The 57,380-nt window shown below is 72.3% G+C and carries 47 protein-coding genes and 1 pseudogene (2 of these 48 cut by a window edge); 32 read left to right on the forward strand and 16 right to left on the reverse strand.

Translation table 11 applies throughout. The features are described from left to right. On the reverse strand, positions 1–223 hold the 5' portion of the coding sequence (locus BJ982_RS03175) for a hypothetical protein (RefSeq protein WP_184876380.1). 35 nt of this gene lie to the left of the window's left edge; only the first 223 of its 258 coding nucleotides appear in the window; its start codon is at positions 221–223; its stop codon lies beyond the left edge, outside the window. 214 nt (positions 224–437) lie between these two features. Between BJ982_RS03175 and BJ982_RS03180 the strand changes: the two genes are divergently transcribed. The 3 genes from BJ982_RS03180 to BJ982_RS03190 all read left to right on the forward strand — a co-directional run bounded on the left by BJ982_RS03180 (position 438) and on the right by BJ982_RS03190 (position 2,765). Next, a complete protein-coding gene (locus BJ982_RS03180) occupies positions 438–1,415 on the forward strand; it encodes a GbsR/MarR family transcriptional regulator (protein ID WP_239123262.1) in 978 nt (325 codons plus the stop codon). A gap of 68 nt (positions 1,416–1,483) precedes the next feature. Next, positions 1,484–2,035, forward strand: coding sequence for a hypothetical protein (locus tag BJ982_RS03185; RefSeq protein WP_184876382.1), 552 nt, complete (start codon positions 1,484–1,486; stop codon positions 2,033–2,035). A 64-nt stretch (positions 2,036–2,099) separates the two neighbouring features. After that, a complete protein-coding gene (locus tag BJ982_RS03190) occupies positions 2,100–2,765 on the forward strand; it encodes a DUF305 domain-containing protein (RefSeq protein ID WP_203959269.1) in 666 nt (221 codons plus the stop codon). A gap of 143 nt (positions 2,766–2,908) precedes the next feature. Here BJ982_RS03190 and BJ982_RS03195 read toward each other — a convergent pair whose 3' ends face one another. Both BJ982_RS03195 and BJ982_RS03200 read right to left on the reverse strand, forming a co-directional pair. Then, positions 2,909–4,126 carry an FAD-dependent oxidoreductase gene (locus tag BJ982_RS03195; protein ID WP_184876386.1) on the reverse strand — a complete coding sequence of 406 codons (1,218 nt, stop codon included), beginning with the start codon at positions 4,124–4,126 and terminating at the stop codon, positions 2,909–2,911. A 27-nt stretch (positions 4,127–4,153) separates the two neighbouring features. After that, on the reverse strand, positions 4,154–4,720 hold the full coding sequence (locus BJ982_RS03200) for a TetR/AcrR family transcriptional regulator (RefSeq protein WP_184876388.1): 567 nt from the start codon (positions 4,718–4,720) through the stop codon (positions 4,154–4,156). 178 nt (positions 4,721–4,898) lie between these two features. On the opposite strand from BJ982_RS03200, the gene BJ982_RS03205 reads away from it, so the two are divergent. Next, a complete protein-coding gene (locus tag BJ982_RS03205; protein WP_184876390.1) occupies positions 4,899–5,711 on the forward strand; it encodes an ion transporter in 813 nt (270 codons plus the stop codon). A 47-nt stretch (positions 5,712–5,758) separates the two neighbouring features. Here the strand turns inward: BJ982_RS03205 and BJ982_RS03210 are convergent, their stop codons facing one another. Next, on the reverse strand, positions 5,759–6,175 hold the full coding sequence (locus tag BJ982_RS03210; protein WP_184876392.1) for a hypothetical protein: 417 nt from the start codon (positions 6,173–6,175) through the stop codon (positions 5,759–5,761). 147 nt (positions 6,176–6,322) lie between these two features. Beyond that, complete coding sequence (locus BJ982_RS03215) at positions 6,323–7,039, reverse strand: TetR/AcrR family transcriptional regulator (RefSeq protein WP_184876395.1); 717 nt, start codon at positions 7,037–7,039, stop codon at positions 6,323–6,325. A 239-nt stretch (positions 7,040–7,278) separates the two neighbouring features. Here BJ982_RS03215 and BJ982_RS03220 point away from each other — a divergent pair, with 239 nt between their 5' ends. From BJ982_RS03220 to BJ982_RS03285, 14 genes are all read left to right on the forward strand, one after another. Beyond that, the gene (locus tag BJ982_RS03220; RefSeq protein WP_184876397.1) at positions 7,279–7,869 is read left to right on the forward strand and encodes an RNA polymerase sigma factor; all 591 of its coding nucleotides are present in this window, start codon (positions 7,279–7,281) and stop codon (positions 7,867–7,869) included. A 319-nt stretch (positions 7,870–8,188) separates the two neighbouring features. Next, positions 8,189–9,484: an NAD(P)/FAD-dependent oxidoreductase gene (locus tag BJ982_RS03225; RefSeq protein WP_275411729.1), complete on the forward strand. Its 1,296-nt coding sequence runs from the start codon at positions 8,189–8,191 to the stop codon at positions 9,482–9,484. Positions 9,485–9,546: 62 nt separating this feature from the next. Next, on the forward strand, positions 9,547–9,834 hold the full coding sequence (locus BJ982_RS03230) for an acyl carrier protein (RefSeq protein ID WP_184876400.1): 288 nt from the start codon (positions 9,547–9,549) through the stop codon (positions 9,832–9,834). Next, entirely contained in the window at positions 9,818–17,032 is a 7,215-nt protein-coding gene (locus BJ982_RS03235; protein WP_184876402.1) for a type I polyketide synthase, read from the forward strand. Before BJ982_RS03230 ends, BJ982_RS03235 begins: the two co-directional genes overlap by 17 nt. Before the next feature lie 31 nt (positions 17,033–17,063). Further along, positions 17,064–24,251, forward strand: coding sequence for a beta-ketoacyl synthase N-terminal-like domain-containing protein (locus BJ982_RS03240; RefSeq protein ID WP_184876404.1), 7,188 nt, complete (start codon positions 17,064–17,066; stop codon positions 24,249–24,251). A 5-nt stretch (positions 24,252–24,256) separates the two neighbouring features. Beyond that, positions 24,257–25,861, forward strand: coding sequence for a PfaD family polyunsaturated fatty acid/polyketide biosynthesis protein (locus BJ982_RS03245; RefSeq protein WP_184876406.1), 1,605 nt, complete (start codon positions 24,257–24,259; stop codon positions 25,859–25,861). Then, positions 25,858–27,864: an acyl-CoA dehydrogenase family protein gene (locus BJ982_RS03250; protein ID WP_203959267.1), complete on the forward strand. Its 2,007-nt coding sequence runs from the start codon at positions 25,858–25,860 to the stop codon at positions 27,862–27,864. Before BJ982_RS03245 ends, BJ982_RS03250 begins: the two co-directional genes overlap by 4 nt. Continuing rightward, positions 27,861–29,633 carry an acyl-CoA dehydrogenase family protein gene (locus BJ982_RS03255; protein ID WP_184876408.1) on the forward strand — a complete coding sequence of 591 codons (1,773 nt, stop codon included), beginning with the start codon at positions 27,861–27,863 and terminating at the stop codon, positions 29,631–29,633. Before BJ982_RS03250 ends, BJ982_RS03255 begins: the two co-directional genes overlap by 4 nt. Then, positions 29,630–30,397 (forward strand): 4'-phosphopantetheinyl transferase family protein, encoded by a 768-nt coding sequence (locus BJ982_RS03260; protein WP_184876410.1) that lies wholly within the window; start codon positions 29,630–29,632, stop codon positions 30,395–30,397. The genes BJ982_RS03255 and BJ982_RS03260 overlap by 4 nt, the downstream gene beginning before the upstream one ends. Then, a complete protein-coding gene (locus tag BJ982_RS03265; RefSeq protein ID WP_203959266.1) occupies positions 30,394–31,866 on the forward strand; it encodes an MFS transporter in 1,473 nt (490 codons plus the stop codon). The genes BJ982_RS03260 and BJ982_RS03265 overlap by 4 nt, the downstream gene beginning before the upstream one ends. A 111-nt stretch (positions 31,867–31,977) precedes the next feature. Beyond that, entirely contained in the window at positions 31,978–33,684 is a 1,707-nt protein-coding gene (locus BJ982_RS03270) for an acetyl-CoA carboxylase carboxyltransferase subunit alpha (protein WP_184876412.1), read from the forward strand. A 3-nt stretch (positions 33,685–33,687) separates the two neighbouring features. Continuing rightward, complete coding sequence (gene accB, locus BJ982_RS03275; RefSeq protein WP_184876414.1) at positions 33,688–34,218, forward strand: acetyl-CoA carboxylase biotin carboxyl carrier protein; 531 nt, start codon at positions 33,688–33,690, stop codon at positions 34,216–34,218. A gap of 10 nt (positions 34,219–34,228) precedes the next feature. Next, positions 34,229–35,593 carry an acetyl-CoA carboxylase biotin carboxylase subunit gene (gene accC / locus BJ982_RS03280; RefSeq protein ID WP_184876416.1) on the forward strand — a complete coding sequence of 455 codons (1,365 nt, stop codon included), beginning with the start codon at positions 34,229–34,231 and terminating at the stop codon, positions 35,591–35,593. A 112-nt stretch (positions 35,594–35,705) separates the two neighbouring features. Then, the gene (locus tag BJ982_RS03285; RefSeq protein WP_184876418.1) at positions 35,706–35,858 is read left to right on the forward strand and encodes a hypothetical protein; all 153 of its coding nucleotides are present in this window, start codon (positions 35,706–35,708) and stop codon (positions 35,856–35,858) included. Positions 35,859–35,892: 34 nt separating this feature from the next. Here the strand turns inward: BJ982_RS03285 and BJ982_RS03290 are convergent, their stop codons facing one another. From BJ982_RS03290 to BJ982_RS03310, 5 genes are all read right to left on the reverse strand, one after another. Next, positions 35,893–36,210, reverse strand: coding sequence for a hypothetical protein (locus tag BJ982_RS03290; protein ID WP_184876420.1), 318 nt, complete (start codon positions 36,208–36,210; stop codon positions 35,893–35,895). Between the two features lie 22 nt (positions 36,211–36,232). Beyond that, on the reverse strand, positions 36,233–37,354 hold the full coding sequence (locus tag BJ982_RS03295; protein WP_203959265.1) for a zinc metalloprotease: 1,122 nt from the start codon (positions 37,352–37,354) through the stop codon (positions 36,233–36,235). Then, the gene (locus tag BJ982_RS03300) at positions 37,351–39,522 is read right to left on the reverse strand and encodes an NACHT domain-containing protein (RefSeq protein ID WP_184876422.1); all 2,172 of its coding nucleotides are present in this window, start codon (positions 39,520–39,522) and stop codon (positions 37,351–37,353) included. Before BJ982_RS03300 ends, BJ982_RS03295 begins: the two co-directional genes overlap by 4 nt. 113 nt (positions 39,523–39,635) lie before the next feature. Further along, positions 39,636–41,213: a YcaO-like family protein gene (locus BJ982_RS03305; protein WP_184876424.1), complete on the reverse strand. Its 1,578-nt coding sequence runs from the start codon at positions 41,211–41,213 to the stop codon at positions 39,636–39,638. Positions 41,214–41,486: 273 nt separating this feature from the next. Further along, positions 41,487–42,734, reverse strand: coding sequence for a type I glutamate--ammonia ligase (locus BJ982_RS03310; protein ID WP_275411726.1), 1,248 nt, complete (start codon positions 42,732–42,734; stop codon positions 41,487–41,489). A 739-nt stretch (positions 42,735–43,473) separates the two neighbouring features. Between BJ982_RS03310 and BJ982_RS03315 the strand changes: the two genes are divergently transcribed. From BJ982_RS03315 to BJ982_RS03325, 3 genes are all read left to right on the forward strand, one after another. Continuing rightward, a complete protein-coding gene (locus BJ982_RS03315; protein WP_184876428.1) occupies positions 43,474–43,785 on the forward strand; it encodes a hypothetical protein in 312 nt (103 codons plus the stop codon). Positions 43,786–43,846: 61 nt separating this feature from the next. After that, positions 43,847–44,557, forward strand: coding sequence for an HAD family hydrolase (locus tag BJ982_RS03320; protein WP_203959263.1), 711 nt, complete (start codon positions 43,847–43,849; stop codon positions 44,555–44,557). 71 nt (positions 44,558–44,628) lie between these two features. After that, complete coding sequence (locus tag BJ982_RS03325) at positions 44,629–45,540, forward strand: DUF4429 domain-containing protein (protein ID WP_184876430.1); 912 nt, start codon at positions 44,629–44,631, stop codon at positions 45,538–45,540. A 36-nt stretch (positions 45,541–45,576) separates the two neighbouring features. Here BJ982_RS03325 and BJ982_RS03330 read toward each other — a convergent pair whose 3' ends face one another. Together BJ982_RS03330 and BJ982_RS03335 are read right to left on the reverse strand one after the other, a co-directional pair. Further along, positions 45,577–46,407 (reverse strand): alpha/beta fold hydrolase, encoded by an 831-nt coding sequence (locus BJ982_RS03330; protein ID WP_184876432.1) that lies wholly within the window; start codon positions 46,405–46,407, stop codon positions 45,577–45,579. Between the two features lie 125 nt (positions 46,408–46,532). Then, positions 46,533–47,324 (reverse strand): CPBP family intramembrane glutamic endopeptidase, encoded by a 792-nt coding sequence (locus BJ982_RS03335; protein WP_184876434.1) that lies wholly within the window; start codon positions 47,322–47,324, stop codon positions 46,533–46,535. 519 nt (positions 47,325–47,843) lie between these two features. Here BJ982_RS03335 and BJ982_RS03340 point away from each other — a divergent pair. The 3 genes and pseudogenes from BJ982_RS03340 to BJ982_RS38900 all read left to right on the forward strand — a co-directional run bounded on the left by BJ982_RS03340 (position 47,844) and on the right by BJ982_RS38900 (position 49,072). Then, the gene (locus BJ982_RS03340) at positions 47,844–48,143 is read left to right on the forward strand and encodes a hypothetical protein (protein WP_184876436.1); all 300 of its coding nucleotides are present in this window, start codon (positions 47,844–47,846) and stop codon (positions 48,141–48,143) included. 561 nt (positions 48,144–48,704) lie between these two features. Continuing rightward, positions 48,705–48,827, forward strand: a pseudogene (locus BJ982_RS38895) (oxidoreductase); the annotation flags it as partial. A 119-nt stretch (positions 48,828–48,946) separates the two neighbouring features. Then, complete coding sequence (locus tag BJ982_RS38900) at positions 48,947–49,072, forward strand: hypothetical protein (RefSeq protein WP_260413627.1); 126 nt, start codon at positions 48,947–48,949, stop codon at positions 49,070–49,072. Between the two features lie 9 nt (positions 49,073–49,081). Here BJ982_RS38900 and BJ982_RS03350 read toward each other — a convergent pair whose 3' ends face one another. Then, positions 49,082–49,978 carry a hypothetical protein gene (locus tag BJ982_RS03350; protein ID WP_184876438.1) on the reverse strand — a complete coding sequence of 299 codons (897 nt, stop codon included), beginning with the start codon at positions 49,976–49,978 and terminating at the stop codon, positions 49,082–49,084. A 697-nt stretch (positions 49,979–50,675) separates the two neighbouring features. On the opposite strand from BJ982_RS03350, the gene BJ982_RS03355 reads away from it, so the two are divergent. From BJ982_RS03355 to BJ982_RS03370, 4 genes are all read left to right on the forward strand, one after another. Continuing rightward, on the forward strand, positions 50,676–51,620 hold the full coding sequence (locus BJ982_RS03355; RefSeq protein ID WP_184876440.1) for a DMT family transporter: 945 nt from the start codon (positions 50,676–50,678) through the stop codon (positions 51,618–51,620). 212 nt (positions 51,621–51,832) lie between these two features. Further along, complete coding sequence (locus BJ982_RS03360; RefSeq protein WP_184876443.1) at positions 51,833–52,510, forward strand: DUF433 domain-containing protein; 678 nt, start codon at positions 51,833–51,835, stop codon at positions 52,508–52,510. Between the two features lie 14 nt (positions 52,511–52,524). Then, positions 52,525–52,953, forward strand: a complete 429-nt coding sequence (locus tag BJ982_RS03365) for a PIN-like domain-containing protein (protein ID WP_184876445.1) — start codon at positions 52,525–52,527, stop codon at positions 52,951–52,953. Between the two features lie 177 nt (positions 52,954–53,130). Then, a complete protein-coding gene (locus tag BJ982_RS03370) occupies positions 53,131–53,565 on the forward strand; it encodes an NUDIX domain-containing protein (protein ID WP_239123259.1) in 435 nt (144 codons plus the stop codon). Between the two features lie 189 nt (positions 53,566–53,754). Here BJ982_RS03370 and BJ982_RS03375 read toward each other — a convergent pair whose 3' ends face one another. Beyond that, a complete protein-coding gene (locus BJ982_RS03375) occupies positions 53,755–54,231 on the reverse strand; it encodes a winged helix-turn-helix transcriptional regulator (RefSeq protein ID WP_184876447.1) in 477 nt (158 codons plus the stop codon). Between the two features lie 90 nt (positions 54,232–54,321). On the opposite strand from BJ982_RS03375, the gene BJ982_RS03380 reads away from it, so the two are divergent. The 3 genes from BJ982_RS03380 to BJ982_RS03390 all read left to right on the forward strand — a co-directional run bounded on the left by BJ982_RS03380 (position 54,322) and on the right by BJ982_RS03390 (position 55,922). Then, positions 54,322–54,975, forward strand: coding sequence for a DUF899 domain-containing protein (locus tag BJ982_RS03380; RefSeq protein WP_184876449.1), 654 nt, complete (start codon positions 54,322–54,324; stop codon positions 54,973–54,975). 9 nt (positions 54,976–54,984) lie between these two features. After that, on the forward strand, positions 54,985–55,431 hold the full coding sequence (locus BJ982_RS03385; RefSeq protein ID WP_184876451.1) for a pyridoxamine 5'-phosphate oxidase family protein: 447 nt from the start codon (positions 54,985–54,987) through the stop codon (positions 55,429–55,431). A 107-nt stretch (positions 55,432–55,538) separates the two neighbouring features. Then, on the forward strand, positions 55,539–55,922 hold the full coding sequence (locus BJ982_RS03390; RefSeq protein WP_184876453.1) for an HIT family protein: 384 nt from the start codon (positions 55,539–55,541) through the stop codon (positions 55,920–55,922). A gap of 69 nt (positions 55,923–55,991) precedes the next feature. On the opposite strand, the gene BJ982_RS03395 is transcribed toward BJ982_RS03390, so the two are convergent. Further along, positions 55,992–56,204, reverse strand: coding sequence for a DUF397 domain-containing protein (locus tag BJ982_RS03395; RefSeq protein WP_184876455.1), 213 nt, complete (start codon positions 56,202–56,204; stop codon positions 55,992–55,994). Continuing rightward, on the reverse strand, positions 56,195–57,016 hold the full coding sequence (locus BJ982_RS03400; protein WP_184876457.1) for a helix-turn-helix domain-containing protein: 822 nt from the start codon (positions 57,014–57,016) through the stop codon (positions 56,195–56,197). Before BJ982_RS03400 ends, BJ982_RS03395 begins: the two co-directional genes overlap by 10 nt. A 287-nt stretch (positions 57,017–57,303) precedes the next feature. On the opposite strand from BJ982_RS03400, the gene BJ982_RS03405 reads away from it, so the two are divergent. Beyond that, on the forward strand, positions 57,304–57,380 hold the start of the coding sequence (locus BJ982_RS03405; RefSeq protein WP_184876459.1) for an ATP-binding protein. It continues 715 nt past the right edge of the window; the window shows 77 of its 792 coding nt (coding positions 1–77); its start codon is at positions 57,304–57,306; its stop codon lies beyond the right edge, outside the window.

Genomic DNA, 57,380 nt, shown 5'->3' on the forward strand with positions numbered 1-57,380 from the left:
CCTCGAAGTACTCCGTGGTGGCGAACGGGGCGGCGTACCCCTCGAAGAAGGCGCGCACGTCGTCGAGCGAGTCGTGCACGATGACGTTCACCGCCCTGGCGCCGTCGGTGCTCGCCACCGCGAGTGTCCATTTCGCCCCTTGGGGCAGACCGCCGTGCGCCTTCTTCAGGGAGCTCCAGAAGCCGTTCTCGTCGGAGATCGCGGAAATCGCCATCACGTGCATAGCCGTGTCCTTTGCGTGGTTCTGCGGGGGTGAATGCCCTGTCATGCGAAACCTCTGACATGAACTTTCCGAGCGAGAAAAGGCTACGTTGCGTTTCCATCTCCGTCAACGATAAATCGATGGGCTAGCCGCGAATACGCAGGTGAATGCATAGAATCGTTGCAACAGCATTGTCGTTCAATGCAATGCCACCGAGGGGGCGTTGCAATGTAGTGTGGCTGAACGCACCGAGGCGTTCGGACGGGAGGCGAGCGGAGTGCCCGGAAGCAGGCTGACTCATGACGACCGGCGCCGGATCTCGGCCTGGCTCGCCGAAGGGCTCGGGTACGCCGAGATCGGGCGGCGGCTCGGCAGGCCCACGTCCACGATCAGCCGCGAGGTCGCCCGCAACGCCGGCCCCGGCGACTACCTGGCCGACCACGCCCAGCAGACCGCGGGCACCCGCGCCCGCAGGCGCAGGTCCGTCCACGGCACGGAGCCGCCGCCCGGCGAACGGTCCGAGGCGGCGCGTGCCTTCGTGGAGCGGTTCGCGGGCCTGCTGGCCGGGACCGGCCTGACCCGCATGGCCTCCCGGGTGTTCGTCTGCCTGATCACCTCCGACGCCGGAAGCCTGACGGCCGCGGAGCTGGTCCGCGGCCTGCGGGTCAGCCCGGCGTCGGTGTCCAAGGCCATCGCCCACCTGGAGACGCTGGAGCTGGTCGGGCGCGAGCCCGACCAGGGCGGGCGGCGCGAGAGGTACTTCGTCGGCGACGACGTGTGGATCCGGGCGTGGCGCGCGGACACCGGGGCGCACGCGGAGGTCGCGGAGGCCGCGCGGTGGGGAGTCGAGATCTTCGGCGACGGCACGCCCGCCGGGGACCGCCTGGCACGGATGGGCGGGTTCTTCCGCCGGATCAGCGAGCAGATGGGCGGCGGCTCCAGCGGCACGACCGGGCGTGACGCGCTGACGGCGCTCGCCGCGCTGGTGTACGCCGCCCGGCCGCTCACCGTGGACGACCTGGCCGCGGCGCTGGGCTGGCCCAGGGAACGCGCCGCCGAAGCCCTGGGCACGGCGGAACACCGGCCGGACCTCACCGACCCGCTCGCGCTGCGGCGCGCCGGCCCCGGCACGTACGCCGTCACCCCCAGGGACGACCACCTGAGCCCGGCGCAACGCGCGGCGCTGCGTCCGGAGGACCACTGTTCGCCGTAGGCAAGGGCGGGCTCGTGGCCGCGGTCGTTGCCGGGGGAAGAGGCACGTCACGTACCCGTTAGCCTGACATGGTGGTGATGGAGGGCACGGCCAAGGCGCTCGCACGGGCGATCGCGGGGCCTGTTCTGCTCTTCGCCATCATCGCCGGGTTGTTCGCCATGCACGGGATTCAGCCCACTCCGGGGCCGGTGCGGATGCCCGGCGTCCTGAACCTGCACGATGGCGCGGCCATGACCTCCGACAGGGACATGAGGACCGGCGCGCATCCGCGGGCGGACGTGAACCCGCCGGCCCGCACGGACATGCCGACCAGCACGGACGTGCCCGCCGGTACGGGCATGCCCACCACCATGGACCTGTCGGCCGGCGTGGGCCTCCTGGTCGGTGGAGTGCGGGCCGGGGCGCACGGTGGCCAGATGCCCGGTCATGGGGGGCACGGGGGCGGGGAGGTGTGCCTGGCGCTGCTTCTCGCCGGGCTGTTGGTGTTCTTCGTGAGCAGGGTGCTCGGGTCCGGCCTGAGCGTCCGACCGGCTCTGAGCGGCGGGGGCGTTCCCTGGGCCGGCCCGGGGATTCTGCCGCGCGGGCCTACTCTGGCGCGGCTCTGCGTGCTTCGGCGGTGAGATGCCCCGCGGCGGCCTCGGCCGTCCACGGACAGTAACCGGATCCAAGCACGGAGTATTTCACGTGAAACGTTTCATCACCGTTCCCGCCGCCCTGCTGGCGGCCGGAGTGCTCGTCACCGGCTGCGGCGCGGGCGAGACCGGCCCCGAGTCGCAGGCGGGCGGCGGCCACATGTCGCCGATGATGTCGCCCACCAACATGCCCACCGGGATGCCGTCCGGGATGCCGTCCGGGATGCCGTCCGGCACTCCCAGCGGTACGCCGTCCCCGCCGTACTCCGGGCAGGACGTCATGTTCGCCCAGATGATGATCCCCCACCACCGGCAGGCGGTGGAGATGGCCGGGCTGGCGGCGTCGCGGGCCGCCGGTACCGAGGTCAAGCGGCTCGCCGAGCAGATCGAGGCGGCCCAGGGGCCCGAGATCGCGGCCATGAGCGGCTGGCTGGCCGGCTGGGACATGCCGGTCGCCCAGGACATGGCGTCGATGGGGCACGACATGAAGGGCATGATGTCCGACGGCGACATGCGCCGGCTCAAGGGCATGTCCGGCGCCGCCTTCGACCGGGCGTTCCTCCGCATGATGATCGAGCACCACGAGGGGGCGGTCTCCATGGCCGAGTACGAACGGACGGGCGGGAGCTTCGCGCCCGCCAAGGAGATGGCCGCGTCCATCGTCACGAGCCAGAAAGCGGAGATCGCCACGATGCGGCGGCTGCTCGACCAGAAGTAGTCCCGACGTCGTCGTGCCCTTCACGCCGGGCGGTGGTCCCGTCCATGTCCGGGGCGCGTGGTCCGCACGCGTCCCGGACGCCGTCCCTGCGAACGGACGGCCCGCGCATCGTTGGCCGTCCGGGAGCGGGCCTGAGGAGGCCGTTACAGGTCGGTGAGCGTGGTGGGTTTGCCGGCGATCGTGGTGGCCACGGCACGGTTGACGAGTGGGAGGTGGGACAGCTTGAGGGCCGCGCGACGGAGGCGGAGCCGGCCGGTGGTCGCGGGGACGAACCAGCGTGCGCCGTCGCGGGCCACCCGCTGTTTGTCGGCGATCACCGGGCGCAGGGCCTGTTCGTAGGCGCGCAGCGCGGTCTCGACGGGGCTGTCCGCGGCCAGCAGGTCGGCCAGCAGGCAGGCGCCGGCGATGCCGAGGGAAGCGCCCTGGCCGGCCAGCAGGGACACCGCGTACGCGGCGTCGCCGACCAGCGCGACCCTGCCGCGGCTCCAGGCCGGCATGTCGATCTGGGCGACCTGGTCGTAGTACACCTCGTCGGGCGGCGGGCAGGCGGCCAGGGCGCGCGGCACCACCCAGCCGAGGGTCCTGTACTCCTCCCGGAGTGCCGCACGGGGGTCGGCGGGTGGCGCGGGGTCGGCGGCGCGGTGCACCGCGAAGACGGCGACGCGCCCGTCGCGCAGGCCGTAGAAGCCCATCTGCCGGTCGACGGTGTCGGTCAGGCTGAACCGGCCCGCGACCCGCGCGTGGACGTCCGGGTCGTGGAACGTGTAGGCGGCGGTGTGGAAGCCCAGGTAGCGCAGGTGCTCCCGCTCCGGCCCGAACACCTGGGCGCGGACCCACGAGTGCACGCCGTCGGCGCCGACCAGCAGATCGGCGTCGATCACGTCCACGCCAGAGGGGGTGACGCCGTCGGCGTGGGAGCCGGCCGGACGTGTGCCGCCGCCGGTGAGGGTGAGCGTGACGCCGTCGGGACGATCGTCGATGCGGGTGATCGTGGTGGCGTACCGTACGTCGATTCCGGCGGGAAGCCCTTCGCGGAGGGCGCGTTCGAGGTCGGGGCGCGTGACGCTGGTCAGGCGGCCCCGCACGACCTTGGCGAGCTGGGCGTATGCCATACGCGAGCGCGTGCGGCCGTTGTGGTCGTGGTAGGTCATCTCGTCCACGCGGTATCCGAGCTCGCGGATGCGTGGCAGTACGCCCATGGCCTCGGCGGCGTCGTAGCCGGGGCCGAAGAAGTCGAGCATGTACCCCTCGGCGCGGGGCCCGGACGCCTTCTCCACGAGCACGACCTCGGCGCCGTGGGAGCGCAGGCGCCACGCGAGGGCGAGCCCGGCGATGCCGGCTCCGCAGACGACCACCTTCATGATCTCACCAGCCCTTCCTGAGGAAGCTCACCCGGGCGCGACGAGGCGGCGCAGCACGGCCATCAGGTCCGCGGCGTCGGGCCCGGGGCCGAGCGCGCGGTGCAGCACGATGCCGTCGATGAGGGCGATCAACGTGGCCGCGGTCGCCTCGGGCGCGGCCACCCCCTGCGCGGCGAGCCGGTCGGCCAGCCGCCGCCGGAGCCCGCCGACGACCTCGCCGAGGGCGCGGCGCAGGTCGTCGTCGCGACCGGCGGCCAGGTAGGTCTCGGCGAACAGCAGTGACGTCGGGTCGGTGCCGTCGTAGTCCCGCAGGAAACCGGCGATGAGCCCGAGCGCCTCGTCGGGCGTGCCCGCCTGGTCCAGGCCCGTGCCGAGCCGCTCGGCCAGGTCGCGGATGACGCCGAGCGCCGCCTCGGCGAGCAGGGCGCGCATCGAGGCGAAGTGGTAGTGCACCACGCCGGGCGTGACGCCCGCCCGTTCGGCGATCAGGCGGGTGCTGACCGCCGTCCAGCCGCGCTCGGCGATCAGTTCGGCGGCCACGTGGAGCAGCCGCCGACGCACCTCGCGGCCCCGATCGGCCGTGGTCGCGCGCATCCCTCACCTTTTCTGGTCGTTCGCCTTGGGCGAGTGTATTGGACGATCGCCCAAATACTAGCACCGTCCCGCCCTGTGATCGCGATCTCTTTTCGTGGTTTCCCGTGCCCGGCTACCGATCTTGGTCGGACAATCTAGGCACCTTCGTCTCACCAGAACTCATGGGAAGCGGTAGCCGGTGGCACCACACGAGCGTGTTCGTTCCGTCCTGGAGAACCGGCTGACGCAGCGGGTGATCATCGCGGTCATCATCGTGAACGCCGTCACCATCGGGTGCGAGACCAGCTCCGCCCTGATGGAGCGGGCCGGCGGCTTCCTGCACGTGGTCGACAGGGTGGCGCTGGGGATCTTCGCGCTGGAGCTGGCCGCGCGCCTGTACGCCTACCGCGGGGCGTTCTTCAAGGACCCGTGGAACTGGTTCGACGCCGTGATCGTGACGCTGGCGCTGATCCCGGCGTCCGGGCCGACGTCGATCCTGCGCGCGCTGCGCATCCTGCGCGCCCTGCGGCTGCTGTCGGTGGTGCCGAGCATGCGGCGCGTGGTGAGCGCGCTGCTGGCCGCCGTCCCGGGCATGGCCTCGATCATCGGGCTGCTGGTCCTGCTGATCTACATCGCGGCGGTGATCGCGACCAAGCTGTTCGGCGACATCGCGCCGGATCGTTTCGACGAGCTGCCCCGGTCGCTGTTCACGCTGTTCCAGATCATGACGGGCGATGACTGGGGCAACACCGCGCAGACCGTGATGGAGCACAAGCCCTGGGCGTGGATCTTCTTCATCGTCTACATCCTGATGTCCACGTTCGTGGCGCTGAACCTGTTCATCGCCGTCGTCGTGAACGCCATGAACGACGCCGAGCCGTCGCCCGCGGAGAACCGGGCCGAGGTCGAGCTGCGCGAGCTCAAGGAGGACATGGCCGTGCTCAACGCCAAGCTCGACCGGCTCCTCGCCCGGCCCAACGGGCATCAGCCCCGGTCCCGTACCCCGGCCTGACGCGAAAGGCCCGCCCACCGAAGGGGCGGGCCTTGGCCGCGGGCCGGTCAGCTCGTCAGCAGGCCGATGCCGAGCGTCAGCACACCCGCGGCGAGGCAGAGCGCGCCGATCCAGACCAGGATGATCAGGCGGTTCGGCCGGGTGACGTCGCGCCCGATGGACGAGACGAAGAAGCCGGCCGACATGAGGATCGCCGCGGCGGGCACGCCGAGCCGGGCCACCCACAGGGCGACGCCGCCAAGGCCGGTGGAGTCGACGTAGAGCTCGCAGACGAGGCTGAGGATGACGAGGACGCCGGCGTGGGCGTGCCCGGCCCGGGCGAACGCCTGCTGGAAGGGGGTCATCGGGACCTCACCGCGGACGATCCTGGTGAGGAACCAGCCGCCGAACTCGATGGTCACGATGGTGAGCAGGACGACGCCGGCGATCCACCGGGTCTCCTGGCCGAGCTGCAGGGGGGTCATGGTTCTCCTGTCGGGACATCAGTCGCAACCGATCACGCAGGCCCAGTGTCCCCCGCGGTGATCGCGGCGCGCCCGCGCCGGCGGGTGTCCCGGGGGGACTCCGGCAGGTCAGCGGGGATGACCCGGCGCTCCAGGTTCACCCGGCGGTCAGCGGCCGGCCTCCAGCGCCGACTCCGGGAGGCCGAGCATGCGGGCGAGGTCGGACAGCTCGGCCTCGAACAGCGCGCCTGAGTGGTCCCCGATGACCCGCGTCAGCCCGAGCGACTCCACGCAGACCATGCCGAACAGGCGCAGCCAGCAGCGCGTGAAGGCGACCGCGGCCTCGGACGACGGCAGGGGGATCTGCAGCCGTTCGAGCAGCCGGTCGGCCAGGGCCTCGCTCGCCGCCGGATGGATGCCGGGCACGGTGGCGGACGTGCCGTACTCGTGCCAGACGTGGAGGAAGATGTCGCCGAACAACGCACCGACCTGGGCGCGCGCCTGCCTGACCACGGCATCGTCGTCCTCGGGGGTGGCCACGACCAGGGCGAGCTGGAACTCCGGCACGTGTTCGACGGCCCAGCGCCGCAGGGCTCGGCTGGCCGCGATGAGACGGCGCGCCGTTTCTGACTTGTCCTGCTCGTCGGTGGCGGAGGCGATGTACTCGGTCAGCTCGTCGAGGATGTCGACGATGACCGCGTCCATGAGCTTGCGATGGCTGTCGAAGTAGCGGTAGATGCCCGGCGGGGTCATCCCCATCTCGCGGGCCACCGCGCGGATCGTCAGGGCCTCGGCGCCCTGGGTCGTCAGGATCTCGCGGCTCACGGCCATGAGCTCGCGCAGCGTGGCGTCGCGAACCCTCTGCCGGCGTGACGTACTGCTCATCGCGCCCCCTCCACGTGTCTGCTCCTCGTCCGGGTCCCTCGGGCACCGTAGCGAATGATCCACTCCTGTCGCGTCAAGTGTTACCGGGTGTTAACTTTTGCTGCTGCCGTTCGCGGAAGCATCTGGCCACAACCAATGTTACCGTCATTCGTGAGAGTTTCCATGAGGGAGGCAGGCGAGTGGTAGCGGCCGTTCAGGAAACCAGGCGAGAGACGGACACGCACGGGGGTGCAGCTCTGATGGACGGCGCCGAGGCGTGGACGCCCGGTTCCCCGAGCCCGCGCGAGCTGCTGGCGGCGGCGTGCCGGGAGGGCGACCAGCGGGCGTGGGGGGAGCTCATCAAGCTCTACACCCCTGTCGTGTGGTCCGTGGCCCGATCGTTCCGATTACGGGCGGCGGACTGCGAGGACGTCTGCCAGCTCGCCTGGCTGCGTGTAGTGGAGAACATCGACCGGCTGCGCGAACCGGCCAAGTTCGCGTCGTGGCTGGTCACGATAACCCGCCGTGAGGCGATCAAGCACATCGAACGGAACCGGCGGCACGTGCCCGTAGGGGACTACGCGCCGTTCGACGACCGGCCCGACGACACCGTGTCCGTGGAGGACGCCGTCATCGACCGCTGGCAGGACCCCCGGACGCTGGAGGCGTTCCGCGGCCTGGAGAAGCACCACCAAGCGTTGCTGGCCATGCTGATGCACGAGCCGGCCATGAGCTACGACGAGATCAGCGCCGCGCTGGACATGCCCCGCGGCTCCATCGGCCCCACCCGGAACCGGATCCTGCGCCGCCTGCGCGAGAGCGTCCGGCCCGAACCCGCACTCGCCGGCTGACGCGCCCCCGCGCGTCGGCACGATCCCACTCGCGCCGGCCGCCCGATCCGCTCTCCCGGTCGGGCCTTCCTCACCTCCGCGCCCACGGCGGGGGCGTTTCCCGCCCCGGACCAATGGCGCGTCCCCATGTCATATGAAGTGACCGGTTCATACCGCGGACCGGTCACTTTATCATGCCTGCGGTAAGACGCCGTTCCAGATGCGGGGGCCTATTTCCAAAGAAATCTGTCCATAGGTGTATCCAGCCCGCCCACCGGCCTCTCTTAACTAGTGAGAAGCGCAACAGGGACGGACACGGGAGGCACGGGTGACTCCGCGAGTGGCGGTCGTCGGCGGCGGGATAGCGGGTTTGTCCACCGCGTATCACCTGCGGGACGACGCGCGTGTGACATTGTTCGAGGCCGATTCCCGGCTGGGCGGCCACGCCAACACGATCGAGGTGCGCGAGGGCGAGAAGACCCTCGGTCTCGACACGGCGTTCATCGTGTACAACGAGGCGCACTATCCCATGCTGACCGAGTTCTTCCGCGAACTCGACGTGCCCACGCAGGACCACCCGGGTCGATTCTCCTTCTTCGACCTGGACCGCGGGCGCAGCTATGTGTCGGAGGATTTCGAGCTCACGGAAGAGGAGATCGGCCGGCGTTACGACGCCGATTTCACCGGCCTGTGGCGCGAGGCGCGCCGGTTCCAGACCGAGGCCCCGCGCGACTTCGTCAGGAAGCGCGCCGACATCCCCCTCGGCGAGTACCTGGACCGCAACGGCTACAGCGCCGCGTTCCGGTACGGCTTCGTGGTGCTGATCGCCACCGCCGCCTGGTCGGTGCCCGCCGAGCGGATCTGGGAGATGCCGGCGAGCACGGTCATCGCCTTCTTCTTCGCGCACGGCCACGAAGGGCTCGGCGGCCGTACCGCTCCCTGGCGCACGGTCACCGGCGGCAGCGTCTCCTACGTGCGCCGCGCGGCCGACCTGCTCACCCGCTCCGGCGCCGACCTGCGGCTCGGCTCGCCGGTCAAGCAGGTCGCGCAGGACGGCGACCAGGTCGTCGTGCACGGCCCCGGCGGGCCCGAGCGCTTCGACCACGTGGTGCTCGCCACGCACGCCGACGACGCGCTGGCCGTGCTCGCCGAGCCGACCGCGGCCCAGCGGCGGCTGGAGGTCATCCGCTACCACGGCACCCGCACCGTCCTGCACACCGACGCCTCGGTGATGCCGGCCGACCGGGAGCGGTGGCGCAGCTGGAACTACGGCCGGGTCGGCGACGGCGAGGGCCAGCGGTCGTGGGTCGTGTACTACCTCAACGAGCTGCAGCACCTGCGGGCCGGCGCCGACTATTTCGTCACGCTGGACTGCCCGCTGCCGATCCGCGAGGACGCCGTCATCCAGGAAATGGCCTACCGGCACCCCGTCTTCACCACCGAGGTGCGCGCGCTCCAGCGCGACATCCACACGATCAACAATGACGACTCCCGTATCAAGCTCGCCGGTTCCTATTTCCACTCCCGGAAGATGGGAATCGACATCATCGGCAGTCACGAATCGGCTTTCGACTCCGGCGCGGCCGCGGCAGAGGCCGTTCGCCGCACGGCGGGAATCGCCCTGGCCCGCGCCTAGGCCGCCCGAATCCCCGCCCTTTTCAGAAGAACGCTAAGAAACGGTCCGTAGCGAGGAATGCGATGAACAACCAGGTGACCGCGGCGCCCGCCGAGCTGACCGAGACAGAGGTCCGCGAATGGCTGGTCGGAAAGCTTGCCCACCGGCTCGGCGTGCCGGCGGAACAGGTGGACACCGACCAGTATTTCGACGAGTTCGACCTGGACTCGACCGAGGCGCTCGTCCTTTCCGGCGAGCTGGAGAACTGGCTCGGATTCGAGCTGGAGACCACCGCCCTCTGGTACCACCCGACCATCAACGAGCTCGCCGGCTACATCGTGGAGAAGCAGCGCGATGCGACGGCCCGATAGGAAGCCGGCCCGGACGGTGACCCGCGTGGGGTCCGCCCCCGAGGGCGCGCCGCCGGTGATCCTGGTCCACCCGGGCGCGCTGCCGGCCACCGTCTACGCCGACCTGGCCGCCGCGCTGTCCCCCGGGGCGGCCCTGCACGTGGTCAACCTCGAACACGTGCCGGAGTACTTCGAGGCGGCGCTGCGCGGCGGCGCCCCCGCCACCTCGATCCCGGCGCTGGCCGAGCGGGTCGCCGCCGACCTGCGCGGCCAGGGGCTGACCTCCGGCCGCTGGTGCCTGGCCGGGTGGTCCTTCGGCGGCGTGGTGGCGCTCGAACTCGCCGGGCTGCTGGAGAAGCGGGAGCGCCCGTGCGCGCTGCTGGCCCTGGACAGCATCGCCCCCGTGCCGGAGTACACCCGGCTGGACGGCGACCTCGACGACGCCGGGGCGCTGCGCTGGTTCGCCATGTACCTGGGCGCCCGCCGCGGCGTCGCGGTGCCGGTGGACGGGCCGCTCCCGAACGACAGGGAGAAGGGGCTGCGGGAGGTCCTCGACCGGGCGCGGGCGGCCGGGGCGCTGCGGCCCGACACCACGCTGCCCGGCCTGCGCAAGGTGCTGGACACCTACCTGCAAGGGCTGGTCCGCAACAACCGCCTGGCCGTGGCCTACGAGCCGCGCCGGTCGCCGGTGCCGGTGGTGCTGGTCAGGCCCGAGCACGGCCTGCTGGACGTGCCCGACCCGCTCGGCTGGGGCGGACTGGCCGGGGACCTCACGGTGCTGGGCTGCCCCGGCGACCACTACACGATGCTGCACGATCGCGAGGCCGTGGACCGGATCGCCGGGGCGGCGCTGGACCTCCTGGACGACCGGGTGGCCGCAGGCCCGCCCGCCGCGGGCATCGCGACGCTCTCGACCGGAACGGACCGTGTCATGGACAGCGACAACAACTCCCCCACGCGGACGGGTGACACCCCCATCGCGATCGTCGGCCTCGGCGCGCTCTTCCCGCGCTCGGGCGACCTGCGCGAGTTCTGGGGCAACGTCGTCGACGCCGTCGACTGCATCGAGGACGTGCCGGAGACCCACTGGCGCGTCGAGGACCACTACGACCCCGACCCCAAGGCGCCGGACAAGACCTACGCCAAGCGCGGCGGGTTCATCCCCACGGTGCCGTTCAACCCGCTGGAGTTCGGCCTGCCGCCGAACACCCTTGAGGTCACCGACGTGCTGCAGTTGCTCAGCCTGGTCGTGGCCAAGCAGACCCTCGCCGACGCGGGCGCGCCCGGCTCCCAGTGGTACAAGCCCGAGCGGACCGGCGTCGTGCTCGGCATCACCGGCGCGAACTCGCTGACCCAGCCGCTGGCGACCCGCCTGCAGACTCCCGTGCTGAAGGAGGTCGTCCGGAGCTGCGGTCTCACCGAGCGCGACGCCGAGGAGATCGCCGCCAAGTTCGTCAAGGCGTTCGCGCCGTGGGAGGAGCACTCCTTCCCCGGCATGCTCGGCAACGTCGTGGCCGGCCGCGTCGCCAACCGCTTCGACCTCGGCGGCACCAACTGCACCGTGGACGCGGCGTGCGCCAGCTCGCTCGCGGCCGTGCACATGGCGGCGGCGGAGCTGATCTCCGGCCGGGCCGACCTGATGCTCACCGGCGGCTGCGACGCCGAGAACACGATCCTGATGTACCTGTGCTTCTCGAAGACGCCCGCGTTCTCCAAGGCGGGGGCGATCCGTCCCTTCGACGAGACCGCGGACGGCACGCTGATCGGCGAGGGCCTCGGCATGCTCGCGCTCAAGCGCCTGGCGGACGCCGAGCGCGACGGGGACCGCGTCTACGCGGTGCTGCGCGGCATCGGCACCTCCAGCGACGGCCGGTACAAGAGCATCTACGCGCCGCGCAAGGAAGGCCAGATGGTCGCGCTGCGCCGCGCCTACGAGGACGCGGGCTTCGGCCCCGAGCAGGTCGGGCTGGTGGAGTGCCACGGCACCGGCACGCCGGTCGGCGACCTCACCGAGGTCGGCGCGCTGCGCGAGGTGTTCGCCGCGGCGGGCGCGGGCCGCGAGGCCGTCGCGCTCGGCAGCGTCAAGAGCCAGATCGGGCACACCAAGGCCGCCGCGGGAGCGGCCGGCATGATCAAGACGTCGCTCGCGCTGTACCACAAGCTGCTGCCGCCGACGATCAACGTGACCGAGCCGCGGGGCGCGATGGAGTTCGGCTCCTCGCCGTTCTACGTCAACACGAGCACCCGGCCGTGGATCACCGAGCCTGAGCGTCCGCTGCGGCGGGCGGCGGTCTCCTCCTTCGGGTTCGGCGGCACCAACTTCCACTGCGTGCTGGAGGAGCACGACCCCTCCGGCGCCGCGCTGACGGTGCTGCACCGGACGTCCCGGGTGCACCTGTGGCACGGCGCGGACCCCGGGGCCCTGCTGAAGGCCGTCGAGGAGGACCCGGCCGGGCTGGACGACACCGCGCCGGTGCCCGCCGGGCACGCGCGGCTCGCCGTGGTCGCCCGCGACGAGGCCGAGCTGGACCGGCTGCGCGGGCAGGCGTGCGCGCGCCTCGCCGAGGACCCCTCCGTGGAGGCGTTCGAGCTTCCCGGCGGCGCCTTCTACCGCCGCGCCGCGGCGGTGCCCGGCAAGGTGGGCGCGCTGTTCGCCGGCCAGGGCAGCCAGTACGTCTCCATGGCGGCGGAGGCGGCGCTCGCGGTCCCGCCGGTGCGGGCGGCGTTCGACGCGGCGGCGGCGTGCTTCGCGGGCGCCGAGCCGCTGGGACGGGTGGTCTTCCCGCCGCCCGCGTTCGACGAGGACGGCAGGCGCCGTCAGGAGGAGGCGCTGCGGCGTACGGACTACGCCCAGCCCGCCATCGGCGCCGTCTCGGCCGGGCAGTACACCTTCCTCAAGGAGCTGGGCTTCGCCGCCGAGGGCGCGCTCGGGCACAGCTTCGGCGAGGTGACCGCCCTCTGGGCGGCGGGGAGCCTCGGCACCGAGCAGTTCTTCCGCCTGGCCAGGGAGCGCGGCGCGGCGATGGCCGCGCGCGGCGAGGCCGGCGACCCGGGCACGATGGCGGCCGTCTCGGCGGGCCTGCCGGAAGTCGAGCGCCTGCTCGACGGGCATCCCGACGTCGTCGTCTGCAACGTCAACGCGCCCGACCAGATCGTGGTCGGCGGCGGACGCGACGCGGTCGCGGCCTTCGTCGGGGCGTGCGCGGCGGCGGGGGTGGGCGCGAGCCCGCTGCCGGTGGCGGCGGCCTTCCACACCCGGTACGTCACGCACGCGGTGGAGCGGTTCGGCGAGGCGGTCGCCTCGGCCGTCGTCGCGCCCCCGGCCATCACGGTCTACGCCGACACCGAGGGCGCCACGTACGGCGCCGACACCGGCGAGAACGCCCGCGTTCTCGTTCAGCAGCTCGCCGGCCCCGTCGGCTTCGCGCCCCGGGTCGAGCAGATGTACCGCGACGGGTTCCGGGTCTTCGTCGAGTTCGGGCCGAAGAAGGTCCTGACCGGCCTGGTCCGGCGGATCCTCGCCGACCGTCCCGACGTGGTCGCGCTGTCGGCCGACGCCGGGCCCGGCCGTGACAGTGACCACGCACTCAAGCAGCTCGCCGCGCGCCTGGCCGTCCTCGGCCTGCCGCTGGCCGGTTTCAACCGCTACACCGCGACGGCGGCCGAGCCGCCGCACTCCGAGGGGATGACGATCCAGTTGAACGGTGTGAACTACGTGCCCGAGGCGCGCCGCCACGAGTACCGGGAGGCACTTGAGAACGGGTACACGGTGGAGACGTCCGCGGAGGACGCCGCCACCGAGCCCGCCCCGGCCACCGGCCAGACCAACGGCCACGCCGGCAACGACCACGCCGCCAACGGCCACGGCACGAACGGACACAGCGCCAACGGGCACGGCACCAATGGGCACAGCGCGAACGGGCACGGGTCGAACGGCCATGGGTCCAACGGGCACAACGGCAACGGGCACGCGGTGCCGGGCGGGGCGCCGAGCGTGGGCGCCATCGCCGCCAGCCACCTCGCCATGCACGGCGAGTACCTGCACAGCCAGCTCCGCCTGTCCGAGCGCCTGACCAACCTCGTCGAGGAGGGCAGCCGCCAGGACGCAGGCCCGTCGGAGAACACGATCGCCGGCATCACCGCCGTCACCGAGCACAGCCTGGCCATCGGCCAGAGCCACGTGTGGGCCAGCGAGGTGCTGCGCAGCTTCGCCCAGCTCGAAACCACCATGATCGCGCCGGACCGCGCGGCCGGAGGCGACCTGCCGGGCCCGTCCCTGCCCCAGGCCGTCGCGCCGTCGTACGAGCTGCGCGCCATCGGCTCCCGTCCGGGCGCCTGGCCGCAGGAGACGGAGGCAGGCGGGCAGACCGCGTACAACGGCCACAACGGACAGAACGGCAACGGCCGCAACGGCTATGGCACCAACGGCCACGGCGCCAACGGGCACCAGGGTCACGAGGGCCACGCCGCCACGCTCGCCCCCGCCGCCCCGGTCGCCTTCGCCGAGGCCCCCGTCCAGGCTCCCGCCCCGGCTCCGGCCGCTCCGGCGCCCGTCGTGGAGACGGCCCCGGTCACCACGGCCCCCGCCCCCGTCACCACGTCGCCCGCCCCGGTCGCCGCGGCCCCGGCCCCCGCTCCGGCACCGGCGCAGGCCGACGCCGCGACCGTCCAGGCCACCCTGCTGTCCATCGTCGCCGAGAAGACCGGCTACCCCACAGACATGCTCGACCCCTCGATGGACGTGGAGGCCGACCTCGGCATCGACTCCATCAAGCGCGTGGAGATCATGGGCGCCCTGCGCGAGTCGTTCCCCGGCTCGCCGTCGGTGAGCCCGGAGCGGCTCGCCGAGCTGCGAACGCTTGAGGACATCGTCCAATTCATCGCGGGAGCGGCGGCCGAGCCGACCGGGGCGGAGGTGGTGAACGGCCCAAAAGCTGAGCGCCTGCCGCGGATCGACCGGTGGCAGGCCGGCCTGACCCGGCTCCCGGTCCCCGACCGGCAGGAGGACGCCTACAGAGACGCTCCGCTGGCCCTGGTGACCGGGGCCGGCGGGCCGCTCGCCGACGCGGTCGCCGCCAGGCTCCGGTCCGCCGGGTGGCGTACGGCCGGGCCGGGCGCCGTCCCCGAGGACGGGCTCGACCTGGTGCTGTACCTGGCGCCGGAGCGGGTGGACGGCACCCCGGCCGCCCTGGCCGCGCTGCGTGAGACGGCGATGCTGGCCCGCGACACCCAGCGCCCGCTGGAGTCGACGGCCGGCCGGTCGGCCTTCGTCACGGTGTCCCGCCTGGACGGCCGCCTCGGCGTCACCCCGTCCGCCGGGCCCGCAGGCGACGACGGTCTCGCGACCGTCGCGCTCGGCGGGGTGTCCGGCCTGGTCAAGACCCTCGCCATCGAAGCGCCCACCGTGTTCTGCCGGGCGATCGACGTCGAGGCCGGCGTTCCCGACGGGCGGGTCGCCGAGATCGTCCTGGCCGAGCTGTACGACCCGCGGGCCGGGCTGCGCGAGGTGGGCCACACCGCCGACGGCGCCCGGTGGACGACGACGCTCACCGGCGAAGGGCCGCGGACGGCGCCGATCGCACCGCCGGGAGAGGGCGACCTGCTCGTGGTGACCGGCGGCGGGCGCGGCGTCACGGCCGCGTGCGTGGTCGAGCTCGCCCGGCGGCACGGCACCGGCCTGCTGCTCCTCGGCCGCACCCCGCTGGCCGACGAGCCGGAGTGGGCTCGCGAGGTGCCGCTGGACCGGCTGAAGGCGGCCATCGCGGCGGCGCTCAAGGCGGGCGGGGCGAAGGTGACCCCGCGCGACGTCGAGCCGCGCTTCCAGGAGCTGAAGGCGCAGCGCGAGATCCGCACGACCCTGGCGCTGGTGGCCGAGGCCGGAGCGTCGGCGACGTACGTGCCGGTGGACGTCACCGACCCCGCCGCCGTCCGCGCGGCGCTCGCGCCCTACCGGGACCGCGTGGCCGGGGTCGTGCACGGCGCCGGCGTCCTCGCCGACCAGCTCATCGTGGACAAGCGCCCGCAGGACGTCGACCGGGTGCTCGGGACCAAGCTCGCGGGCCTCGCGGGCGTGCTCGCCGCGCTGGACCCCGACCGGCTGCGCCACGTCGTGCTCTTCTCCTCGGTGGCCGGGTTCTTCGGCAACCAGGGGCAGGCCGACTACGCGATGGCCAACGAGGCGCTCAACCGCGTCGCGTCCCGGCTGCGGGGAGCGCACCCCGGGGCGAGGGTGACCTCGATCAACTGGGGCGCCTGGGACGGCGGCATGGTCACCCCCGAGCTGGCCCGGCTCTTCGCCGAGCGCGGGGTGGACCTGATCCCGCTGGAGACCGGGGCGTGGATGTTCGCCGAGCAGTTCGACGCCGAGCGCGCGGGCGATCTGGTCTGTGTGATCGGCCCGGACAAGCCGCTGTCGGAGGCCGAGCCTCCCGCGCTGCCCGCGGACGGGGTCACCGTGACCCGGGACCTCGGCACGCTGGCCGGGGAGCCCGTGCTCGCGAGCCATTGGATCGGCGACCGGCCGGTGCTGCCCGCCACGGTGGCGCTGGGCGGCATCCTCGCCACCGCGCGGGAGGCGACCGGCACGCGGTCCGCCGCCGCCCGGGACTTCACCGTCCTGAAGGGCGTGGTGTTCGGCGCCGAGGCGCCCGATGCGCTGCGGTTCACGCTCACGCCGGACGGCGAGGGCACGCGGGTCGAGGTGCGCGACGAGACCGGCCGTCCCCGCTACCGGGCGGTCGTGGAGTCCGCGGTCCCGGCTCCGGCGCGGGTGGGCGGCCTGCCCGCCCTCGACGCCGGCGAGGACTGCGCGGCCTACTCCGACGGCACCCTGTTCCACGGCGAGGTCCTGCGCGGCCTGCGCCGGGTGCTGGACCCGGGACGGCGCATGGTCCTGCGCGCCGAGCTTCCCCGCACCCCGTTCGCCGCCGGCGCCTACGGCACCGGCGACTACGACCCGGTGCTCGCCGACCTGCTGCTGCAGGCCGTGCTGGTCTGGGCGCGACGGCACACCGGCCAGGCCAGCCTGCCCGCGGGCGTGGGCCGCGCCGAGGTCCACGCGCCGATCCCGGCGGGCGAGCCCTTCCTCATCGTGGTCGACGAGGCCACCGTCAGCGGGCCACTGGTGCGCTGCACGGTCACCGCGTGCGACGGCGAGGGGCGGGTCCTCACCCGGTTCACCGGGGTCCAGGCGATCTGCCGCGACGGCGGCGCGCAGTAACTGCCCCTCGTTCGAGAGCGGATGGAGAGTCATGTCCACGCCAGAGCATGTTGCGGATACCGGACAGGAACCCGTAGCGATCGTCGGGATCGCCTGCCTGCTGCCAGGCGCCGACACACCCGAGCAGTTCTGGGCCAACCTGCGGTCCGGGGTGGATCTGCGTCGCCCCGGCGGCCGCGAGATGTTCGGCACGGACGACGCCGTCCCCGGCGGGTGGGGTGACCCGGAGCACCGGGTCACCGCCACCCGGGGCGGGTTCGTCACCGAGCCGCCCATCGACCTGACCGGCCTGCGCGTCCCCGCGGCGACGCTGGGCCGGCTGGACAAGGTGGTCCGGTGGCCCCTGCACACCGCCCGCCGCGCCCTGGCGGACGCCGGCATCGCCGAGGACGCCACGGTCCTGGCGCGCACCGGCGTGATCCTGGGCAACTACGCCTTCCCGACCGAGACCTCGGTGCGCGCCTGCGTGCCGCTGGTCAGGAACGCGGTGACCGCCGGCCTGCGCCGCGCCGGCCTCGACCTGCCGGAGACGGCCGGGACGGCGACCGGGGACGACCCCGCGGAGCTGTGGCCGTTCGGCCTCCCCGCGACCGTGGTGGCCGACGCCCTGGGTCTCGGCGGCGCCCGGCTGACCCTGGACGCGGCGTGCTCTTCGGCGCTCTACGCGCTGGCCCTGGCCCAGCGGCAGCTGTCGACGGGCCGGGCCGACGTGATGCTCGCCGGCGCGGTCTGCGCGCCGGACCCCCTTCTGATCCACCTGTCCTTCTCCGACCTGAAGGCGTACCCCGCCGACGGGGTGAGCCAGCCGTTCGACGGCCGGTCGCAGGGCATCGTGACCGGGCAGGGCGCCGGGATCTTCGTGCTCAAGCGGCTGTCGGACGCCCGGCGGGACGGCGACCGCGTCCACGCGGTGCTCGGCCCGATCGGGCTGAGCAACGACGGCGCGGGCGGGCACCTGCTCACCCCGCGCAAGGACGGCCAGGTCGAGGCGTACCGCCGCACGTACCTGGACCACGGCGTCGACCCGGCGCAGATCGACTACATCGAGTGCCACGCCACGGGCACGCCGATCGGCGACAGCACCGAGCTGCGCGGCCTGGCCGAGTTCTTCGGCGGGCGCGGCGGGGTGCCGCCGCTCGGCTCGGTGAAGGCCAACGTCGGCCACCTGCTGACCGTGGCGGGCTTCACCAGCGTGCTCAAGGCGATCCTGGCGCTGCGACACGGGACCATCCCGGCCACGCCGGGCGTCGCCGAGCCGCTGCGCCCGGCCGAGGCGCTGACCGCCGCCGACCGGGTCGTGGTGTCCGAGCGGCCCTGGCCGCTGCCCCGGGTCGAGCGCGACCCCGGGCACCGGGTGGCCGCGGTGTCGGCGTTCGGCTTCGGCGGCACCAACGCCCACGCGATCCTGACGACCGAGGAGGCGGCCGGCGTCCTGCCCCCGGGCGGCGCCGCCGCGGACCGGGACGGACGGCTCGCCGTGGTCGGGCTGGGCCTGCGGGCCGGGCCGCTGACCGGCGTCGCGGAATGGCGGCGCGCCGCGCGCACGGGCACGCCCGCGCTGGTGGAGCGTCCCGGGCACCGCTGGTACGGCCTGCAGGACGGCGACCCCGCGCCCGCCACCGGCGACCACGCCGGCACGGCCGGGTACGCCGACATGATCGACGTGGACGCCCGCGCCTACCGCATCCCGCCGGGCGAGCTGGGCCACGCCAACCCGCAGCACCTGCTGCTGTTCGAGGCGGCCGAGCAGGCGCTCGCCGACGCAGGGTACGCCGAGCGGCCGTCGGGGCGGCGCGCGAACCGGCTTCCGGAGCGGCGGGTGGCCGTGGTCGTCTCGATGGAGCTGGAGCCGCGCACCCATACCCACCGCGCGCGGTTCGACATCGGCGCCCACGTGCGGGCCGAGGTCGAGAGGTCCGGGCTGACGCTGGACGACGAGGCCGTGGACCGCCTGGAGACGGCGGTGCGCGGCGCGGTGCACGACCCGATCGGCGCCAACGAGGTGCTCAGCTACATCGGCAACATCATGGCCAGCCGCATCTCCTCCTCCCGCAACCTCACCGGGCCGTCCTTCACGGTGGCCGCCGACGCCACCGGCGGCGCCCGCGCCCTGGAGGTCGCCCAGCTCCTGCTGCTCGACCCGACGGTGGAGGCCGTGCTGGTCGGCGGGGTGGACCTGGCGGCGGGCATCGAGAACGTGGCCGCCAGGACGGCGCTCGCCCGGACGGAGGGCGGCCTGCCGCCGGTGCCCGGCGACGCCGCCGCCGCGGTCGTGGTCACCCGGCCCGGCGACACCGGCGGCCGGCGGGTCTACGCCACCATCGAGTCGATGGCGGTGTGCTCGGACCCGGCCGGTCCCGGGGCCGCGCTGACCATCGCCGCGGGGGCGAGCCTGTCCGCCGCCGGCCTCGGCCCACGGGACGTGGACTACCTGGAGCTGGCCTCCCCCACCACCCCGGAGGTCGCGGGCGCGCTGGCCGCCGCCTACCCGGCGGACGCCGGGGACGGCGAGGGCTGCCTGCTCGGCGGCGCCGCCGCGCTCGCCGGGGACTCCCAGCAGGCGTCCGTGCTGACGGCCCTGGTGAACGCGGCCGGGTGGCTGCACACGGCCGAGCTGCCCGCCACCCCCGAGCCGCTGCGCGAGGCGCTGGACGGCCTGCCGCCGACCCGGCTGGAGGTGTCGGCGGACCCGGCGCCGTTCCTGCGCCGCGCGCACGACCGGCCGAGGATCGCCGCCGTGGCCGCCTGGGACGGCCGCGCGCTGGCGGGCGGCGACACCGCCGCGCACCTGGTGCTGGCCGGCGCGGACACCCGGGGCGCGGCGGTGGAGGCCGACTGGCGGGACGCCCCCGGCCACCTGATGCTCGCGGTCAGCGCGGACGACGCGGGCGCGATGACCGGCCTGGTGCGCCAGTACCGGTCCGCGCTCGACCACGGCCGCGACCCGTGGGAGCTGGTGCGCGAGGCCGCGCCGCGCAGCGGGTCGCGGCGGTACACGGCGGTGCTGGTCGCCGCCGACGGGGATCGGCTGCGCCGCGAGCTCGACGCCGCCGAGCGCGACCTGCCGTCCGTGCTGGCGAACGGCGGCGAGTGGGCGACCCCCGCGGGCAGCTTCTGCACCGCCCGCCCGGTCGGCGAGGGACGCGTCGCGTTCGTCTACCCCGGCGCCTTCACCGGCTACCCGGGCATGGACCGCGACCTGTTCCGCCTGTTCCCCGGCCTGCTGGAGCGCTTCGAACGGGAGGCCGACCGGCCGCGCGACCGGTTCAAGCACCGCTGGCTGTACCCGCGCGGCTCCCGTCCCCTGCGGCGGCGCGACCTGATGCGGCACGAGGAGCGGCTGATCGACGAGATCCCCGTGCTGCTCGCCGCCGGCACCAACACGGCGGTGCTGCGCACCCAGCTCCTGCGCGACGTGCTCGGCGTCACCCCGCACGGCGGGTTCGGCTACAGCCTCGGGGAGAGCAGCATGCTCTTCGCGATGGACGTCTGGTCGGCCGCCGCCCGCGACGACGCCAAGCTGGCCGCCACCCCCCTGTTCCGCGACCGGCTGCGCGGCCCCAAGCACATGGTCCGCGAGGCGTGGGCGCTGCCCGGGGACACCCCGGACTCGGAGGTGTGGGCGAGCTACCTGCTGCTGGCCGGGCCCGAGACGGTCGGCGCGGCCATGCGGGGCCTGGACCGCGTCTTCCTCACCCACGTCAACACCCCGGGCGAGGTGGTCGTCGGCGGCGACCCGGCGCAGATCCGCGAGCTGATCCGCCGGGCGGGCTGCCAGGCCGCCAAGGCCCCGGCCAACCACGTCATGCACTGCCCGATGGTCGACCCGGGCCTCGCCGAGCTGGCCGAGCTGAACCGGTACCGCGCCGGCGCGCCCGACCCGTCCCTCGAACTGCTGTCGGCCTTCGACTACGACACCGTCGACCCGGCGGACCTGGAGACGGTGGCCACGCGGATCGCCTGGACGCTGCGCAGCACCATCGACTTCGCGCGCCTGACCCGCGTCGCGCACGACCGCGGCTTCCGCTACTTCGTCGAGGTCGGGCCGGGCGCGACCTGCACCCGCTGGATCGGCGACACCCTCGCGGACCTGCCGCACGTGGCCGTCTCGGTGGACCGCCGGCACACCTCGGTGAGCGGCGCCCTGGCCCAGGCGCTGGCCCGGCTGGCGAGCCACGGCCTGCCCGTGGACCTCGGACGGCTGCTGGGCCCCGCCGAGCAGGCGGGCGCGGCGCCGGCGGAGCGGCGGCTGATCCGCACGGTGCCGTGCGGCGGCGAGTCGATCGTCGAGCGGGTCGCCGACCGCGCCACCCCTGTTCTCACCGACCGTGCCACCCCTGTTCTCGCGACGGCCGGGCACGACGCCCCGGTCGCCGCCGACGCCGAGGAGGCGCCTGCCGTCATGCCCGACCCGATCGTCTACTGGCCCGAGGACATGACCGTCTGGGACCTCGACGCCGAGGACGTCATCACCCTGGAAGGCGAGCCGTTCGTCTTCGTCCCCGACCCGCCCGCCCCCCAGGTGGTTCCCGCGCCCACCCCCCTCGCCCCGCCCGCGGGCCGGCACGAGACCCCGGTCCGCCGGGTGCGCCCCCCGCGCGCCGGGTCCTGGAACCCGCGCGGCCGCCGCCCGGCGCCCGAGGCGCTGACCGGCACCGTGGCGTCCATGGCCGCCTGGGTCGCCGAGGCGCACCGCGCCGCGCTGCGCGCCCACGACGCGATCCTCGACGGCGCGGTCACGCGGCTCGAACGCGCCGCGTCCGGGACCGTCACCGCCCTTCCCCCCGCGCCGCCCGCGGGCGGCGACCTGCCGGAGGGGCCGCGCCCGGTGCTGGACGAGGCCGACCTTCTGGAGTTCGCCTCCGGAAAGGTGGCCAACGTGTTCGGCCCGGCGTTCGCCGAGGTGGACACCTACCCCACCCGCACCCGGCTGCCCGCGCCGCCCTACCACTTCGTCACCCGCGTGACCGCGCTGGAGGGCCGCACGGGCGTGTTCGAGCCGTCGTCGATCACCACCGAGTACGACGTGCCCGCCGGGGCCTGGTACGGCGTGGACGGCCTGGTGCCGTGCGCGGTGACCATCGAGGCCGGGCAGTGCGACCTGCTGCTGATCAGCTACCTGGGCATCGACCAGCGCCACCGCGGCGACCGCGTCTACCGGCTGCTGGACAGCAAGCTGGTCTTCCACGGCCCGCTGCCGCGCGAGGGCCAGACCCTGCGGTACGACATCGAGATCAAGCGGTTCGTGTGGAACGGCGACTCGCTGCTGTTCTTCTTCGGCTACAAGTGCTACGCCGACGGCGAGCTGATCCTGGAGCTGCTCGACGCCTGCGCCGGCTACTTCACCCAGGCCGAGCTGGACAACTCCCTCGGTGTGGTGCTGTCGGACGCCGACAAGGCCCGGCGCGCCGCGCTGGAGCGGACCTGGTTCAAGCCGCTGGCCCGCACCGAGCGCACCGCGCTGACCGGCGCCGACCTGGCGCTGCTCGCCGAGGGCCGCCGCGCCGAGGTGTTCGGCCCGCAGTACGACCAGGGCGGCGCCAACCCGTCGGTGCGGCTGCCCGGCGAGATGCTCCGCATGATCGACGAGATCCCGTCGATCGACCGCCTCGGCGGCCCGTGCGGGCTCGGCGAACTGACCGCCGTCAAGCGGCTCGACCCGGACGGCTGGTACTTCACCTGCCACTTCCCCGGCGACCCCGTGCTGGCCGGCTCGCTGGTGGCCGAGGGCGCGGTGCAGCTCCTGCAGACGTACGCGATGTACCTGGGCATGAACCTGGTGCTGCCGGACGCCGAGTTCCAGTCGGTGCCGGGGCTGCGGACCGAGGTCAAGGTGCGCGGGCAGATCACCCCGGGCACCCGGGAGATCCGCTACCAGGCGGAGATCATCGGGCTGACCCTGCTCCCCCGGCCCACCGTCATCGCCGACATCACCGTGTACGACGGCGACAAACCGATCGTGGCGATGCGCGACTTCGGCGTCCAGCTCCGCGAGAAGCCGGGCGCGCCGTACCGGCCCGGCCCCGGCGGGGTGCCCGAGGACCTGGGCAGGCGCAACGCCAGGGGCGAGATCGCGTTCATCAACGAACTGCACCTGGCGCACGCCGCCAAGGGCGATCTCGGCACCGCGATGGGCCCGGAGTTCGACGTCTACCGCGACCGCAGGGCGCCGCACATCCCCAACGGCGACTTCCAGTTCGTCGACCGCATCATGGCGCTGGAGGGCACGCGGGGCAGGCTGACGCCCGGCGCGAAGATGGTCACCGAGTACGACTCGCCGCCCGAGGCCTGGTACTACGCCGACAGCCCGACCGGCGGCATGCCGAACGCCGTGCTCATGGAGACCTCGCTGCAGGCGGCCATCCTGTGCGGCTACTACCTGGGCGCGACGCTGGCCAGCCCCGAGGACGAGTTCGCGATCCGCAACCTGGACGGCAAGGCCACCCTGGTCCGCGACGTGGACCTGCGCGGCAAGACGATCACGCAGCGGACGACCATGCTGTCCAGCCAGGCGGTCACCGGGGCGACGCTGCAGGGCTTCCGGTACGAGCTGCTGGCCGACGACGAGGTGTTCTACGCCGGCGAGTCGCTGTTCGGCTACTTCACCGAGGCGGCGCTGAGCAACCAGGTCGGCCTGGACTCCGGCAGGTACGTCGCGCCGTGGCTGGAGGAGCAGACCGGCCTCGACCCGGCCCGGGTGCGCCGGCTGGAGCTCCCCGCCGGCGACTCCCGGCGGGAGCGGCGGCCCGGGCTGCGGCTGGGCGACGGGCACCTGGGCCTGGTCGACGAGGTGACGCTGGTCGCCGACGGCGGCGCGCACGGCAAGGGCTACCTGTTCGGCCGCCGCGCCATCGACCCCGCCGACTGGTACTTCACCTGCCACTTCCACCGCGACCCCGTGATGCCAGGGTCGCTCGGCGTGGAGTCGGTGATCCAGGGCCTGCAGGCCTTCGTGATCGAGACCGGCCTCGCCGACGACATCCCCGGCGCGCGGTTCGCCTCCGCGGTGGACGTGCCCATGGGCTGGAAGTACCGCGGCCAGATCCTGCGCGACGACCGCGAGATGACCTTCGACCTGCACGTGAAGGAGATCCGCCGCGAGGAGGACCGCCTGGTCGTCATCGCCGACGCCAGCGTGTGGAAGCCGGGGCTGCGCATCTACGAGCTGACCGATGTGGCCATCGAGGTCCGGGCCGGCCAGGCCGGCCGGGAGGAGTGAACCCCATGACCGTCACCGTCCAGACCGGCGCCGCGCCCCGTGGCGCGGGCGTGGTCCGCACCGACCCGGCCGGGGTGCACGAGGCCCTGGCCCGCCTGGAGGAACCCGTCTACGTCGTCCGCACGGGCGCCGGGATCGGCGTGAGCAACGCCCGCCCGGCGAGCGCCGCGACGATCGTCGCCGCGGCCGGCCCGCTGCCCCCCGAGCGCCTCGGCGACGCCGGGTTCCGCGCCCGGCACGGCCTGCGCTACGCCTACATGGGCGGCGCGATGGCCGGCGGCATCGCCTCGGAGGACCTGGTGATCGAGCTGGCCAAGGCCGGCACGCTGGGATCCTTCGGGGCGGCGGGGCTGCTGCCCGAGCGCATCGAGCGGGCGCTGAAGCGCTTCGCCGCCGAGATCCCCCGGCTGCCGTACGCGGTCAACCTGATCCACGCGCCGAGCGAGCAGGAGCTTGAGCGGGCGGGCGTGGAACTGTTCCTGCGCCACCGGGTGCGCTGCGTGGAGGCGTCCGCCTTCATGGACCTCACCCCGCACATCGTGCGCTACCGGGTCGCGGGCCTCTACCGCGACCCGCAGGGCCGCCCGGTCGCCGGGAACCGGGTGATCGCCAAGGTGTCCCGGCCGGAGGTCGCCGAGCGGTTCCTGCGGCCCGCGCCCGAGTCCGTGGTCGCGGACCTGGTCGCCCGGGGCCTGGTCACCGCCGAGCAGGCCGAGCTGGCGCGCCTGGTGCCGATGGCCGACGACATCACCGTCGAGGGCGACTCCGGCGGGCACACCGACCGGCGCCCGCTGGTCGCGCTCTTCCCGGTCATCGCCGCGCTGCGCGACGAAGCCCAGCGCCGCACGGGGTACCCCGTGCGACTGGGCGCGGCTGGCGGGCTCGGCACCCCGGCCTCCCTCGCCGCCGCCTACGGGCTCGGCGCCGACTACGTCGTGGTCGGCTCGGTCCACCAGGCGTGCCTGGAGTCCGGCACCTCCCCCGCCGTGCGGGCGATGCTGGCCGAGGCGGGGGTCGCCGACTGCGACATGGCCCCGGCGGCCGACATGTTCGAGCTGGGCGTGGACCTGCAGGTGCTGCGCAAGGGCACCATGTTCCCGATGCGGGCCCGCCGCCTGTACGAGCTGTACAAGCAGTACGACGGCGTGGAGGCCCTGCCCGCCGGCGAGCGGCGCAAGCTGGAGACCCAGGTCTTCCGCCGCCCGCTGGACGACATCTGGGCCGACGTCCAGGAGTACTTCGCCCGGCGCGACCCCGACCAGTTGGAGCGGGCCGGACGGGAGCCGCGCCGCAAGATGGCGCTGATCTTCCGCTGGTACCTCGGCATGGCCTCGCGGTGGGCGACCGTCGGCGAGGGCGACCGGGTGGCCGACTACCAGGTCTGGACGGGGCCGGCGATCGGCGCGTTCAACGCCTGGACCGCCGGCACGCCCCTCGCCTCCGTGGAGAACCGGCGGGTGGCCCTGGTGGCGTCCGAACTGATGCGCGGCGCCGCGTTCACCGGCCGCGTCCAACAGCTCACGCTCGGCGGCGTGCGGCTCCCCGCGTCGGTCCGGTCCTACCGGCCCTCCGGGAGCGTCCGCGAGACGACCGAGGTCGTGGCGGCATGACCGAGCTGACGCTGGACGCCCTCCCCGCGCCCCCCGGCGTGCCCGAGGCCGACCCCCCCACGCCGCAGGGCCCGGCCGGCCCTCCCAGCCCCCAGCCCCTGACCGGCTCGCCCACATCGCCCGGCCTGCCGGGGCCGGTGGCGCGGTTCGCGGGGGCGGCCGGGCTGGACCGGTCGCTCGGCGACCCGGCGTCCGTGGCGAACCCCTTCGGGTTCGCGGCGGCGGCGGCCCGCGACGAGGCCGCGGCGTTCCCCGCCGCGCTGTCCGCCGCCGCGGGCCCGGCGCTGCGCCTGTCGTACGTCCCCCGCGCCGACGGCGGCACGCTGGACGCCGCCGACGAGACGCTGATGACCGTCCGGGCGGCGGCCCGCAGGGACCTGACCGTCATGCCCGCGACGATGTTCGGCATCACGGCCGCGACCTGCGTGCTGCTGGCCGGGGACGCGGCGCAGCGGGCCCGCGTGACCGGGCTGCTCAGCCGGGGCGGCGCGGTGGGCTTCGCGCTCACCGAGGACGTCCACGGCAGCGACCTGCTCGCCAACGAGTGCCGGCTGGAGCCGGACGGCGACGGCGGGTACCGGCTGTGGGGCCGCAAGTGGCTGGTGGGCCTCGGCGACCGGGCGGAGGCGCTGGTCGTCTGCGCCCGCACCGGCCGCAGGGGTCCGGGGGCGTTCACGCTGGTCCTGCTGGAGGGCCCGGTGGTGGCCGCGTGCCGTACGGGGACGCGGCCGGGCACGGGCATGCGCGGCATCGGGCTGGCCGGGTTCGAGTTCGCCGGGGTACCGGTCCCCGCCAGTGCCCGGGTGGGCCGGGAGGGCCGCGGGCTGGACGTCGCGATGCGGGCGATGCAGTACGTGCGGGTCATGAGCACCGGGGCGAACCTGGCCGCCGCCGACACCGGGCTGCGGCTGGCCCTGGACTTCGCGGCCGGGCACCGCGTGGGCGACCGCCCGCTGGACGGCCTGCCCACGGCGCGGCGTCAGATCGCCACCGCCCTGACCGCGCTGCTGGCCGCCGAGGCCGGCGCGCTCGGCGCGGCCCGTGCCCTGCACCTCGCGCCTGAGGCACAGGGCCTGTGGTCCAGCGTGGTCAAGCACGTGACCGTCGACGCGGCGGGCGACGTCTTCGCCCGCTGCGGCGACCTGCTCGGCACGCACGGCCTGCTGCGGGAGGGACCGGCGGCGGCGTTCGACACCTTCCGCAGGGACGACGCGGTGGTCCGGCACATCGACACCGGTCCGGTGGCCAACCTGCGCCTGGTCACGACGTGGCTCACCCAGGCGGCCCTGACCCGCCCGTCCCGGCCCGCGGACGGTGCGGTGACCGGGTTGTTCGACCTCGCCACGGCGCCGCCGGCGGCCAGGCTGGACGCGCTGGCGGTGGCCGGGCGCGCCGACCCCGTCACGGAGGCGCTGCCGGAGGCGGCCGCGGCCGTGCGGGCGGAGCTGGCGGCGGTCGGCGGCCCGATCGCCGAGCTCGCGGACCAGGCGGTCGCCCGGCTGTGCGCGGCGGTGGCGGCGGTGCCGGAGCGGGTGCGAGCCCTGCTCGCCGACCGCAGGGAAACGGCGGCGCCCGACCTGCTGGAGGAGGCCGAGCGGTTCTGCTTCCTGCACGCCGCCGCGAGCTGCGTCCACCTGTGGCGGGCCGGCCGCGACCAGCCTTTGCTCACGGGCCGGGAGCCGTCCTGGCCGGCCGCCACGATCGGCCTGTTGCTGGCCCGCGCCGAGGGCGGGACCTGGCGTCTGCCCGCGCTCCTGGACGACCCGATGGCCGAGACGGCGCTGCGCCTCCACCGGGAGGGACGGATGTTCTCCGTCACCGCGCTGCCCCTGGCCGAGCACGACCGCGCCGCCGGAAGGACCGGAGAAACCGGGAGAGCCGGAGAAGAGACCGCCGACCGGACCGCCGATCAGGCCGCCGACCGGACCGTCAGCAGGGCCGCCGACCCGACCGCCGACGGGGCCGGCCGAGAGACAGACGCAGGAGAGGAGGAGACGCCGTGACCGTCAAGGAGCAGGTCGCGGTGGCCGAGGAGTTGGAGCGTTATCTCGGCGACCCGCACGACCCGGCGAGCCCGATGTCGTTCACGAAGGTGCTCGACCACGACGAGCGCGAGGAGTTCCCCCACGAGCTGGTCGGGCTGCTGCAGCGCTGGAACCTGCACGAGTACTGCCTGCCGTCCGCGTTCGGCGGCCGGGCGGGCGACGTCGAGGTGGGCTTCAACCTGCTGCGCCTGGTGGCCCGCAGGGACCCGACCACGGCGACCGCGCTGATGCTCACCAACCTGGCCTTCATGCCGGCCTGGATCGCCGGCACCGACGAGCAGAAGCGGTACTTCGTCGAGGCGATCAAGCGCGGCACCCGGATGGCCTGGGGCCTGTCGGAGCGCGACCACGGCAGCGACGTGCTCAGCAACGAGATGCGCGCCGAGCGCGTCGAGGGCGGCTACCTGCTGACCGGCGAGAAGTGGCTGATCGGCAACGCCACCGTCGCCGACGTGGTGAGCGTGCAGGCGCGCACCAACGAGCGCGGCGGGCCTGGCGACTGGTCGATCTTCGCGGTCGAGAAGCGCCACTGCCCGGCGGGCTCGGTGGTCCACCTGCCCAACGAGCGCATCCACGGCCTGCGGGCGCTGGACATGAGCGGCATCCGCCTGGACCGCCTGTTCGTCCCGGAGTCCGCGCTGCTGGGCAGGGAGGGTCAGGGCTTGGAGCTGGCGCTGAAGAGCGGCCAGGTCGCCAGGACCACGATCAACGGCATGGGGCTCGGCGCGGTGGACACCGCGCTGCGGGTCACGATGGACTTCGTCACCGAGCGGGTCATCTTCGGCCAGCGCGTCATCGACGTCCCCTACACCCGGCGGCAGCTCGCCGAGAGCTTCGCCGACCTGGTGGTCGCCGACGCGGCCACCACCGGCGCGGTGCGCGGCCTGCAGGCCAACCCCGGCCAGGCCAGCGTCTACTCCTCGGTGGTCAAGTACCACGTGCCGACCTCGCTGGAGCGCACGCTCGCGCAGCTCTCGGTGGTGCTCGGCGCGCGGCTGTACCTGCGGGCGCACCCGCACTACGGCGTCTACCAGAAGATGCTGCGCGACGCGCTCGTAGCGATCTTCGCCGACGGCAACACGGTGGTGAACCTCAAGAACATCGCCCTCCAGCTCGACGGGCTGCTGCGCACCGCGGCCGGCCCGGTGACGCCGGAGGCGGAGGCCCGCGTCCAGGCGCAGTACGACCTGGACGCCCCCCTGCCCGAGTGGCGGCCCTGCGACCAGCAGCTCTTCAGCAGGGGCGGCGACGACACCGTGCTGCTGCTGCCGGACGGCGTGCGCCGGCTGCGGGCGATGGCCGCGGCCCACGCGGACGAGCGGCAGCGCCGCTGGCTGTCGCGGGCCGCCGACGTCGCCGCGTCGCTGGTCGTGGAGCTCGGCCGCCTGCGCGAGGAGGTCACGCGGCTGCGCGAGGCGCACGGCAAGGGGTACGCGGGGACGGCCGAGCTGTTCCGCCTGGCCGAGCAGTACTGCGCGATCCACGCCGCCGCCGCGGCCGTCCACCTGTTCACCCGCTCGCAGGACGCGCTGGCCGAGCCGTTCCCGGACGGCGCGCTGCTGCTGATGTGCCTGGAACGGGCGACCCGGCACTTCCACCCGGCCCGGCCGGTGACCGACCAGGAGATGGTGGACCGGGTGGTGGAGATCCTGCGGGGCCTGCACTCCGACCGGTCGCTCTTCTCCTTCTGGCGGTTCCAGCTCAGCGCCTCGGGAGAGCGGCGGTGAGCGCCCTCCTCGCCCCCGCGCCGGAGTTGACCCGCGAGGCCGGCGTGTGGCTGCTGGCGGAGTCGGAGGTGGACGCGCTGGCCGACGCCGCGCCGCCCGAGCGGGTGCTCTCCGCCGGCGAGCGGGACCGGGTGGCGCGCCTGCGAGCCCCCGGCGCCCGCAGGCGGAGCCTCGGCGCCCGGCTGCTCGCCCGCCTGCTGCTGGCCAGGTACGCCGTGGTGGAGCCGTCGCGGCTGTCCTTCGTCACCCGCTGGTACGGCAGGCCCGAGCTGTCGCCGAACCCGTGGAACCTGCGGTTCAACCTTTCGCACAGCGACGGCTGGATCGCCTGCGCGGTCACCTCGGTCGTGCCGTGCGGCGTGGACGTCCAGAGCCCCCTCGGGGACGACGCGCTGCGTCACCTGCCGGGCGCCCTGTCCGAACCCGAGAAGGCGCGGCTCGCCGCGCTGGACCCGGGGACGCGGGCGGAGGCGCTGCTCGACACCTGGGCGGTGAAGGAGGCGTACACCAAGGCGCTCGGCTACGGGCTCCGGTACGGCTTCGAGCGGCTCACCGTCGGCGGCGTGCCCGGCGGCCCGGTCACGCTGCGCGACGAACGGCGCGGCGCCGCCGAGGACCACGCCTGGACCTTCCACCTCGACCACCTGCGCACCGGCCACTGCCTGGCCGTCGCCGTCCGCACGCCCGGGACGGCCCCCTGTCCGATCGTCGTCCGGCACGTCATGGATCCGTCAGAAACCTCCCTGGAAGGGGTGCTCTCGTGAACCCACGCCGTGGGCTCGCCGCCACAGTCGTGGCCGCTTCGATACCCATGTTCCTGGTGGCGCTCAACAACCTCGTCGTCACCAACGCGCTCCCCGAGATCGGCCAGGACCTGAAGGCCGGGCTCGACGACCTGCAGTGGGTGGTCAACGCCTACGTGCTCGCCTTCGCGGGCCTGCAGATCACCGCCGCGGCGCTCGGCGACCGGCTCGGCCGCCGACGGCTGTTCGTGGTCGGCATCCTGGTGTTCGTCGCCGCCTCGGCCCTGTGCGCCGTGGCCGAGTCCACCGCGGTGCTGCTCACCGCGCGGGTGTTGCAGGGCGTCGGCGCCGCCGCGGTGTTCCCGCTCTCCCTGACACTTTTGGCCGCCGGGGTTCCCGAGCGGCGCAGGAACCTGGCCGTCGGCCTCTGGGGCGCCGTCTCCGGCACCGCGGTCGCGGTCGGCCCGCTGGTCGGCGGCGCCGTCACCGAGGGCCTGAGCTGGCAGTGGATCTTCTGGGTGAACGTCCCGATCGGCCTCGCGGCCGTCGGCCTGGTCTACCGGGTGCTCGGTGAGAGCAAGGGCGAGGGCCGCGGCATGGACCTGCCCGGCATGGTGCTCGGCTGCGCCGCGATCACCACGGCGGTCTGGGCGATCGTCGAGGCCCACGGCCGCGGCTGGACCGACCCGGTCATCCTGGGCGCGTTCGGCGGCGCCGCCGTCCTGCTGGCCCTGTTCGTCGCCTGGGAGCGGCGCACCCCGCGTCCCCTGCTGCCGTTGAGCTTCTACCGCTCCCGCCCGTTCGTCCTCAGCAACCTCGTGTCGCTGGCGATGTACTTCGGGGTGTTCGGCTCGATCTTCCTGCTCGTGCAGTACCTGCAGGGCCCGCTGGCCTACTCGCCCCTGGAGGCGGGCGTGCGCACGCTGCCCTGGACGCTGATGCCGATGTTCCTCGCCCCGGTGGCGGGCCTGCTCGTCGGCAGGGTCGGCGGCGGCAAGCTCATGGCCGCCGGGCTCGGCCTGCAGGCCGCGGCCCTGTTCTGGATCGGCACGCTGGCCGATCCCGGACGCGAGTACACCGCGCTGATCCCGGCCCTGATCGTCGCCGGCATCGGCATGGGGCTGACGTTCGCGCCGAACTCGGCGGTCGTGCTGGCCGCGGTCCGCACCGAGGAGCACGGCAAGGCGTCCGGCGCCAACAGCACGATCCGCGAGGTCGGCGGCGCGCTCGGCGTCGCGGTGCTGGCGACGGTGTTCCAGCAGTCCGGCGGCGTGGTGGGCCCGTCCCCGGCCGCGCCGACGGCCTTCTTCGACGGCATCGTGCCCGCCCTGTACGTGGGCGCGGCCGTGGTCGCGGCGGGCGCGCTCGCCGGGGCCCTGATCCCGCGCGTCGTCCGCCGTCCCGCCGAGGCCGAGGCCCGGCGCGGCGTCCGGCAGGAGACCGCCAGGACCGGCGCCACGTCCTACGCCCCCAGCGAGGCGGGGGTCTGACCTGCGGCGAGGCTCCCGGTGGCGCTCCGCGGCGCCACCGGGAGCACCCCGCCCGACCAGCGGAAACACTTCCCCCCGAGCACGCCTGACAGCTACGAACCGGGAGCCAAGATGACTTCGGTGCTGAGCCGGCCGGTGACCGATCGATCCGGCGACGAGAACCAGTGGACCAAATGCCCCTCGTGCACGTCCCTGCTGTACCTGCGCCGGTTGCGGCGCCAGGACTGGGTGTGCCCCGAATGCACCCACCCCTTGCGGCTGAGCGTGGCCGACCGCCTGGAGATGCTGCTCGACCCGGGCTCGTTCCGCCGGCACGACGCCGACCTCGAACCCGTGGACGTCCTCGGCTTCGCCGACAGCAAGCCCTACCCCAAGCGCATCGCCGAGGCGCGCGAGCGCACCGGCGCGAACGAGTCGGTCGTGTGGGGCACCGGGACGATCGAGGAGATGCCGCTGGTCGTGGCGGTCATGGCGTTCGAGTTCATGGGCGGCAGCGTCGGCGGCGTCAGCGGCGAGCTGATCGCCCGCGCCGCCCGGCACGCGCTGGCGGCCCGGCTGCCGCTGCTGCTGGTCACCGCCTCCGGCGGGGCCCGCATGCAGGAGGGCGCGATCTCGCTGATGCAGCTCGCCAAGACCGCCCAGGAGCTCGGGCGGCTGCGCGAGGCCGGGCTGCTGTGCGTCAACCTGCTCACCGACCCCACCTACGGCGGCGCGACCGCCTCGTTCGCGGTGCTCGGCGACATCGTGCTGGCCGAGCCGTCCGCCAGGATCGGGTTCGCCGGACCCGGGGTGATCAAGCAGACGATCCGGCAGGACCTGCCGAAGAACTTCCAGCGCGCCGAATCGCTGCTGGCCTGCGGCATGATCGACGACGTGGTGCCCCGGGACAGGCTGCGTCCCACCCTCGGCCGCCTGCTCCGCCTGCACTCCGGCGCCCAGGACGACACCCCGGCCCCGGCCGGAGGGGTGCCGTACCTGACCGACCCGATCACCCTGGACCACCTGCCGGCGACGGAGGTCGTCCGCACCGCGCGCAACATCGACCGTCCCACCACGCTGGACTACTGCGCGCAGATCTTCGACGAGTTCTTCGAGCTGCGCGGCGACCGCTGCTCCGGCGACGACAAGGCGATCGTCGGCGGGGTCGCCTCGCTCGGCGGGCGGCCGGTCGTGGTGATCGGCCACCAGAAGGGGCACGAGACGCCCGAGCTGATCCGCCGCAACTTCGGCATGCCCCAGCCGTCCGGCTACCACAAGGCCCGGCGGCTGATGGACCACGCCGAGCGGTTCGGCATGCCCGTCGTCACGTTCGTGGACACCCCCGGCGCCTACCCGGGCGTCGAGGCCGAGGAGCGGGGGCAGGGGACGGCCATCGCCGAGTGCATCCTGCGCATGTCCCGGCTCCGCGTCCCCGTCGTGTCCGTGGTCACCGGGGAGGGCGGCAGCGGCGGGGCGCTGGCGCTCGCGACGGCCAACCGGCTGCTGATCCTCGGCAACGCGTACTTCTCGGTGATCAGCCCGGAAGGGTGCGCGACGATCCTGTTCGGCAGCGCGGGACAGGCCGACCGCGCCGCCGCCGAGCTGCGTCTGACCGCCCGTGACCTGCTGGAACTCGGGGTGGTCGACGGCGTGGTGCCCGAGCCCGCCGAGGGCGCGCACGACGACTGGGCGGCGGCAGGAGCGGCGGTCCGCGAGGCCGTCGTGGCCGGACTAGCCGAACTGTCACCGTTGTCCGCGGACAACCTCGTCAAGGATCGGTACGCCCGCCATACTCGCTTCGGTGATCCGAACTGTCAGCCCTCAGTCACCCGGTGGTGAGGGATGAGCGAGGAGTTGGGCGACGTGGTGCACGAGCAGAAGAACGGGGAGGTGACGCTGGCGGACCTGCGGCACGAGGTGCGCCAGCTCATCTCCGACGTGGGCCGGCCGATCCGCCGGGTGAGCCTCAAGGCGGGCACGGCCGTCATCGAAGTGGAGTGGGAGTCCAGCGGTGACGGCGTGGCCGCGGAGGCGCCGCGCCCCGCGCCCGCCGCGCCGCCGCGCGACCAGCAGGCCGCCGCGCCCGCTCCTCCTCCCCCCGCCGCGGAGCCGGCCCCGGACCGCCACCGCGTCGTCGCGCCGCTCGTCGGCACCTTCTACGGCGCGCCCTCGCCCGGCGCCGAGCCGTTCGTCGCCGTCGGCGACGTCGTGCAGGCCGGCAGGCAGGTGGCCATCGTCGAGGCGATGAAGCTGATGAACGCGGTGACCGCCGACCGTTCCGGCACCGTGGTGTCGATCGAGGTGAGCGACGGCGAGTTCGTCGAGTACGGCCAGACGCTCATCGTCATCGAGCCCGCCGACGGGCCTGAGTAGGGAGCGGCGCATGTTCCGCAAGGTGCTCGTCGCCAACCGCGGCGAGATCGCGTTACGCGTGCTCCGCGCCTGCAAGGAGCTCGGCATCCGCACGGTCGCCGTCTACTCCACCGCCGACGCCGACTCGCTGCCGGTGCGCCTGGCCGACGAGGCCGTCTGCATCGGCCCGCCCGCCCCCCGGCTCAGCTACCTCAACGTGCCCAACATCATCGGCGCCGCGTTGAAGACCGGCGCCGACGCGATCCACCCCGGGTACGGCTTCCTGTCGGAGGACCCGTACTTCGCGGAGATCTGCGCCGACAACGGGATCACCTTCGTCGGCCCGCCGCCGGAGGTCATGGAGCACCTCGGGGACAAGTCGACGGCGCGCAAGCTCATGCAGGACGCGGGGCTCCCCCTGCTGCCCGGGACGGTCAGCCCCATCGTCTCGGCCGAGGAGGCGCTCGCCCTCGCCGACGAGATCGGCTACCCGGTGGTGCTCAAGGCGTCCGCCGGGGGCGGCGGCCGGGGCATCACCGTCGTGCAGCGCCGCGAGGACCTGCCCGAGGCCGTGCGCGCCACCCGCGCCAGCGCCCAGGCCCTCTTCAAAGACGCCGCGATCTACCTGGAGAAGTACCTCACCGGTGCCCGGCACATCGAGGTGCAGGTGATGGCCGACGACTACGGCACCGTCGTCCACCTCGGCGAACGCGACTGCTCGGTGCAGCGGCGCAAGCAGAAGCTGATCGAGGAGTCCCCCTCGCCCGTCGTGGACGCCGATCTGCGGGCGCGCATCGGGCAGGCCGCGGTCGACGGCGCCCGCTCGGTGGGCTACCGCGGCGCCGGCACGATGGAGTTCCTGCTGGACGGCGAGGGCCGGTTCTGGTTCATGGAGATGAACGCCCGGATCCAGGTGGAGCACCCGGTCACCGAGATGGTGACGGGCGTGGACCTGGTCCGCGAGCAGCTCCGCGTCGCGGCGGGCGAGCCGATGTCCCTGCGCCAGGAGACCATCGACCTGCGCGGCCACGCGATCGAGTGCCGGATCAACGCCGAGAACACCACCGCCGGCTTCGCCCCCACCCCCGGACGGCTGGACCGCTTCGACGTTCCCGGCGGGCCGTGGGTGCGCCTCGACACGCACTGCCTGACCGGCAGCCGGGTGCCGCCCTACTACGATTCCTTGATCGCCAAGCTGATAGTGTGGGGGCCGGACCGCGACGCCGCGCTCGACCGCATGGCCCGGGCCCTCGACGAGTTCCAGATCGAAGGGCGCGGGGTACATACCACCATTGAGCTGCACCGCCGGGTCCTCGAACACCCCGAATTCCGGGCCGGCAGCGTCACCACCCAGTTCCTCGACCAGTATCTGAGCGGCAATGGCACGCCCCCGTAGCCTGTGAGCCCGGCCGATCGGCGCGGGCCCGCGCCGCCGGCGAGGCGGTGCGGAGACCCGGCCGCGGAGCCGGGCCGGTACAGGTTCCCGCATCGGCGGAAGGTGATTCCAGATGGACCACGACAGGCCGGATCCCGCGCACGACGCCGAGCTCGGCGAGACCATGGAGTCCCTCAGGGCGTCCCTCGGCGGCATGCCCCGCGGCCTGACCGACCGCCTGGCCTCGACCCTCGACGCGGTCCGCGACCTCCGCAAGCCCTCCTGAACGGCCCGCGCGCCGCCACTCGGCGCGCGGCCGGTCACGTGGCGATCGTGAGCTTGCCGGCGGTGCGCGAGAGCACCGTCAGGTCGAAGGGCGCGGCGCCGCCCTCGGGAAAGGTCACCCGCACGTGGCCGTCCCGGATCCGCCAGCGCCCCGCCACCGGGTACGGACGGTCGGCCGGGCCCGGACGCAGTTCCACGAAGGTGCCGTCCGGGCGGAACTCCAGGCCCCGCCGCGGCCGCCGCGACGGACGGAACGGATGATCCGCCGGGCGGTACACAGCCGCGGTGCCGGTGTCCTCCTCGTAGGAGTGGAGCCAGGCGCCGGTGATGTCCGGCGGGGTCTCCTCGGTCACGGGCCGCCCTCCGCCGCCCGGATCATCCGCCCGCCCGGTCGGCGACCATGCCGAGCGCGGCGCGGATGTCGCTCAGGACCTCCGCGGTCAGCCGCTCGCTGTCGTGCAGCAGCCGCTCCACCTCGCCGTCGTGGGCGGCCCCGCGCGGCCCCGGGACGGGCACGCCGGCCGTGGCCGTCGTTGGCGCGGCGGCGGGGGCGCGTGCCAGCAGCGGCGCGACCAGGAGCGACGCCCGCGGCCCCTCCAGGCAGGCGTTCATGCGCGTCACCTGGCCCGAGGTGAACATGAACATGGCCGCGTCGTCGGTGTAGTCCATGAAGTTCATGAACATGTCGCCGTTCGGGCCGTTCTCGCAGGTCACGTGCGGGAAGCTCGGCCTGCCGTGGTTGGCGCCCGCCTGGTTCGGCGTGTCGGCGACCTTGTCGTCGCTGCTGCACGCCCCGTCGTCGTCGCCCCAGATGTGGTACAGGTCCAGCCAGTGCCCGATCTCGTGGGTGGCGGTGCGCCCGCCGTCGAACGGCGCCCTCGCCGTCCCCGTCGTCCCGAACGCCGAGTGCAGGATCACCACGCCGTCCGTCTGCGGCGGGCCGCCGGGGAACTGCGCGTAGCCGAGAAGGCCGCCGCCCAGCGCGCACACCCACAGGTTGAGGTACTGGTCGCCGGGCCACGGGTCGGAACCGCCGGTGGCGTGCGACTTCACGCCGTCGTCCCAGGTGAAGACCCGCTCGTCGGTGGCCACCCTGACGATCCCGTCCGTCGCCGCGCCGTCCGGGTCCCGGTCGGCGAGGCGGAACTCGACGCGGGCGTCGGTCACCAGCGGCCGAAACACCGGCGGCACCTCGCCGACGTCGGGGTTGGCGGCGCGGAAGTCCCGGTTGAGCACGGCGATCTGGCTGTGGACCTGGTCCGCGCCGATGTCCTGCTCGGGCGCGGCGTGGTTGTGGACCACGTGCACGACGACCGGGATGGTCACCACCTCCGTCCGCGCCGGGGCCTGCCGTCCCTGCTCGTACCGCAGCGCGCGGTTCTCGATCGCCGCCCGGCGCGCGCGGTAGGTCGTGCTCTCGTTGAGCAGCCTGCGGTGCACCAGCATGGTGCCGCACAGGTCGCGCGTCGGAGGTTGCGGGAAGCCCGGTTCCGTCATGGCCGTCCCTCCTGGTCGAATCGTGGCGCGGGTGCCGCGCCTGTCCCGTCGTGGGAGAGGTGCTTCTGCAGTTCGAAGTTCCTGAACTGGTAGAACGGCCCTTCGGTGCGCAGCAGGCCGAGGCGGTGGGCGTCGTCGAAGAAGCTCATGGCCCGCAACGGCAGCCGCCCCTTCCTGGCCAGCCGGGGCATGGTGACGCTGTAGGCCAGCCAGGCGTGATGGGTCCCGAGGATGAGCCCGATCACGAGCCCGATCAAAAGCCCGCCGACGACCGCGATCAGCCAATTCAGCCCGGCCAGCCCCCCGATGACGCCCGCGATGACCCCGATCACCGCCCCGCTGACCGCGCGGACGAGCGTGAGGTTCATGTCGGCCTTCCAGGTGGAATGTGGCGACCGCGCGGTGGTCGTCTTGGTCGGCCGCTCGACGAACCGGCCGAGGCCGATCGTCAGGAGGAACAACCCCAGTGACACCCCGCCGACCATGAGGGCGCTGACTGCCGTGGCCTCGATCTTGCCCCAGCCCGCGACACTACCGCTCATGCCCCAGCCCACGACCGCGCCGACCAGCCCGACGATCACCCCGTCCCGGAGAGACTGCACGACCAGGCGGCGCCTTCCCCGGAGCTGGAAGCCGACGTGCCCCGGCGCCTCGGTGAACCAGGTCCTGGTCGTGATCACGACGAGGAGCATCACCAGGACGCCGGTCACCACGCCCACCAGTGGCGCCGTCGTCACGAGGCCGAGCACGGTCCCGACCACGGCCCCGGCCCCCACGCCGACCAGCGCACGGACCAAAGTCGTGGAGGTGTAGCCCGCGAGGCGCCACCAGGCCATGTCGCGGGCGTCCTCACCGGAGACCAGGAGCTGGCGGGAGATGTAGGCCAGCCATTGCCGTACCTGATCCGGACTCCAGGAGTGCCGGGGACGGAACGATTCGGCCGCGCCGCCGCGGGGCCGGCGCGAATCGACCACGGCCGGGATCAGCCGGTCGCACAGGTGATCGTTCAGCGTGGCCGCGTCCCCCCGGCCGAGAGTGAGAAGAGGCGTCGGATCCCGCCGTGCGGCGACGTACGCGGCGCGGACCAGCCAAAGACCGAGCGGCGTGCTCGTCACCTCGGCCAGCGCGGGAACGAGGCCCTTCCGCAGCGCGTCCAGGATCCGCGGCCACGGAGGCTTGGGCCTCGGGGGAAGGCATGCCTCCAGGTAGTCGGCGGACACGCCCGGAGAGAGCGGGTGCGGTTCGATGACCGCCGCGGCGGTGAGGACGTCTCCCGCCTCCTCGACGGACTCGGCGAACTGGGCCGTGCGGCAGGTCACGATCAGCTGGTCGGACTCCGACATCGACCGGTTCAGCGCGCACAGGACGCCCACTCTGGCATCGCCCGGCAGCTCGTCCAGACCGTCGATGACGGGGAGCACCTCGCCGCGGATCGCGAGCGTGACCGGGGTGTCGGGGGCGAGTCCTTCCGCGCGCAAAGCGGGGTAGTCCATGTCCAGGCATGCCGCCACCCAGTCGTGCAGTTCCGGGTGGATGTCGGTGTCCCAGCGCGCCGCCGACATCAGGACCGGGACGGGCTCGTCAGGTCGCCGCGTTTTCAGCAACTCCATGATGAGTTGCACGGCCAAGGTCGTCTTGCCCGATCCCGGCTCGCCGAGGATGACGAGGCGACGGCATCGCAGCGCGCGGAAGTCCTCGGCCATGGCGGCGATGTGGTCGGTGAGGCTCGGGAAGCTGACGGAGCCCTCCGCGATCAGGCGGGGGTGGTCCATGAGCTCCTCGTGCTCGGTCGACCGCCACGGCACGGGGATCGGCTCCGGGTCGCCGAGCGACCGCAGGATCGTCTCGTCCCGCGACTGCTCGCCCGCCAGACCGGCGAGGATGTCCTTCGCCCTGTCGATGTCCGTCGGCGTCGGGGCGGGCGGCGGCTGACGCGACTTGCGCCACGCGGCCAGGATTTGGAGCACCCCGTTCATCAGGCCCACGACTCCGCCCGCCGACGACAGGATCTGCGTGGCGTTCAAGGAATCGACCTTATGGCCCCTCGCGGGGGCCACGACGTTGAAGTCGAATAGCAGCAGAATCAGGATGCCGATGGCCAGGAAGACCAGCCCCAGCACCAGAGACCGCTTGGCCGACGATCGTCGCCTCCCGTATAGCGTCGCCATAAACCCATGATGCGATCCGGTGATATCCGGCCGTAACTAGAGGTTGCATACAGAATGGTCTAACAACCGGAAAGTCTCATACGCATGCCCATATGCATGGAAACTCTCCGGCATCAGTCGGCAGAGCCGGCAGAACGACGTCCATTCGCCGGCAGGGTCCCCGTGGCGGCGGCCCGTCCCCGGGCGCCGGGCAGCACCAGGTTGCCGTCCGTGATCAACATGAACCGCTCCAGGCCCGGCACGACGACGTGCACGACCGTGATCTCACCGGGGAGCACGGCCACCGTGCGGTAATAGGGGGTACGGCCGTGCGCGACGAGCGTGGCGACCAGCTCGCGCAGCCGGTCCCGAGGATGCGCGGGGGCGGGCTCCCTGCCCAGGGGCACCGTGCGGGCGTCCCGCAGGTGCGCGGTGAGGTCGAACCGCCCGCACGCGTACAGCTCGGGATGCCGGGCGAGGCCCCTCAGATCACCACGCCGCGCCGACCAGGGCAGAGACTCGGCCGCGACCGTCTGGACCAGCTCGGCGACCGCGCGCCGGGCCGCGTGCGCCGGGCTCGCCGAGGCACCCGAGCCGCGCCGATGCGGCCGGCCGCCGGCCGGGGCCACGTACGCCAGCATGACCGGCACCCCCAGGTCGGTGGTGATGTCCAACAGCCACACCGGCCCCCCGGCGACCCGCTCCGCCCTCGCGAGCGCGCGTGCCAGATCGGACGGCAACGTGGCGGGATCCACGACGGCGGGCCGAAACCGCTCCCGGCCGAGAAAGGCACACACCAGCAGCAGCGACAGCGCGTCACGCTCCACCGTCTCGTTCAGCGCGTGCAACAGCGCCTCATCCGCCGTGACCCCGATCGCCGAGCCACTGTTACAGCTGTAACGCATCAGATGGCCGTAGTCACAGAAATCCCCAACGCGCTCACGCAACCCCACCGCATGCACCTCGACGTACCAGGGACACGACAGGAACAACGGCACCGCGACCCCGGCCCCGCCCCCGAACGCCCGATAGCGACAACAGGCCACCCGCCGACCACCGGCCCCCCAGCCGTCTCCCGCCGCGCCGGACACCTGGGCCGCCTCCACCACCCGCGACCTCCACACCGTGGTCTCCGCCGACGCCGACGCCGAGCCGTCCCCCACCGGCCACGACGTCCACGTTCTGGTCGCCGCCGACTCCGACGTCCGGGCCATGTCCGCCAGCGCCAGGAACCACGGTTCCTCGGCCAGCGGTCCGGCGGCGAGGTGCGCCGTCTCCGCCATCACCACGCACGCGGGGTCGAACCCGGCCGGGCCGGTCATGTGATGCTCAAGGGCCTCGAACACGGCCCCCACCCGGGCCTCGTCGTACGGCCCTTTGCCCATCCCGTGCGCCGACGGTGGCACGGCCGCGTCCGCGGTGCGCAACCGGCAGGCGACGGCGCACGGCTCGCCGTCGCCGGCCGACTCGCCATCCCCAGGCGACCCGGCATCCCCAGACGACCCGGCATCCCACGGCAACTCGCCATCTCCGGGAGACTCGCTGTCCCTGGGAAACTCCCCGGGCGACTCGGCGTCCCCGGCCAGAACGAGAACCTCGGGTGTCAGTCCGAGCCGGGCGAGCGCGGCTCTAACGCGCCGCTCGGCCTCCGGCAGTGCGACGACCCGCTCCTCCGGCGTCCTTCCCTCGGAGGAGTTCTTCGAGCCGCTCATTCTCGGCGTCCGTCAGTTCCTGACCTTCCGCGTCCAGCGACTCGGCCTTCGTGTAGTCCAGTCCACGACCCATGACATCCGCCTCCCCTCTACAGGCTCCCGTGCCCCGGCGCCCCTCCCGCGAATACCACGAGCCCGCATATACCGTTGAACGCCCTTAACCCCCCGCACGCCAATACAACTCGACGAAACCCTGCAGACCCGAAAAATCCCTTTACATCCGTTCAGACGCGGCGTGATACCGGCCGGGACCGACACCCACGCCGAGCCATCTCAGTGCTTCCAGCGGATGCGCCGGGCGATCTCGTCCGGGGCGGCCCCGGCGAACAGGGCGATCTCACCACGGCGAACGGTCGCGACCGTGTCGATGACGGCCTCGCCGAAGGCGTCCTTCAGCGTGGCGTCGGCCTCGAACGCCGCCACGGCCTCCTCCAGCGAGGACGGCAGCGGCGTGACCCCCTCCCGCAGCGTGGCCGGATCGACGTCCACGGGTTCCGGCAGCGCGCCCCCCTCGGCGACCCCCGCGCGCCCGGCGGCGAGCAGCGCGGCCAGCGCCAGGTAGGGGTTGGCCGCCGCGTCGAAGCACTTGACCTCCAGATTGGCGGCCCGCCCGCGCTCGCCCGCCGACCCGGTGACGAACCGCAGCGCCGCCTCCCGGTTCTCCAGACCCCAGCAGGCGTACGCGCCCGCCCAGTGCGAGGGGACGAGCCGCAGGTAACTGGCCACGGACGGCGCGCCGACCGCGAGCAGGGCGGGCAGGCGGGACAGGATGCCCGCGGCGAACCCCTCCCCCTCGGCGGTGAGGCCGTACCGGCGGTCACCGCCCGCCATCAGGTTGGCGCCGTCCCGCCACAGGCTGAGGTGGACGTGCCCTCCGTTGCCCACGCCGTCGGTCAGCACCTTCGGCGAGAACGACGCGCGCAGGCCGTGGTTCAGACTGACGGCGCGGATCGTCTCGCGGACCAGGACGGCGGTGTCGGCGGCCCCCACCGGGTCCTCCGCCGCCGTCGACACCTCGTACTGCCCGGCGGCGTACTCGGGGTGGATCTGCTCGACCGCCACCCCCGACGCGGCCAGCGCCTCGACGATGTCGCGCAGGTAGGCGGACCGCTCGGTGAGCCGCGTCATCCCGTACGCCGGACCGGTGCACGCGGGGACGAAGTCGTCGCCGCCGCCCACGGACGCCGCCCACTCGACCTCGAAGGACGCCCGCACGGAGAAGCCGTGCTCGGCCAGTCGCGCCGCCTCGCGGCGGACCAGGTGGCGCGCGTCCAGTGGATGCGGCGCCCCTTCCTGGTCATAGCGGTCGGCCGGCGCCCACGCCCACCCGGGCAGCGCGGGCATGATCGCCAGCCGGTCGAGGTCGGGGTACAGCCGCAGGTCGCCGACGGGCCCCCCGGCGAAGCGTCCGCTCACGATCGAGTCGTCGAGCAGGAACACGTCGAACACCGGCGACGCGCCGACACCCCACGCGGCCAAGTGCTCCAGCCGCGCGACCGGCACGGCCTTAACCCGAGTCACCCCGCTGGTATCCACCCACGTAACCGCAACCTCCGACACCCCACCCGCGGCAAGCACCCCCGCAGCCCTCCGCGCCACCCCACCCCGCCGCCCACGCTCCCACTCGTCCACCCCGCCATCTTCTCCACCGCGACGGGTCGCGTCGACAGGTTCGGTGATTTGACGCGCTGTGAGGAACCGGAAACGCACGGGATGCGCCCTCACCCCGTGACAAGCGGAACTACGGATGAACGGAAACCGAACAATCGCCTAGAGTGATCAACCTCACATGACGCTGAGAAATGGCGTGCGTTCGGGCAGTCGCCAGGGCGCCGCCGTACGCGGATAGGGCCGCGCTGGCGGGCGACTGCGAGACAGGCGGGCCCGCTCACCGTCCTGACCACGGAAAGTGCCGTGACACCTGGCAATTGACCTCCTTCGCGGCAGGTTCGTGACTTCGCGTTCCACAAATCTCACTGTCGCGGGCATGTCGCGGTGGCGAAACGGGTGTTCAAGATCGGGAAAAGCCGTGCGAATTTTCACGATCGTTCCCTGGGCCAAATATGGCTTTCACCCCGTACCGTTGGTCCCGGGGGTTTTCACAGAGCTGATCCGGGCAGTCCGGTCTGGTTGATGTTGGCCGTTGACCGTCCGATTGGGAGGTCGTGCCCGCTTGGGACGGGCCGCGTACGGCGGTTTCCCAGGTGACGGCGGCTGTCCTGGCCGAAATGACGGATTGGACCCACGGAAGAAGGTCGTGATGACGAACGAGGTCACCGAGAGCAAGGCCGCCGCTCGCGCGCTGGCGGCACGGTTGCCCGGCTGGACCGTCTGGTACGGGGAGCACACCCGGCGTTTCTGGGCGATGCCCCGCACGGCCGTCCCCGCCGGTACGAGGATGGCCGAGGCCGACACGGTCGAGGAGCTCGAAGAGGCGGTCCGCCGCATGATGGGCGCTCCGCCGCGGCAGATCGAGGCCCCGGGGGCACGGCCCGAGATCGCGGCCGGTCAGGCGCCCGTGCCGGGTCCGCAGGCCCCGCAGCAGCACCGCCAGCCCGTCGCCGCCGGCTGACCGCGAGTCGCGCCGGCCGTAGGCGACCGGCGCGGCCCGCGGGCTTCCGTATGCTCGGACGGTGACCATCCCGCGCACTCTCGTCCTGTGGGACATCGACCACACCCTGATGAACACCGCGGGTGCCGGGCGTCGCGCGTACGCCGACGCATTCCAGCTGGTCGCGAGCCGGCCTCTGGAACAGGTGGCCGAGATGGCGGGGCGCACCGACTGGGCGATCACCGTCGACACGTTGCGCATGCACGGCATCGAGGCGTCCGCCGACCTCCTCCAGGTGTTCGGCGACGCGCTGGCCCGCGCCTTCGTCACCTACGAGAGCGCGGTCAGGGAGAACGGCCACGTGCTTCGCGGCGCCCGTGAGGCGCTGGAGGCGCTGGCCGGGCGGGACGACGTCGTGCAGTCCGTGCTCACCGGGAACATGGAGCCCATCGCGATCGGCAAGCTCGCCGCCTTCGACCTCGGCCGCTTCATGGACCTGCGGGTGGGCGCCTTCGGCATGGACCACGAGGACCGCGCCGAACTGGTGCGCCTCGCCCAGCGGCGCGCCACCGACGTCTACGGCCAGCCGTTCGGCCGCGACAACACCGTCCTCGTCGGCGACACCCGCCACGACGTCCAGGCGGGCCATCTCGGCGGCGCCCGCGTCGTCGCCGTCGCGACCGGCGCCAGCGACAGAAACACCCTCCTGGCCGCCGGCGCCGAACTGGTCCTGAACGACCTCTCCGACACCCCCACCGTCGTCCAAGCAATCCTCACCCCCACCAACCGCTAACCCGGCCCGAGATGCTGAGGCTCTCCGAGTAGTTCCTCCTCGGCAGGGTGGAGGGCTCGTAAGATCCCGGTATGGCGGAGGTCTTGGTGCGCGATGGGGCGTGGGTCTTCGATGGGGAGACCGTTCGGGTCACTCCGTCTGGAGACCGGCATGTTCACAAGCTCCGGCGGCTGGTGGGTGAGCGGTCGGTGCCGCTCATGGCCGTGGCGGGGATCACCTATGAGCCGGGCCGCAAAGGGGGACGGCTCAGGCTGCGCCTCCGTGAAGGGGCCGACCCGTTCGAGCAGGCCACACGGGGGCGCATCTCCGACGCCGGCGACCCGTACCAGCTCGCCGTCGACCAGGACCGCACCGGCGTGGCGGAGTACTTCGCCGACGAGGTGCGCAACGCGCTGCTGATCGAGCAGGTGCCCGACGGGCCCTGTGACCACTACCTGCTGCCCGGCCCGGCGGTGCCGCTGACGGCGACGGCGGGGGACGGCAGCGCCGTGTTCGACGGCTCGACGGTCCACCTCGCCTGGAACTGGGCCACCGAGTCCGGCAAGCGGTCGGCGGGCGCGCAGCAGATCGCGCTGAAGGACCTGGAGGGCGTCGACTGGTCGCCGTCGGCGGGGCTGGAGAACGGGCACATCCGCTTCCGGGTCCGGGGGGTGACGACACGGCAGCAGCCCAAACACGACCCGTTGTGCCTGGTCCTGTGGGGCATGGAGAAGGAGACGCGGACGTGCGCGATGCTGATCGCGGCGATCACGGCGCGGCTGCCGCATCCGTTCGCCCCGAATGACGCGCCGTGGCACGCGGACGCAGCACAGACGGACGGCTCGGGACCGGCGCGGGCGCTGACGGGGCCGGAGACGGCCGACGGGGGCGACCCCGACGCCCTGCTGCGGCGGCTGCGCGAACTCGGCGACCTGCGCAAGGACGGTGTGCTCACCGAGGAGGAGTTCACCGCGGCGAAGCAGGCCCTGCTCCGCAGACTCTGACCCGTCGTTGACGAGTGCGGCTGGAGACGGGCGGCGTCAGTCGGGCCGGTGGGTGGGTGGGGTGGTCAGCAGTTCGTGCAGGCGTTCGGCGAACGTGACCGGCTCGGCCAGGTAGCCGACGTGGTCGCCCGGGAACTCGGCCGGCTGGGCGCCGAGGCGCTCGGCCACCGCCAGGGCGGCCTTGTACGGCATGTACGGACGGCCCTGCACTCCTCCGGCGACGATGACCGGCGCTCCGCGCAGCGCCTCGACGTCGGGGACGTAGGCGGAGAAGGACCGCACCTGGTGGCGGAAGAAGAACTCCATGTTGGCCGCGACCCTGGCCGGCATCCGGCGCGCCTCAGGCGGCAGCTCTGCGCCGGGGTCGAACTGCCGGGGCAGGTTCATGGCCTCGGCGAACTTGCGCAGGGCCGCGCCGGTGCCCTGCTCGGCCTGGGTGTCGTGCACCTCGCGCAGGAAGGCGGTCCAGTGGGCGGCGTCCGGCAGGAACGACACGACCGGCGGCTCGTGCGCGACGAGGGTGCGCACCTGGCCGGGGTGGCGTGCGGTCAGGTCGAGGCCGATGAGGGCGCCGGAGCTGCTGCCGAAGACGTGCGCGGGCCCGCCGCCGACCTCCTTCAGCAGCAGTGAGACGTCTTCGGCGTACACCTCGATACGCTGCTCACCGAGTTCTTCGAGCAGCGTGCTGCGTGAGCTGCCGCGCGGGTCGAAGGTGACCACCGTGTAGCGGTCCTCCGGGACGCGGGCCAGGCGGGCGTACGCCTGGGCGTCGCCGCCGCCGCCGGGGACGAGCAGGAGCACGGGGCCGACGCCCCGTACCTCGTAGTAGATGTCCGCGCCGGGCACACGCAGGGTCGAGGTGCGCATGGCAAGCCCCTCTCGGTCGCCGTCTCGATGGCGATTGTCAATCTAGGTTGACATGCTGATCTCCGTCAATCTGGATTGACACCCGCCGTGCCGGCACGATCACGGCCACCGGGCGGCACGAGATCTCACGGCAGCCAGGACACCCGGCCGCGCAGCAGTCCGTACCCCACGAAGGCCACGGCGTCGATCAGCGTGTGCGCCACCACCAGCGGCATTGCCCGACCCCACTTCTGGTACAGGCGCCCGAACAACAGCCCCATGGCCACGTTGCCCACGAACCCGCCGAAGCCCTGGTACAGGTGGTAGGACCCGCGGATCAGCGACGACACCGCGACCGCGCGCCACGGCCCCCAGCCGAGCCCGGCCAGCCGGTGCAGTAGGTAGCCCGCGACGACGACCTCCTCCAGCACGCCGTTCTGCGCCGCGGCCAGCAGCAGGACGGGCACACGCCACCAGACGTCGGGCAACTGGTCGGGCACGACGTCGAGGTTCACGCCCGCGCCGTAGGCGATCAGGTAGAACACCAGCCCGGTACCACCCACGACCGCCGCGAGGACGGCACCCCTGAGCAGGTCGCGCCCCGGCTCGCGGGCGTCGGCCCCGATCGTGCGCAGCGAGCCGTACGAGCGGGCCAGCAGGTAGGCGACGAGCGCGACCGGCGCGAGGGAGACGGCGATGTCGACGAGCTGCAGCGTGAGGTCGAACCACGGCCGTCCCGGCGCGCGGGTGCCGACGAGCACGGCCTGCTGGCCGCTGAGGGCGCGGGGCGCGGTCAGCGAGCCGATCAGGGAGACGAGCGCGCGAAGGCCGCTGGCGCCGAGCGACACCGCGAAGACCACGAAGATCTCCATGCGGGCGAGCCGGGGGGTGAGCTCCGCCGCGCCGCCGAGCGCCTGAGACGGGGAAGAGGCGTGCATGCCCGCAGCGTAGCCCCGGCCTCGTAAACCGGCCGTCCGCACACCTCCCGCCGATCCAGAATCCACACCTCTCCGCGACCCACGGCCACGCCCACGCCCCCCAGTGATCCAGCCCACGGCTCTCCGTGCTTCAGGGCCCGCCCCTCTCCGTTCTCCACGGTCCACGCCTCCCCATGAACCGGCCTACGCTCCTCCGTGGCCCCGCACCTCTCCGCGATTCAGGGCCCGCGCCTCCCCCGTTCTCCACGGCCCACGCCTCCCCGTGATCCGGCCCACGTTTCTCCGTGACCCCGTGCCCCTCCGTGACTCAGGGCCCATACCTCTCCGTTGTCCGCGGCCCACGGCTCCCGGTGATCCGTCCCCCACACCATGGGCAAGGCGGCGCCCATCTCGAACACCTCTTCGAAAACTTGTTCATGACCTGCGGGTTCGCGTTGCGGGAGTAGCGACGGGTTGATATTGCTAGCGCTAGCGGCCCACCGATCGGATCAATGATCTTTTTGGTGGGAGGTGGGCCGCGTGGCCAGATCGAAGCGGTACAAACTGGTGCGCGTGCTGGAGGACGCCGCCACGGTCGTCACGGCGACGACGGGCCTGCTCGGGCACATGTCCGGCCTGCTGCGCCAGCTCGTGATGATCGTCGGCTGGCTCGTCCTGCTGGCCGGCTCGATCCGCCTGCTCGTGGACCCTCCGCCCGCGCTCTCCCCCGAGCACTTCCTCGCCCCCGCGGCCGGCGCCGCCGCGATCTTCCAGGGCGTGATCAGGCCGTGGCGGTCGTCCGAGCGACGACGGCCCGCCGTCGAGGAGGCCGAAGAATGACCGCGTCCCACCGCCGGGCCAGGTCACCGGTCGTGCGCGGCGACGCGGTCGTGCCGGACGGCGCGCGTGGGCCCGGCGGGCCGAGGGTGGGAGTAACGCGCCCACCCTCGTCGGCCACGCGGCCGGTTTCCGGCCTAGCCTCGAACCCCTGGAGACGGAGAGACCGCTCGGGCGGTTCCCGCGGACCCGCCGCGCCCCACTCCGGCCCGACTACCGCAGTACGCCGGACGGGCCCCGCGGGCGCATGGTGCGCCCGACCCGCTCACCAGCCCCCCACCTGCCCGAGTCCTGATCGACCAACGCGCCGGACACTCGGCGCGTCCCCTCGCCGCGCGATCTCAACCCGCGGACCACACACCCGTACGACGCGTGCTCCGCCATGCCCGCGCGGCCCGATTTATTGGAGTGACACCCGCGATGACGGTAGAGACACCCCTGTCTGGTTCATCACCGGCTGCTCGACCGGCCTCGGCCGGGCGCTGGCCACCGCCTTGCGCCTCGCCGGTGAGGGGCCACCAGGTGTCCCGGCTGGACGCGCTGCTCACCGACGAGTGGGACCGGATGATCGACGTCAACGTGCGCGGTCTCCTGCACGGGGTCGCCTCCGCGCTGCCGCACTTCCAGCGGCAGGGCGGCGACCACTTCGTCACCGTCGCCTCGATCGGCGCCCACCAGGTTTCCCCGACGGGAGCGGTCTACTGCGCCACGAAGTACGCCGCCTGGGCCATCACCGAGGGCCTGCGCCCTGGAACTGGACCCGAGCATCCGCGTCACCACGGTCTCCCCCGGCGTCGCGGGAGGCGATGCGGACCTACCGGGCGAACTCCATCCCGCCCGACAGCATCGCCGGGGCCATCTCCTACGCGATCGGGCAGCCGCCCGGCGTGGACGTCAACGAGCTCGTCATCCGCCCGGCGAGGCAGCGCTGACCTGACGGGTCACTCGCCCGCCTGGTGGGCGAGGAGGATTCTGACGGCGTTGACGGTGCTGTGGCCGCGCCATTCGAGGGCCGAGGCCGGCGACTGGGCGGCGAAGTCCACGACCCAGTCCCCGTCGTCCCGCTGCCCGGCGGCGAGCCGCCTCAGGTCCTCGGCGACGACGGCCTCGGGGAGGCGGTGGCGCAGGGGGCGGCCCGGCCATGGGGAGATGTCGAGCGGGCGCAGCACCTCGTCCTCCAGGCCGCCTTCGACGGGCAGCGTCCCGTCCTCGGGCAGGCGGGCGGCGAGCCGTTCGAGGTGGGCGGCGGTCTCGGGCATCGCGTCCTGGATCGCGTCGAGAAACGCGAGGGAGTAGCGGAGCTCGTACGCCGTCATGCGCGCGTCCCGGGCGATCTCGCGCAGGCAGAACGCGGTGACGCGCGCCAGCCAGGCATGGTCACGCACCGCCTTGTCGTACCGCGCGACCCGGTGCGCGGCCGCGGCGACGGCGGCGGTGATGTGCAGGGACGACGCCGAAGGGTCCGCGCCGCGCCACCAGGGGGCGGTCCCGGCCGGCTCGGCCACCGGCAGCGCGAAGGGCAGCCCACCGTCGGGCAGGGTGACGGAGGTCAGCCAGTCGCACAGCGCCGGGGCGAGCCCGCCCGGGTCCGATCGCGCCTCTTCCAGCACTTCGAAGGCGTGCAGCGCGCCCGCGGGCTGGCTCTCGGGCGACCGCAGGTCGGGCTCAAGTCCCCAGCCGAAACCGCCGTCGGGGTTCCGGTAGGCGGCGAGGGCCGCGAACAGGGCGTCCGCCGACGCGTCCCTGCCGGTGGCCACGGCGAACCGGTGGCGGTCGAGCACGCGGGCGTGTGTGGCCAGAAAGGTTTCCGCTTTCGCGAGCTTCACGTCGAGTTCCATGCCGCCCATGCTCGCCCACGCCGAGCGGGGCCGGCTTGTACGTATCGGACATGTCGCGGGCCACTCCCCACCACCCGGAACCCGCCGTTCCAGACGGATCCACATATCAAGTGACATGCGAAAACAGCCGAGTACAACGGACAAGTGGTCCTTGACGGCGAACACCCCTGACAAGAGGATGCTCTTGTCCTTACCGGCCCGAGACAGACCACCGAGCGCAACCCTGCGCACAGAAGCAAGCGCCCGACGGCCCGGTGATGCCGTGATGAACGCCTCCGGAGACGACGCCGAGACCGCCGCGCCTAAGACCGCCGCGCCCCGAGGCCCCCGAGCCGATCGCCCCCCCGCCCACGGCTCGACCGCGAGCCGATCGCACCTCGCTCGCAACCCGGGACATGAGCCAGGCCCGCCCCGGCCACGCGGAAGGACTACCACCGCGCGCCAGCACCCACCCACCGCCCCCGGACCACCCGCGCGAGACCCCAGCGAGCCCGCAAAACCGTCAGAGGCCCATAACCGGGACGGAGACCCATAACCTCGACAGGACGCCATCCCCGCCAGAGGTCCACCCCGACAGAAGCCCATGAATCCGACGGAGCTCCAACGCGCCAGAGCTCCATCCCCAACAGAAGCCCGCGAACCCGATAGAGGTCCAACCCCGACAGAAGCCCGTGAACCCGACAGAGAGGTCTGCTTCATGAGCATCGTCGCCGACAGATCCGCCGAGGCCGGGAACCGGCGCGTCGCCGAGCTGGGGCTCGTCGGCGTGGCCGTGTGCTTCGGCTTCACGTTCACGATGATCCAGGACGCGATCCGCGACATACCGCCGTGGACGTTCATCGCGTTCCGCTTCCTGCTGGCGGCGGCCGTCCTCCTCGTCCCCTACGGCGCCAGGCTCCGGCGGCTCCCCGCCGCGGGGTGGCGGGCCGGGCTGGTCCTGGGGCTGCTGCTCACCGCCGGGTACGCCTTCCAGACCATCGGGCTCGGACACACCACGGTCTCCAACGCCGGCTTCATCACCGGCCTGTACGTGGTCCTCACCCCGATCCTCGCCTGGCTGATCCTCCGCCAGGCGATCAGCGCCTGGGTGTGGGGCTGCATCGTCCTGGCCGCCTTCGGTCTCTTCCTGCTGTCCGGCTTCGGTGGCGCATGGCACCCGCTAGGCGACGCGCTCACCATGCTGTGCAGCCTCGCCTTCGCCGCCCACATCATCGCCACCGACCGCGTGATCCGCCGATTCCCCGTGGGCCCCCTGGTGACGGTGCAACTCGGCGTCGTCGGGATCGTAGCCCTGGGCGCCTCAGCGATAACCGGCGACCTCACCCCGCCCGCGAACGCCGACGTCTGGTGGGCCATCGTCTTCACCGCCGTCGTGGCCAGCGCCATCGCCTACTTCATCCAGTCCTACGCCCAGCGCCGCACGTCCCCCGTCCGCGCCTCCTTGATCCTCGCCACCGAACCCGCCTTCGCCGGCGTCTTCGGCTTCTGGCTGGCCGGCGACCGCCCCACCCCCCTCGGCTGGACCGGCGCCGCCCTAATGCTCCTCGCCGTCCTCCTCGCCGAGGCTCAGTCCCTCTTCAAAACTCCACGCACCCGCCAAAACAGCCGGGACCGCGAGGTCGTCCCACAGGACCGACCATAACGTCAAATATTACGCGCAACAGTCACATACCATCACGGGACCCGAAAATTCCGGCCAATCAGACATGTTGCAGAGCATCTACTCGACAATAAGTCGGGATTCGGACACGACAGAATCCAAACCTTTTTCGTAACACCCAAGTTCATGATCTGATCGCTAGGTTCGGGAGTGTCAGGAGTTTCAATCAGCGTGCCGATGGGATGATTCGCACCATGAGCGTCGTCGTCGATCTGCTCGACCGGCCGACCTACACGATGTCACAGGTCGATCGTCTGATCGGCCTACCCGGGGGCACCGCGCGACGCTGGATTGACGGATATTCCCGCAATAACCGCACATATGAACCGGTCGTTCGCCAGTGCCATACCGGTGAAACCACGGTGACATGGGGCGAGTTCATCGAGACGCGGTTGCTGGCCGAGTATCGCGACGCGGGTGTTCCCATCATCAACATGCGGCCGGCGATAACCAAGCTCCGGACCGAAACCGGATCACAGTATCCCCTGGCCCACTCGGCCAACTTCGTCACGCCCTATGGCAAAGAACTCGTGGGGCGAGTCCAGGAGCAGGTCGGCCTGCAGAGCGAGCTCCTACTCGTGGTTCCGCGCAACGGACAGCTCGTCATGGCCGACCCCGTCGAACTCTTCATCAAAGCCGTCGAGTTCGACGAGGGCACCGCCGCCCGCCTGCTCGCAGATCTGAGAACCCCTGCGGTCAAGATCGACCCGGTGCGCGCCTTCGGAGAACCCGCCGTCCGATCCGTCCCGACCGAAGTGATCGCCGAACAGGTCCGCGCGGGCGACCCCGAGGAACTGATCGCCGAACTGTACGAGCTGCCACTCGAACAGGTACGGCAGGCAGTCCTGTTCGAAAAGCTGCGCAGCGCCTGACCAAACGGAACGTCATGCCCCCCATCGACGTACGTGGTGTGCGCTTTTTCGTTGACGAGACGTCTCTCGGCGTCGGCAGGGCGCTCGCCCTCCTGCGCAGGGACGTCATTCACACCAATCACCCGCTCATCCCGGAAGTGCCCCTTGGCTCCCTGGACGACGACTGGATCCCCAAGGTCGCCGCCAGAGACCTTGTCGTCATCACACGGGACAAGCGCATCCGAACCAAGCACGCGAAGGCCATGCTCTATGCGGCGCACAAAGCCCGCGTCTTCTGGATCGCCGGCAAGAGAGACCTGTCCAACTGGGACACCATGTGCCTGCTCACACGCCGCTGGGAAGACATCGAGCGCGAGATCAAGGAACACGGCCCCGGCCCCTGGTTCATGGCGATCAACGACTCGAAGCTCAAAGAGATGCAGATCCACGGGCGCACCTCGTAGCGACGTCCATGCCTGAGACCGCCACCACTCGAACCTGATCAGGCAGCACGAGGCGGCGGCGTCAACCGGCACGTCGGCCCCGAAATGCGAGGACGCGGACGACGTGGCAGGCATCCTGTTGGACGACGAGAGTGGGAGATGAACATGGATGGTCCTGACCGGCTGCGGAGTAATGGCATGCCCGAGTACATGGTGGAGCGGAACCCCGGCTACTTCGAGTATCAACTACCCATATCCGTGAAGCTGGTGGTCGACATCGGGGGAAGGGTTCCACTCCTCATGAACGAGCGTGACGAGTGGGAACTGCCGGGCGGGAAGCTCGAAGTCGGAGAGACACCGGAGGTGTGCGTATGCCGCGAGGTTCTGGAAGAGTTGAACATCACCGTGAGCGTCGAAGAGATCATTGACACCTGGGTCTATGAGATCAGCCGGCTGCGGCACACCTTCATCGTGAGCTACGGAACCACGTACAACGGCGACGAGCAGATACGCAGCTCGAACGAGCACAAGGAACTCGGCCTCTTCCCCTACGCCGACGTACCGGCCCTGCCCATGCCAGAGCCCTACAAGCGCACCATCCGGACCTGGGAGAAGATCATCGCGCAGCGGTGACACCGGCACGATCCCCAGATCCGGAGAGGTTCCACTCTTACCGCCACCCCCGGGCACGGTGGCTGCGGACCAGGTGTACTCCTCCCGCGCCAACCGTGCTGAGGGCGTGCACCGGGGAGATGTTCACCGTAGTCAGCGCGTTCACCGCATCGGCGACGGACGGATTATCCGGCCACCTTCACCTATCCGTCAGGGGAGCTTCTTCACTGGCTGAGCCGGTTGGCCCGGGCCTGGGAGGAGGTCTATGTCGGTCGCGTGCATGGGGCGGTCGCAGGCCGAGCAGTGCAGGTCGACGTGGGCGATCTGGCCGCAGGCGTGGTGGCGGTAGAGGACTGGGGGGCCGGCTTCGCCGGCGGTCCAGCGGTCGCCCCAGCGGACCATTACCAGGAGTAGGTCGCACAGTTCGGTGCCCTTGGTGGTGAGCACGTATTCGTGGCGCGGGGGGCGGGTGGAGTATTCGCGGCGTTCCAGGACGTCGTTGTCGACCAGCCATTTCAGGCGTTCGGTCAGGACCTTGCGGGAGATCCCGAGGTCCTGCTGGATCTGCTCGAAGCGGGTCATCCCTACGTAGACGTCCCGAAGGATGAGCGGGGACCACGGCTCCCCGATGACATCGAGGGTGCGGGCGATCGAACAGGCCATGTCGCCGAAGCGGGTGCGCTGCATGCACACGATTCTAGCTCAGTAGGTTCCCTCAGGGAACTGAGTCTGGTAGCGTCCGTTCCCTGAAGAAACTAACTAGGAAAGGGGCAGCCGATGAACCGTCCACCCGTCGTCTCCGTGGAGGAGTGGCAAGCCGCGCGGGACTCGTTGCTGGTCAAGGAGAAGGAACTCACGCACGCGCTCGACGCGCTGGCCGCCGAGCGGCGCCGGCTGCCGATGGTGCGGTTAAGTACGGATTACGCGTTCACCGCGCCGGACGGCGCCACGGTCGGTCTCACCGACCTGTTCGACGGCCGCCGCCAGTTGGTGATCTACCACTTCATGTTGTCGCCGGGGCACGACCATGTGTGCACCGGGTGCGCGTCCTTCGCCGACAACCTCGCGGACCAGCCCCACCTCAACGCCCGTGACACCACCTTGATCCTGATGTCGCCCGCGCCCCGGCAGGAGATCGACATAGTGCGCCAGCGGTTCGGCTGGACCGTCCCCTGGTACTCGGCCTATGACAACGACTTTTACCCCGACCTCGGCCTCGGCGGCCTTTTCGGGTTGAGCGTGCTGCTCCGCGATGGGGATGAGGTGTTCCGGACGTACTACACCACTGCGCGCGGGGTCGACCGGCTCCGGCTGGACTTCAACCTGCTCGACCTGACCCCCTACGGCCGGCAGGAGCAGTGGGAGGACTCTCCGGCCGGGTGGCCGCAGGATCCGACCATGAGCTGGCTCAGGGCCCGAGACGAGTACTAGGAGTTCACGATGGCACGGACCCTCACCCCCGCGGAACGCGAGAGCTTCCTGGCGGAGCCCCGCATCGGCGTGCTCAGTGTGGCCGGCGACGACGACCGCCCACCGCTCACCGTCCCCGTCTGGTACGCCTACCAGCCCGGCGGGAACATCACCTTCTTCACCGGCACGCAGGGCCGCACGGCCCGCAAGACCCGCCTGCTCGAACGCGCCGGGAAGCTCAGCTTCTGCGTGCAGCGGCCGGAGGCCCCGTACAAGTACGTCACCGTCGAATGCACGGTGGTCGGTGCGGACCGGAAGCCGACGGTCGCCGACGTCGTCACGATCACGAGCCGTTACCTGCCCGAGGACGTCGCACACGGCTTCGCCGAGGGCGAAGTCGGCAACCCCTCAGGCACTTTCGTGCTGTTCACCGCACGGCCGGACCGCTGGCTGAGCTTCGACTTCGGCGCGGAATAGGCTCCCGGCATCCTGCGCGTCCTGCTGCCTGGCCCTTCGCCTGTCCAAGGAAGAGCAGGCATCATGAAGACCTCCCGCACTTCCGGCAGCGAGAAGGGCGAAAAGAAGTGACCGCGCCTGGCTGTGTGTTCTGCGCCATCGTCGCCGGCCAGGCCCCGGCCACAGTGATCCGCCGCTGGGCGGACACCATCGCCATCAGCCCGCGCCACCCGGTCGTCCCCGGCCACGTGCTGGTGATCCCGCACGTCCATGTGGCCGACGTCGCCGTCGACCCGGCGGTGTCGGCCGCCACCATGGCGCGCGCCGCCGAGCTCGCCGGGCAGTGGCCCGCGGTCAACGTCATCACCTCCCGCGGCGCCGCGGCGACCCAGACGGTATGGCACCTGCATCTGCACGTCGTGCCCCGCGCCGACGGGGACGGGCTGCCGCTGCCGTGGACACCGCAGCACGCCGCCTGCGCCGCCACCACGGCGGCAGAGAGCCGGACATGAGCGTCAGCACAGCAACGGGCGGGAAGCACTCGGATGACCGAGAGCTTCCCGTCTTGCGTTCCCGAGACCTCAGAAGTCGAACTCACCCTTCTTGGCGCCGTCGATGAAGGCGCCCCAGACACTCGCACTCACCACGAACGGCGCCTTCTCCGGAGCCTCGGTGTCCCGCACACCAACCCGCCCATCGGACAACGGAGCCACCTCCAGGCAATCACCGCCGTTGGATGCGCTTCGCTCAGCCTTGCGCCAGGCCGCAGTCCTCAGCTCTTCACTTAACTCCATGCCCTTACTGCCTCTCTGATCCGGTCGATCGACGCGTGCTGCGGACATGCTTCTATCCGTATGGCGTCGTACCTGCTGTGGATGGCATCGACGTCTCTGGAGTGGCTGGTCACGTATCCGTAGTTGGCGGATTCGATATACACCGTGTCCGTCCGTGCCGGAAGCTGTGCGATGACGAACCCTCCAGAAATCCCTGCGGTCCCTCCAAGCATCAACGGAACCACTTGGATACTGATACTCGGAGACTCCGCAGCGCTCAGAAGCCTCTCCAGCTGCCGACGCATCACGTCCGTACCGCCGATCGGACGTAGTAACACACATTCATCAAGCACGACTTGAAGGAGTGGCGGCTTGTCACGCGCCAAGATCGTCTGTCGCTCCATACGTGCTTGCAGCCTCTTGGCCACATCTTCCTCAGTGATACGAGGTTCGCCACCGATCACCGCATGCGCGTATTCCTCCGTCTGCAGAAGTCCTGGAACGACCAGAGGCTGCCAGGTACGCAGCGTATGTGCCTGATGTTCGACATCCAGCCAACCATGGAACCAAGGAGGACTCGCCTCCCGAGTAAGAAGGGGCCAAAGGCGGAGAAGCTCGCCGTTCGACTCTAGAGCCTTGTCGCAGCGCTCCGCAAAATCACGGCTCGGGAAGCGCTGCGCTCTTTCGACGAAGCCGATCAGGCTCGCACTGAAGCTAATACTGTTGGCCAGATCTTCTTGAGAGACACCCGCTCTCTGCCGAAATTTACGCAGCTCAGCCCCAAAGAAGGCCAGCGGGCTGGTGGTGGGGTCGAGTTCGGCCGGTGCAGGCATGCGCCCCCCTTGGCTAGCGGTCGCACAGAGGTCACACAGCGATCAGACAGGACCCGCTACAAAAACTGTCCTGCTGCTGTGCTTCCACTTTTGCTGCACAACGTAGCCGGTCAAGAGCACGCTGTGAAGAGATTTCGGGCAACAGAAGCCGGTTATAGGAGACACCTCGCATCATGCGAGGACGTCATCGGATCCATGACCGAAAAGCGACAGTTATGTCCACATAAGGAGGGGTGCATGGCCTTTGAGCCCTTAGAGAAAAACCCGGTCATAAGGCAGAGGTCAGCATGGATTCCGTGCGGAGCAGCGGCATGAAGGAATGGAGCGAGGACGTACGGCTCACCGGACGGCACCGGAAGGGAAC

Source organism: Sphaerisporangium siamense, assembly GCF_014205275.1.
Taxonomy (GTDB): Bacteria; Actinomycetota; Actinomycetes; order Streptosporangiales; family Streptosporangiaceae; genus Sphaerisporangium; species Sphaerisporangium siamense.

What these genes read in the sequence shown, in the direction of transcription:
- BJ982_RS03185 (WP_184876382.1), top strand. Translation starts at nt 1,484, where the DNA reads ATGGTGGTGATGGAGGGCACGGCCAAGGCGCTCGCACGGGCGATCGCG.
- BJ982_RS03195 (WP_184876386.1), bottom strand. Translation starts at nt 4,126, where the DNA reads ATGAAGGTGGTCGTCTGCGGAGCCGGCATCGCCGGGCTCGCCCTCGCG.
- BJ982_RS03200 (WP_184876388.1), bottom strand. Translation starts at nt 4,720, where the DNA reads ATGCGCGCGACCACGGCCGATCGGGGCCGCGAGGTGCGTCGGCGGCTG.
- BJ982_RS03210 (WP_184876392.1), bottom strand. Translation starts at nt 6,175, where the DNA reads ATGACCCCCCTGCAGCTCGGCCAGGAGACCCGGTGGATCGCCGGCGTC.
- BJ982_RS03215 (WP_184876395.1), bottom strand. Translation starts at nt 7,039, where the DNA reads ATGAGCAGTACGTCACGCCGGCAGAGGGTTCGCGACGCCACGCTGCGC.
- BJ982_RS03220 (WP_184876397.1), top strand. Translation starts at nt 7,279, where the DNA reads ATGGACGGCGCCGAGGCGTGGACGCCCGGTTCCCCGAGCCCGCGCGAG.
- BJ982_RS03230 (WP_184876400.1), top strand. Translation starts at nt 9,547, where the DNA reads ATGAACAACCAGGTGACCGCGGCGCCCGCCGAGCTGACCGAGACAGAG.
- BJ982_RS03235 (WP_184876402.1), top strand. Translation starts at nt 9,818, where the DNA reads ATGCGACGGCCCGATAGGAAGCCGGCCCGGACGGTGACCCGCGTGGGG.
- BJ982_RS03240 (WP_184876404.1), top strand. Translation starts at nt 17,064, where the DNA reads ATGTCCACGCCAGAGCATGTTGCGGATACCGGACAGGAACCCGTAGCG.
- BJ982_RS03245 (WP_184876406.1), top strand. Translation starts at nt 24,257, where the DNA reads ATGACCGTCACCGTCCAGACCGGCGCCGCGCCCCGTGGCGCGGGCGTG.
- BJ982_RS03250 (WP_203959267.1), top strand. Translation starts at nt 25,858, where the DNA reads ATGACCGAGCTGACGCTGGACGCCCTCCCCGCGCCCCCCGGCGTGCCC.
- BJ982_RS03270 (WP_184876412.1), top strand. Translation starts at nt 31,978, where the DNA reads ATGACTTCGGTGCTGAGCCGGCCGGTGACCGATCGATCCGGCGACGAG.
- accB (WP_184876414.1), top strand. Translation starts at nt 33,688, where the DNA reads ATGAGCGAGGAGTTGGGCGACGTGGTGCACGAGCAGAAGAACGGGGAG.
- accC (WP_184876416.1), top strand. Translation starts at nt 34,229, where the DNA reads ATGTTCCGCAAGGTGCTCGTCGCCAACCGCGGCGAGATCGCGTTACGC.
- BJ982_RS03285 (WP_184876418.1), top strand. Translation starts at nt 35,706, where the DNA reads ATGGACCACGACAGGCCGGATCCCGCGCACGACGCCGAGCTCGGCGAG.
- BJ982_RS03295 (WP_203959265.1), bottom strand. Translation starts at nt 37,354, where the DNA reads ATGACGGAACCGGGCTTCCCGCAACCTCCGACGCGCGACCTGTGCGGC.
- BJ982_RS03300 (WP_184876422.1), bottom strand. Translation starts at nt 39,522, where the DNA reads ATGGCGACGCTATACGGGAGGCGACGATCGTCGGCCAAGCGGTCTCTG.
- BJ982_RS03305 (WP_184876424.1), bottom strand. Translation starts at nt 41,213, where the DNA reads ATGAGCGGCTCGAAGAACTCCTCCGAGGGAAGGACGCCGGAGGAGCGG.
- BJ982_RS03315 (WP_184876428.1), top strand. Translation starts at nt 43,474, where the DNA reads ATGACGAACGAGGTCACCGAGAGCAAGGCCGCCGCTCGCGCGCTGGCG.
- BJ982_RS03325 (WP_184876430.1), top strand. Translation starts at nt 44,629, where the DNA reads ATGGCGGAGGTCTTGGTGCGCGATGGGGCGTGGGTCTTCGATGGGGAG.
- BJ982_RS03330 (WP_184876432.1), bottom strand. Translation starts at nt 46,407, where the DNA reads ATGCGCACCTCGACCCTGCGTGTGCCCGGCGCGGACATCTACTACGAG.
- BJ982_RS03335 (WP_184876434.1), bottom strand. Translation starts at nt 47,324, where the DNA reads ATGCACGCCTCTTCCCCGTCTCAGGCGCTCGGCGGCGCGGCGGAGCTC.
- BJ982_RS38900 (WP_260413627.1), top strand. Translation starts at nt 48,947, where the DNA reads ATGCGGACCTACCGGGCGAACTCCATCCCGCCCGACAGCATCGCCGGG.
- BJ982_RS03350 (WP_184876438.1), bottom strand. Translation starts at nt 49,978, where the DNA reads ATGGAACTCGACGTGAAGCTCGCGAAAGCGGAAACCTTTCTGGCCACA.
- BJ982_RS03355 (WP_184876440.1), top strand. Translation starts at nt 50,676, where the DNA reads ATGAGCATCGTCGCCGACAGATCCGCCGAGGCCGGGAACCGGCGCGTC.
- BJ982_RS03360 (WP_184876443.1), top strand. Translation starts at nt 51,833, where the DNA reads ATGAGCGTCGTCGTCGATCTGCTCGACCGGCCGACCTACACGATGTCA.
- BJ982_RS03365 (WP_184876445.1), top strand. Translation starts at nt 52,525, where the DNA reads ATGCCCCCCATCGACGTACGTGGTGTGCGCTTTTTCGTTGACGAGACG.
- BJ982_RS03370 (WP_239123259.1), top strand. Translation starts at nt 53,131, where the DNA reads ATGCCCGAGTACATGGTGGAGCGGAACCCCGGCTACTTCGAGTATCAA.
- BJ982_RS03375 (WP_184876447.1), bottom strand. Translation starts at nt 54,231, where the DNA reads ATGCAGCGCACCCGCTTCGGCGACATGGCCTGTTCGATCGCCCGCACC.
- BJ982_RS03380 (WP_184876449.1), top strand. Translation starts at nt 54,322, where the DNA reads ATGAACCGTCCACCCGTCGTCTCCGTGGAGGAGTGGCAAGCCGCGCGG.
- BJ982_RS03385 (WP_184876451.1), top strand. Translation starts at nt 54,985, where the DNA reads ATGGCACGGACCCTCACCCCCGCGGAACGCGAGAGCTTCCTGGCGGAG.
- BJ982_RS03395 (WP_184876455.1), bottom strand. Translation starts at nt 56,204, where the DNA reads ATGGAGTTAAGTGAAGAGCTGAGGACTGCGGCCTGGCGCAAGGCTGAG.
- BJ982_RS03400 (WP_184876457.1), bottom strand. Translation starts at nt 57,016, where the DNA reads ATGCCTGCACCGGCCGAACTCGACCCCACCACCAGCCCGCTGGCCTTC.